This is a genomic window from Enteractinococcus helveticum, assembly GCF_001657475.1.
GTDB lineage: Bacteria > Actinomycetota > Actinomycetes > Actinomycetales > Micrococcaceae > Yaniella > Yaniella helvetica.
On sequence record NZ_LXEY01000011.1, the window covers coordinates 57,672 to 115,342 of the forward strand.

Genomic DNA, 57,671 nt, shown 5'->3' on the forward strand with positions numbered 1-57,671 from the left:
GGTGATCCCGTGGATGGCGATATTGCGCGGGTCAAACCGGTCGTATCCGGTGGGTGGTTGCAACAGGGTGTAGTGGGTTGCTACCAGTTTGCCGTTGCGGAATTTGGCCGCGCCAATGGCACAGGCCGATCCGCGAAACCCGTTGGCGGTTTCGAAATCGATCGCGGTGAAATTCACTTGCCCAGCACACCTGCCAGATGTGGTGCCAGTGCGCGGAAGGCTTTGCCGCGGTGTGAGATCGCGTTTTTGGTTTCGGGGTCCAGTTCGGCGCAGGTTTGGCCATATTCGGCCAGTTCCACGATCGGGTCGTAGCCAAAACCGTTGGTCCCGCGGGGTTCGAAGGTCAGGTCGCCTGCTAGTTGGCCGAATTCCACGTGGCGGGTTTGGCCGTCGGGGGTCACAAAGGCTGCGGCGCACACGAAGGCGGCCCCGCGGTGCGGGTGGTCAATGTCGGACAGTTGGGCCAGCAGCAGGTCCAGGTTGGCTTGGTCATCGCCGTGGGTTCCGGCCCAGCGCGCCGAGAAAATACCGGGTGCACCGTGCATGACGTCCACGGTGAGTCCGGAGTCATCGGCGACGGCGATCAGGCCGGTGGCCTGGGCGGTCAGCGTGGCTTTTTTCAACGCGTTGGCTTCGAAGGTGACGCCGTCTTCAACCACGTCCGGGGCGTTGACGGTTGCGGCGTCGATTATTTGTGCCGGGTCCAGCGTGGGGATGGCTTCGGTAAGGATGGCGCGCAGTTCGCGCAGTTTGCCGGCGTTATTGGAAGCCAGTACGATCAGCGGTTCCACGGTGCTACGCCTGGGCTGCTAGTTCGGCGGCGCGGGATTCGGCGGCAGCGTTGAGGGCAGCCTGCTGGATATCGGTCAGCTGGGTGGTTGCGGCAAGCGCCAGGTCCAGCATGGCATCCAGTTGGGCGCGATTGAACGGGCGCTGTTCGGCGGTGCCTTGGATTTCGATAAATTCGCCATCGCCGGTGGTCACCACGTTCATATCGGTTTCGGCACGCACGTCTTCTTCATACGGTAAGTCGACCACGGCGACGTCGTCCACCATGCCAACCGACACCGCGGCAACTGAACCGGTCAGCGGCACGGCAGTTGAGCGGATGATGCGTTGTTCGCGAGCCCATTCCACGGCCAGGGCCAGGGCGACATAGGCGCCGGTGATTGCGGCGGTGCGGGTGCCGCCGTCGGCCTGAATGACGTCGCAGTCGATGACGATGGTGTTCTCGCCCAGGGCCTTGGTGTCGACGACGGCGCGCAGAGCACGGCCGATGAGTCGGGAGATTTCTTGGGTGCGGCCCGAGACTTTACCGCGCACGGATTCCCGAGCGGTGCGTTCGCCGGTGGCACGCGGCAACATGGCGTATTCGGCGGTCACCCAGCCGCGGTTTTTGCCCTTGAGCCAGCGCGGCACGCCCTCGGTAAATGATGCGGTGCACAGCACTTTGGTGTTGCCAAAACTCACCACGGCGGAACCTTCGGCGTGGGCGGACCAGCCGGTTTCGATGGTGACGGGACGCATTTGGGCGGCGGTGCGGTCATCGGCGCGAGTGGACAATCAGTGTCTCCTTCTAAACGGTGTAGGTCACACCGGAAACGGCCACGGCCAGTTGTCCGGCGAACGTTTCGCGGGCTTCTTGGGATGCGACCAACGGGTCGTTCCACACGGGAATGTGGGTCAGCAGTAGTCGGCCGACGTTGGCTTCGGTGGCCATGTGTCCGGCGCGTTTGCCGGTCAGGTGTACGCCGTCGATCGCGTCATCGCGGCCTTCGTGGAACGCGGCTTCGCATAAGAACAGATCGGCGTTGCGGGCGGCTTCGACCAGGCCGGGGGCGGTGTCGGTGTCTCCCGAATACGTCAGTACGGAGGTGTGTTGCTCGCCGTCGGGCCCAATTTCCGTGGCTTCCACGCGCAGTGCATAGGCCTCATCAATGGGGTGGCGCACCGGATACGGGGTGATTTTGAACGGGCCGATCTCAATGGGTGTGCGCACCTGCCAGTCGATGAAGTCAAAGTCGGGGTGCATGCCGGGATCGGGGTCCAGGCCGTAGGCGATTGCAATGCGGTCGGCGGTATCGGCCGGCCCGTAGACCGGGATGCGTCCAACGTCCCACCCGTTGGGGTTCCAGCGGACCACGATGTGCAGCCCGCACAGATCCATGAAGTGATCCGGGTGCAGGTGCGAGAGCATAATCGCATCGATGTCTTCCAGTGCCACGTAGCGCTGCAGAGTGCCCAGTGCGCCGTTGCCCATATCGAGGATAATGCGCCAGGTTTTGGGTTCACCGGCGTCGTCGACGCCTTGTGCGGACACCAGGTAACAGGAAGCGGGTGACCCCGGCCCGGGAAATGAGCCTGATGCGCCAATGATGGTGAGCTGCATGTCCTCGATTCCTTTGCTAGTGCGCGGCAGAGCCGGACGTCGGTGCGGTGATTACCGACAGTGTACCGGTCGGGAACTGCTCGGCGACCGTGCGAATCTGCGTTACGCCGCCAACTTCAGGGCCCAAGAACCGTTGGGCGAGCTGGGCGAAACTGCCCGGATCCCCGGTGGACATGAACTTGTGTCGCGTGTTGGGGTGCGGGTTTTCCGGCCGGGCGCCGGCCGGGTTTTCTAACCCGTGGCGAACTAGTTCGCGATACACCGCACGCGCCGTGGACTCCGATGAGGTGACCAAGTTCACGTTCTCCCCCATCACATAACTAATGACCCCGGCCAGTAACGGGTAGTGGGTGCACCCCAGAATCAGGGTGTCGACCCCGGCGGATCTGAAGGGGTCCAAGTATTGTTCGGCCACCGAAATCAACTCTGGGCCGGTGGTAATCCCGCGTTCGACAAATTCAACAAATCGCGGCGCGGCCGAGGACGTAATGTCCAAGTGCGGGGCCGCAGCAAACGTGTCTTCATAGGCGCGCGAGGAAATGGTCGCCTCGGTGCCGATGACGCCGACCCGACCGTTTTGTGTGGAAATCACCGCGCGTTGGACGGCGGGTTGGATCACTTCTACCACTGGAATCCCATAGGCGGCCGTGTAGCGTTCCCGGGCGTCGCGCAGCACCGCGGCGGTGGCCGAATTACAGGCGATGACCAACAGCTTGACCCCGGCGTCAACCAGTTCGTCCATGATGGTCAGCGCCAGGCGGCGCACCTGGGCAATCGGTTTGGGACCGTACGGGCTGTTGGCGGTGTCGCCCACATAGACGATGTCCTCATCGGGCAGCTGATCAATAATCGCGCGCGCCACGGTCAGCCCGCCGACGCCCGAATCGAAAATGCCGATGGGCGCTTGAGGGTTGGGCTTGGTCACGATATATCTCCGATCAACGCCTGCATGAGCGTTTCTTGTAGCCAGGACACAAAGTTGTATAACAACGCCATGTAGCTTTCCACGTCAGTGGCCTGGTCAACCGAACCGATCGCATGGACCCGCTCGGCGTCCTGCTCATCGACGATCTTGAGCCGCGAGGACAGCACCAGGCGCACCTGATTCAATGCGCGCGAAAACGATTCGGCTTCCGCGCGGTTGAGCATTAACGATCCAGACTGCAACAGCGCATAGGCCCGTTGCAAATCGGCAATCTTCTCTTGGCGAATGTCATCCTGGGCCAACTGGCGGAATTGTTCAGAACCGTGGTGCGCGTCGTCCCCCGAACGGGCATCCGGCAGTAACCGTTTGACGGCCGGGTCCTCCAGATTGAGGTGGACAACGTCGTCGGTCAATGTCCCGACCAGATCCCAAAAGGCGTCATCGGTGGACGACGCCCCCGCAGCCTCCGGAGCCTGGGGCAAGTGCACAGATTCGCCGGTGCGAAACCGATCCCGGAACCGGGGTTTGTCGTCGTCGAGCTGATGATCAACCGGCGACACCCCGCCCAGCAGGGTCAACACATCGGAAAATAGCGATCGCAGGATTTGTCGTTCGGGCTTTTCTAAGAACGCGGAGTACCCGCGCAGGGTGGATTTAAACGCTAATGCCATAAGAAAAAGTGTGCCGTTCCTTACTGATTCTGCTCGTAGGTCGCCCACAGGCCAAATCCGTGCATTGCAGCGACGTGGCGTTCGGCCTCTTCTTTGGTGCCATTGGCTACCACGGCCTTGCCCTCGTTGTGTACCTGCAGCATGAGTTTGTGGGCAACCGATGCGGTGAACCCAAAATAGGTGCGGAAGACGTAGGTGACATAGCTCATCAGGTTGACGGGATCATTCCAGACGATCACCTTCCACGGTTCGGCGACCTTGGTGGTTTCCGCAACGGCAATATCCGGGTCGACATCAACAGCACACGTAATGGACATGCCCCATATTCTAGGCAACAACTTGGGCACCGGTGTGCCAATTCGTTACGGGCAAGGCCAAATTGTGTTCTGACGGCGCACAAAGGACTAGTGTGTAAGGCGTGCGTAACACCCAACGTGGCATCAGCCCTACTTCGTTTTTCACCGACCACTACGAATTGACCATGGTGGATGCGGCCCGCAAGGCCGGTACTGCCACGCGTCGCTCGGTCTTCGAACTGTTTGCGCGGCGCTTGCCTGCCGGCCGAAGATATGGCGTCAGCGCAGGTCAAGGACGGTTTCTTGAGGGGCTAGAAAATTTCCGATTCGACGACGAGCACCTCGGCTTTCTCTCCGATCATCATGTCGTATCCGAAGACACCCTGAACTGGCTGGCCGAGTATCGGTTCACCGGCAATATTTTTGCCTATGCCGAAGGTGAACCCTACTTCCCCAACTCTCCACTGATGCAGGTTGAGTCAACCTTCCAAGAGGCTGTGATCCTGGAAACCTACCTGCTATCGGTGCACAACTATGACACCGCCGTCGCCTCGGCTGCCTCGCGCATGACCATGGCCGCCGGTGGCCGCCCGTGCATTGAGATGGGGTCGCGCCGGGCCCATGAAGAAGCCGCCGCAGCCGCCGCTCGTGCCGCCGCAATTGCCGGATTCGATTCAACCTCGAATCTGGCCGCCGGCCTGCGCTACGGCATTACCACCGCCGGCACCGCAGCCCACTCCTTCACGCTGCTGCACGACGACGAACAAGCCGCCTTTGAGGCCCAGGTTGCGGCCATGGGCAACCAGACCACACTGCTGGTCGATACCTACAACATCGAACAAGGCATCCGCCACGCTGTGGATGTCGCCGGGCCTGAGCTGGCCTATGTGCGCATCGACTCGGGCGATCTGTTAGAAGAAGCCCACCACGCCCGGCGTCTGCTGGATGACCTAGGCAACACCAACACCGGGATCGTGGTCACCTCGGATCTGGATGAATATGCGATTGCTGGACTGCGCTCTGCCCCGGTTGATTCCTACGGGGTGGGCACCCAGCTGGTTACCGGCTCGGGTGCTCCAACGGCGTCATTGGTGTATAAACTCACCACCCGTCAAGACCAGCACGGCAACTGGATCGACGTGCAAAAACAGGCCGAGGGTAAATCCAGTCGGGGTGGACGCAAATTTGCCGCCCGCCGGATGCACAACGACGTCGCGACCGCTGAGGTCGTTATTGCCGATGAACAACCCGCCTGGGACGCCGATCACCGCCCACTGTTGGTGCAGATGGTCACCGACGGCGAGATTGACTCCCGCTACACCGGCGCTGCGGCCGTCACGCAAGCTGCGGCACACCACGCCGAGACGTTGGCCGCGCTGCCTCGTGACGCTCGTCGCTTACAAGACGGTGAACCCGCCATTCCAACCATTTTTGCACTACACTAGGCTTCCCGGTTACCTACACCGGATAAACACTCCCATACAAAGGATGAAATCCCATGCACGCTCTGATCATCGTGGACGTCCAAAAGGACTTTTGCGAAGGCGGATCCCTCGCGGTTGAAGGCGGGGCAGACACGGCTGCATTAATCACCGAATACATGCACCAGTGCGGCACCCACTACGACGTTATTGCCACGACCCGCGATTGGCACATCGATCCGGGCCCGCACTTCGCCACTGAGCCAGACTTTGAAACCAGCTGGCCTATCCACTGTGTTGCCGGTACCGACGGTGCAGAACTCCATGAAAATATTGACGATGAGGCTATTGACGCCGAATTTCTCAAGGGCCAGTACACGGATGGGTATTCGGGTTTCGACGGCGTACTTGGCGAGCCCGATACCATTCGCAGCCAGGACGGCGTCGCCGGACCATACGGGGCCACCGCCGCGGCCGCTGCTGCAACCGATGCTGATTCCATAACCATGGACGACTGGTTGCGCGAGCACGACGTTGAACGCATCACCGTGGTCGGTATCGCCACCGACCATTGCGTACGTGCCACCGCCTTGGATGCCTCCGACGCCGGATATGAAGTCCGCGTGCTCACCAACCTGACCGTTGGGGTCTCCGAAGACACCATCGACTCCGCACTGGAAGAGATGGAAGACGCCGGCGTCATGCTCTCCGAATGGCCCGGAGCCGACGCCTTCGCGCATTAAGTTTTGCTACCTCAAAGACCGGTGGTCCTCCAGGGCCATCGGTCTTTGGTGGTTAACGGCTCCGCCGCGGCGCAGGTTGGCATGATCGACCGGTTCAGGATCTACGAGCTCATGAAATGCGCGTGCGTAGCCGAGTTCGTGCCACTCATGACACGCTTCGTGCCCAAAGAGACACTTCCGTATGGCTGGCCGGGCATGAGCCAATTCCTGCAGCTGCGGCCGGTGAGTGATTGACCAACACCGAAGCCGCTCTCCTGTTCCGTGACAACATCTGCCGCACGCCCTCATTGTGAAACCCCAATCCAAGAGGTCGATCACAGCACTGCCCACCGTGATGGTGGAACCACCACCTGGGACAACGCCACTGCTCTGTGCGGCGTGTAATCAAACGACGGAACATCGCGGATGGCAACACGACAAGGAACCGGATGACGAGCCGCCCGATATACAGCTGGAAAGACCCTCATCATGGATGCTTTCGCCCTCGTCCTGGCCTGACGTTGTTCAACAGAACACTCATCCAAGTGTGTGCCGGATGGTGCAAGTTCGCCTGCCACCCGCCGGTATCCACCAGCTCCAGACGTGTGCCGTGAAGCTAAGGCTGCACCTGGCCGTGGCGTCCTGTGGCGGGCTATTTTCGCCCGACAAACCAGCCCTGCAGAACCTCCAAGCGCTGTTCAATTTGTTCTTTCGTCGCCTGAGCGACCGCAGGTCCGCCGGAGATCTCACGAAGTTTATTGTGGATCATGCCGTGCGGTGTGCCCGTGCGAGCTGACCATGCCGAAACCGAGGACGACAGTTTCTTTCGCAGTTCTTTCATCTGGCGGTGATCGACCATGGTGGGATCTTCGGCCTGTTGTTTGCGCGGCTGGCGACGCAGCTGCTCGGCCTGGCGTTGCTTGAGCAACGTGGAGACTTGATCAGCATCTAATAATCCAGGAATTCCTAGGAAATCGAGTTCTTCTTCCGAACCGATTGCCCCACCGGTGCCAAATTCGCCACCGTCAAATAAGACCTTATCGAACAGTGCCTGCGACTCCAGTGCTTGGAACTTGGCCCCGGTCAACGACGAAGATGCGGATTCTTCGCGATTGGCTTCTCGCATCAGATCTTCTTCGGGGGCCTCTTCGAGATCTTCGACAGAGACACCGGTATCAAGTTCTAATGCGTGGTCGCGTTCTTCTTCCATCTCATTTGCCAGCTCCATGAGCTTGGGCACCGAGGGCAGAAAGACCGAAGCCACTTCACCACGTTTTCGAGAACGCACGAAACGTCCAACAGCCTGTGCAAAGAACATCGGGGTCGACGTCGAGGTTGCATACACCCCCACACACAAACGTGGCACGTCAACACCTTCAGACACCATGCGCACCGCTACCATCCAGCGCTGAGTGCCCTCAGAGAATTCTTCAATTTTCGACGACGCCGTGGGGTCATCCGATAAGACCGTGATCACTTTTTCGCCGGACAGCCGCTCCAGGATATCCGCATAGGCGCGGGCATCTTCATGGTCGGTGGCAATAACCAGTCCCCCAGCGTCGGGGACATTGCGGCGTACCTCGGTCAATCGCAAGTCGGCAGCCTTCAGTACCGCTGGAATCCATTGGCCCTTGGGATCCAATGCCGTCCGCCAGGCACTTGCGGTCATGTCTTTGGTGGCGGCCTCACCGAGTTGGGCCTCCATAACCTCACCGGTTGAGGTTTGCCAGCGCATCTGGCCCGAATACGCCATGAAGATGACCGGCCGCACAACATAGTCCCGCAGGGCCGGGCCGTAACCGTACGTGTAATCAGCACGTGAACGCAGCACGCCGGTGCCGTCGTCTACGTAGTCAACGAACGGGATTTGGGCATCATCTGAGCGAAATGGTGTACCGGTCAGCGACAGCCGCCGGGTTGCCGGTTCAAAGGCCTCGCGGATGGACTCCCCCCAGGACAGCGCGTCACCGCCGTGGTGAATTTCATCAAGGATCACCAGGCTCCGGGCAGCTTCGGTCCGGTTGCGGTGCAGAATCGGTTTGGAAGCCACCTGGGCATAGGTCAGGGCGACCCCCATGTATTCCGATCCGTGGCGACCGTCGGAGTTTTTAAAATTCGGGTCAATCGCCAAACCGATGCGTGCCGCTGAGTCAGCCCACTGGCTTTTGAGGTGCTCTGTTGGCGCCACCACCGTGATCCGGGAGATTACCCCGGTTTCGTGCAGCATTTTTGCCACCCGCAGCGCGAATGTGGTTTTACCAGCGCCGGGGGTTGCCACGGTCATGAAGTCTTTACGCGGTTTCTCGAAATACAGTTCAAGGGCTTCTTGCTGCCATTGCCGTAGTTTCGGTGCGGTCCCCCAAGCGGCCCGTTCTGGTAGGGCGGGTGGGAGATCTTCTCCGATCTGAAACAGCGCTTCACTCATGAGTGACTACACAGCCTCCTTCATGGCCTAAGTTCGTGATGAAGACAAATAAATATTGACCACCAATCCATGGTGGTCAATATTTATAACGTTTTAGATTTACTTCTTACGACCGAAACCGAAGAAGCCGCGGCCTTTGCCGGAGCCCTCGGAATTATCATCCCCTGATTCTAACCCGTCCCAAATTTCTTGGCAGGCGGGACACATGGGAAAACGTTCTGGATCGCGAGATGGCACCCACACTTTGCCGCACAGTGCCACAACGGGCGTACCGTTGATGATAGCTTCGGTGAGCTTGTCTTTTTGCACAAAGTGCTTGAACCGTTCGTGGTCTCCAGGTTCGGTTGCATGGAGCTGCTCTTCACGCTCCAACACACCGGTTGCGCCGCCGTTGACGTCTTCGTGCGGATCGTAATCAGTGGACGCAGCGTACACAGAGTTCATCGGATTCATGCCTCCATTGTAGTCAGAACAGCGGACAATACGCGTCCGCGACAGGCCATGTGCTTAGTATAACGCCGCAACCTTGACAATTGACTGATAGGTTTCTGGCAGCGCGCGCTCATACCATTTGGCCCCGAGTTTCACGCCGGCCCACAACATGCCGGCCCCGTAGAGCACACCGATCATTAACGTGATGATGCCCCAGGCTTGACTGCCTAGCACCACTGCGACCACGGCGGGAATAACCACGGGCAAGGCAATCAACAACTGCAGGAGCATCCCCACGGTCTGGACTAACATCATCCGTCCCATACCGCCTTCGGGCTGCGCCATCAGGCTGGTTCCGGGTGGCGGCACTGGATAAATATAGCGTGCGGAAATCACCGCTGACAGGGCTGTACCAGATAACAAGATCCCAATGGACAGACCCAGCCAGGTGGCCCATTCATCCCAGACGCCGGTGGCAGATACCATCGCAATGGTCAGCAACAGGACCACGGGCAACGCCCACGTCAGGAGAGCAAAGACTCGGCCGAGTCGATCATCGACGCCGCGCACACCAGAGGTGACATGCAGCGAGAAACCGGTCGAGTCATACGACAGGTCAGCCGAGATGGAAAACGCCAGCATGTAGGCGATCAGGGCCGGAAGGATCTTGGTGAAGATCTGGAATTCGTCAGTATCCAGGACCGTAGTTTCCAGCACCCCAAACAGCACAAACACGCCGACCAGAATCAGGCTTGCGGCATAGCGGGGGTCTTTGAACCAATACAGCAATGAGCGAGCCCAGATGACTTGCATCGGCGAATTCGCGCGTCCTAGGAGTCCAACACCCGCGTTTTCGCGTTGGCGTTCGCGCGTGGTTCCGGCACCTTCGACCGCACGGTTGACTATGGCGTTATATGCCCAGACTGCCAAACCAACATAGGCAAGCATCACGACCACATGCAGTGCCGCCATCCCCCACAGTCCCTGGGCGACGAACCAAGGGAGCGCTAAGAATCCTGCCGGAGTAAATGCTACCCAGGTGGCGATCTGTGGCATAAGCTCCCAGAATTCCTGGATGGTTTCAATGGCACCCATCAGGATAAACCCGGTAAGCATTAACGGCACCAGGACGATGAGCTGGATAGCATCGCGCACGGCACGACGGGCAATGAGGTTATTCAGCACCCCCACGATGACCTGCATGAGGATGACGCACAATACGGTGCCCAGCAGTGCTGACAGGACCCCGGCAACGATTGCTGCTGGCTGCCAACCCCACAGTACGACACCGGTGAGCAACAACGCCAGGGTGCCGATGCCGGTCGGAGCCAGGACTCCCCCAAGGACCACCCCGGGGATGAAGGATCTATTGGGGATGCCGAAGGTCAGAAAGTTTTTGGGATTGGTAAAGGGGTTTGATGATGAAAAGATGATCGGTCCGACAATCCAGACGATCATGGTCACGGCCCCGCACAGCACAAAGACTCCGCCGCGGTCGGCATAAGACACCTCTTGGACCGGGGCAAACGCTGCGAAAAACGCCATAACGTAGGCCATGACGATGAAATATAGAAACCCGAGGGCAGAGAAGATCGCCCCGATCATCGTCCCTACGGAACGGCGAAACCCGTTCCACATCAATAAATACCGCAGACGAACTAGGTGCGAAACCATGACAGTCCTTCCCCGGATTGCTCGCTGGAAACCATGCCAACGAAGCGATCTTCAAGCGAGACGCCGTCAGTGACTTCCGCCATGGAGCCCGATGCCAGGACCTGGCCCTTATCGATGACCGCAACATGGTCACAGGTGCGTTCTACCAGATCCATTACGTGAGAGGAGATCATCACGGTGCCGCCAGAGTTCACATACTCATTGAGGATGGCTCGGATGCGAGCCGAGGACACCGGATCGACGGCTTCGAAGGGCTCATCGAGGATCAGCACTTGTGGCGAGTGGATCATTGAGGCGGCCAGCGAGACTTTCTTGGTCATACCGGCTGAATAGTCGGCCACCATTTTATTGGCGGCTTCTTCCAGATCCATGACGCGCAACAGGTCGGGCACGCGTTCGGCAACGACGTCGGCATCCATGCCACGTAGTAGCCCAGAATAGGTGATCAGCTGGGTGCCGGTGAGCCGGGGAAATACGGCGGCACCGTCCACCAGGACACCCAGTACGGACTTGGCTTGTTGCGGGGATTCCCACATATTGATGCCGTGGACCCACACCTGGCCATGGTCGGGTCGCAACAGTCCGGTCATCATCGACATGGTGGTGGTTTTTCCGGCACCGTTGGGACCAACGAACCCATAAAATGAGCCGGCGGGAATGGTCAGATTGATGCCGTTGACGGCAATCTTGTCGCCGAATTGTTTGCCCAGCGACCGGATGACCACTGCGTTATCAGGGTCAGGCAGGGAAGTTTTTTCTAACATAGGTCAAGTGTAAAAAGTCGTGTGCAAAAACGTATCCCCCGTCCGGTTGAACTTCATCTCGGACGGGGGATGGAACATGTCAGCTGACCGGTTTAGAACAGGGCGGCAGCAAGTTTCCGGCGCGAGATGGCAACTCGATCGTCCTGCTCACCGACGACGGTATAGAGCTCCAGTAGGTGCACACGGGCGGCATCTTTGTCCTCCCCGGCGCTGCGGGCAATCAATTGCACCAGGCGTTCGAAGGCGTCTTGGACGTGGCCGCCCAGCACATCGAGGTCGGCCACCGCGGTTTGGGCGGCGACGTCGTTGGGGTTATCGGCCGCGTTGGCGCGTACCTGTTGAACGTCCATGTCGCGGGTGCGCTGCATGAGCCCGACGCGGGCTTTGCCACGGACCGCTTCGTCGTCCTGCGGGTTTTCGGCCAGCGCTTTGTCATAAGCGGCGATGGCGTCGTCGTAATTTTCGGCCTGCAGAGCGGCTTCGGCCTCTTGGTGCAGTGGTGGCAGCACGGCCTCACCGGCGGCGTCGGTGGCCTCGACCAGCGGTGGCACGGTGCCGGCCATGCCCGATTGCACCGCGGAGGCGTTGATTTCATCCAGCAGCTGTTCGAGCTGTTCGGCGGCCACGGGGGCATTGAACAGCGGCAGGGCCTGCTGACCCATCAGGGCAACAACCATTGGGCCGGCTGGCACGCCGAACATTTGGAGCAGTTGCGGGTGTTTTTCGGTGTCGATGCGGCCCATGATCATGCGTCCGGCCCTAGCGTCAATGGCCGGCTGCAGCACGGCGTCGATTTGATCCGAGGCGGGGTTGGAGGGTGCTGCCAGGTGGATAATCAGCGGGACGGTAGCCGCGTGCTGTAGCAGGCCTTGCAGCGATTGTTGGTCGACGTCGGGTAGGACCCAGGATCGTTCGGTTCCGCCGTGGGCGCCGGCCGACTGGGCCGGCAGTTGGGTCAGATCGATGGCGTCGCGGGAGTGCGATGGGGTGGAGTCAGGCTGTTGAGTCATAATCCTCTTCTTGTCAGATTCGGCTCGTGGTCGTGCTCACCAGTCTAGTGTGCTGGTTAGTCAACGGTAGATAGGACGGTCTCATACCCGGCCAGCGAAACTTCGCCGTCGGCAGGAATCAGTAGCGCGAATTGTTCGCGGTAGCGGATGCGCACCTGACCTTCGTGGGACGACGAGGGGAATTCGCCAACTTCTTGGACAAGATCGGTGACATCAACCGTGGCGCCTTCTTCTTGCGGGGTCAGTGACTCCAGCGAGTTCATGGTGCCAAAGACCAGGGCGGATCCGTTGGGCAGGCGCACCGAGGTCACGGAGTCTTCGAAGAGGGTCCGAGTCACGCTGGCATCGATGTCATTTTCGCTGTGGGTTTCTTCCAGGTTGGCCTGGTGTTCGTGAATCATGTCGATCCACTCGTTGTCGGCAATCTGGTCTGCGGATTCGGCTTCGGGATCCGTGAGATAGTCGGCCAGTGCTTCAACGGCAGCATCCGGGGACATGACCAAGTCGGTGGACTCGTCGTTGGCCATATCCACCACGTTGTGATCGGCCAAGGACCCGGCAGGCAGCTCGGCACCCGGGGCGAAGGGGGCGTTTTGGATCAGCTGATACTGCGAGCGGGCATCTTCCTGGCGCAACACCAGCAGCTGGGTTGCCGAGCCTTCGGCGTCGCTGGTGACGGCATAAATGGTGCGCGGGAAGGACTCATCGCGATCCATCCAGGTCGCTAAAATCTCATCGGAGGCCACCGGGATACGAATCGGGTACTCTTCGTCGATCGCGTGGTTGCGGTAAGAATCCTGGCGCGAACGTAGCGCGTGGCCCGTCACGCGACCTGTCAGCGCATCGACGTCGAGGTCTTGATCGCCCTGTTCGGTGGCTGCCGCAACGGCGTCGAGGATCTGTCCAAATTGGGCATCAACAACTAAGGGGAAGGTATCGGGTTCTTCGGGATCAACCTCTTCCTCCAGTTGATCCTGGTCGACTTGATCCGAAATGTCTTCTTCCGTCGGGGATTCCGTGGCGGCATGTGCCGGACCGACACCCAGGCCGATGGCCAGTCCCATCGCCGACAGTGCGGTGACGGTTCGACGCAGGAACCCGCCGTTGTCTTTTTTGTCTTCGGAGTGGTCTTTGTCTGCTGGCTCGTCGAGCAGGGGCAAATGCTCGGTGTTCGGTTCGTCGTCCGGGGTGGAAGACCCCCCGGGTGCATCGTTATCGTCGTCGTCGTCGGGGTGCTCTTCATCGAGGTCGTCATCATCAGCTGGCTGCACGTCCGCTGCCGGCTGGTCGGCAGTTTTCTCAGCGTCAGCAGGTTCGTCCACGCCTGTGGGTTCCCCGGCAGCCGAGTCACGAACCGCCAATTCGTCCTCATCGGCAAGCTGGTCATCTTCGGTAATCGGTAGACCGGCCACAACTTCGGTGGCTTGATCGGTATCAGGATCTTGAACCGGTTCGCCGGCTTCAATCTGTTCCACCGAGAGCGTTTGGGTGGTCGGTTCGCTGCCCGCCATGACATCGGCTGCGGTCAGGCCGGTGTAGTCACCGCGTTGCACAGCACGGCGTCCCGAAGTGCGTTTGGCACGTCGTCGGAATTCAATAAAGCGCCAGATCAGCAGAGCAATCCCAATAATGACCAACGCAATGCCAGCAATCATCAGCGGCACGATCAGCGGCGAGTTGGGTTCGACGTTGACCCAGGAAACACTGAAATCGGCAGGGGCCGGAGCCGTTCCGTCGACGGCGATCAGCAGGGCCCACTCCCCTGCATCGGTGCGGGTCCAGCGCTGGGTGACCTCATCGGTGACTTCTTGGGTGGCCAACCACAGATCCGAGGTCACCGGGTTGGGTACTTCGGCTTGCCCATCCACATAGGTGATGTTGACGCTTGGGTCTTCCCCGCGGCCGACGTCGGTATTGACTCCGTCGATGCGGTTGTGTGCGGCGTCGCCAACCCATGCTTCAATGTCACGCAGCTGGCCGTACATCAAGGTGAAGTCGCCCTCACCGCGCACGGTATATTCGATGGCTTCATCCGGGTCGATGTCCACCCCATCGGTGATGATGGTCAGCGGAGCTTCTTGGGTTGTTTCGGTGGTCGCGTTGAACACGGCCGGGGGCGCCCAAATGGTTTGCAGCCCCACGGAGACTAAGATCGCGACGACGCCCAGAATCATGGCGCCGATACCGCCCAGAGTTTTCAAAACCTGCCACCTTTTCCGTTCGATTGCTCGGCTTGGCGCACCTGGTCGATGCCACCTGGCTAATTTTCCATCATAGTAGCAATCCCATCCCCACCGCGCCGTTCGGGTCTGCCACGGCGGCGTCATCGTACCGTAATGTGGAGGACGTGGCGGAGAACTCGAAGTCGGACAGGCCAAGATCGAACCTGTTCCAGAATATTAAGCAGCGCATCACCGGGGCACGTGACCAGTTGGCTACGACCCGTGCCAGACAACAATTTCGCGTGCCCGAACCAGATGAGTACCCTGCCAGCCCAATTACCCAGGCCGAAGATTTCACCCCCGAACGTCCACCGGCCGGCCCGGTCGAGCTGATATCGCGCCCGATCAGAACCGGTTTTTTACTGACCCTTGGCGTTGGGCTGGCGCTGGCGGTTTACCTGCTGGTGTCGTCAAATGTTCAACTACTCGTGTGGATTCTCGCAGCGATTTTCATCACACTGGGTCTGGATCCGATCGTCACCAAGATCCAATCCTGGGGTGCACCCCGCGGGGTCGGGGTCGCAGCGGCGGTGGTCATTTTGATCGGGATCGTCACAATCTTTATTTCCACGCTGATCCCAGTAATCGTGGAACAGACCACCGAATTTGCCCAAATCTTACCGACCGTCGTCTCAGATTTTATTGCTTCAGATTTCTTCCGCGCCATCGACGACGAATTCGACGTCGCCACGGTCATCACCACCGAGGTCAATAAATTCGTCTCGGACACAACCAATATCACCACCCTGCTCGGCGGAATTCTGGGGTTTGGCACAGCAGTGGTCAATGTTGGCTTCTCGGTACTCATCGTCGTCGTGCTGACCCTGTACTTCTTGGCGTCGCTGCCCACCATCAAACAGTGGCTCTACCGCCTGGCCCCGCGCTCGCGCCGTGAACGGCTCGAATACCTCTCGGAGAAAATTACCGGTTCCGTGGGGCACTATATTGTCGGGCAGACTATTGTGGCCACGCTCAATGGCATCGTCGCGTTTATTGCAGTGTCCATTGCCGGGCTGCAATACGCCGCACTATTGGCATTGATTGCCGGATTCATGGCTTTTATCCCGTTGGTGGGCGCGGTCACCGGTGGCGTGATCATCACGTTGCTGGCACTATTTGCCGGCTGGCAGTCCGCCCTGATATTTGCGATCATCTACTTCTTATACTTACAGATCGAGGCCTATGTGATCTCCCCGCGCATTATGCAACGCGCGGTGGCGATCCCCGGTGCACTGGCCGTCATCGGCGTCATCGCCGGCGGCTCCCTGCTGGGTGTGTTGGGCGCACTGATGGCCATTCCCGTCGTCGCCGGCTTCCTAGTCCTCGTGCGCGAAGTCTATGTGCCCTATCAGGACATGCGCTAATACCGCAGGTCTTGGCGTCGATTATTCCAGCAAGCGGTATGCCAATGACGGCGCAATTGGCCGGCGTCTTCATCTCCCATGAGCCAATCTGACCGCCACGTCACCACGTGCGTCTGGCCCTGCGGGATGGGCCGCAAACACCCCGGGCACGTGTAGATTTTTACCGCACGCCAGGCCGGGACCTGTCGGACGTGCCAGCCCCCATCAAAGGATTCTTCGTGCGAGTAATTGGTGTCGAAACCGGCTCGGTTGAATTCACCGACGGGAAGGGTTCTTCTGCCGCGTTTGGGGTGCTGATCACGACGGCGCTTATTCTTGCGAGCCATGAACCCTATTGTCACATACTCGCCGACCCACCCGGCTGCACTATGAAACTAAAATTACCCAGTAGACTAAGGCCCGTTATGCGACTTGTCATTGCTGAATGTTCTGTCACTTATGCTGGCCGGCTCAACGCCTATCTGCCCCCGGCCAAACGCCTGATCATGGTCAAGGCCGACGGTGCCGTGTTGGTGCACTCCGATGGTGGTTCCTATAAACCACTCAACTGGATGACTCCCCCGGCCAAGGTGCTCGTCTCTGATCCCTCCGAGGCTCAGCAGCAGGAGGGCATTGAAGCGATCTGGACGGTGCAGTCGCAGAAATCTGATGATCGCCTGATCATCAGTATTTACTGTATCGAGCACGATTCCAGCCACGAACTCGGTGTGGATCCAGGATTAGTCAAAGACGGTGTGGAGGCCGATCTGCAACGGCTACTGGCCGAACAGATTCACCTGCTGGGTTCGGGATATAAGCTCATCCGCCGTGAATATATGACGGCGATCGGGCCGGTCGATATTCTGGCCAAGAACGGCACCGGTGAAACGGTGGCCGTGGAGCTGAAGCGTCGCGGAGATATCGACGGCGTCGAGCAACTGTCCCGTTACGTTGAATTACTCAACCGTGATCCCCTACTGGCCCCAGTGCATGGTATTTTCGCCGCCCAACAGATCAAACCCCAGGCGCGCGTCTTGGCAGAGGATCGGGGCTTTAGCACCGTTACTCTGGATTACGATGCCATGCGAGGCGTCGACGATGCTGACTCGCGCCTCTTCTGAGTGCACCAACACTTTTTCCGATCGTCACATTCACGGTCTGGCCGGCGTGGATTTTGCGACCTCTGATGTCTCGGCCATCCGCGCGGCGCTGAGCCTGCTGGCTTCCCGCCGAACCACTGGGGTCACCGCTTCAATCCCGACGATCGACCTGGCAGCTCTGCCAGATACGCTGGACCGGTTGCGTTCCCTGCAGACCGGTGGACTCTTAGACGGCGTGCATTTGGAAGGTCCATTTCTTGTACCCGAGTTTGCTGGTGCGCATCCTGTTGCGGCCATCCTCAGCCCACAGGAAGAACGCGGCAAGCGATTCTTGGAAACCGTGATCGAGCAGCAAACCGGTAGCAGGCTAGTCACCATGATGACGCTGGCTCCCGAAGTTCCTGGTTTTGAGCACACGGTTGGGCAACTGGTCAGCTACGGTATTGAACCCGCGCTGGGTCATACCGCGGCCGATTACCACCAGATGCGCCACGGTATAGCCATGATTCATGCGCACACGGGCCGACCGGTGACCATCACCCATCTATATAACGCGATGCGTGGTTTTCATCATCGGGATCCAGGACCCATCCTGGCGGTGGCAGAGGCGGTAGAACGCGGTGAGGTCATTGTGGAGTTGATTGCAGATGGCTACCACGTTGATTTGCACCTCGTGCGCTGGTGGCTGGACCGGTGGCCAGAGGCCGTCCGATTGGTCTCAGATGCCTCCGCGGCAACACTTCCCGAAGGCGTGGAGCCGCTATATGCGGGACGTCCGCGACTGGGACATCTCGAACTGCACTACCCCGAAGCTACCGGGCCGCAGCTTGCCGGCAGCACCACTCTGGCTTCGGGCGGCAAGGACCTGTTGAGCATCCACGACGACTTGGTAGCCACCGGCTTTGATCATGCTCGGGTCTGTGCTGCGATGCAGCGCTGAACACCATTGTGGCGGTCCACCACTGTGCTTAAAGCAATCGGTCGACAGGGCCATCCACGTACCCTGTCGACCGATTGTCATATGAAGTTAGAAATAGCGTCGACGTTGTCGACGTCGTGGCGCTTCACGCCAGTGTCCAATACCGACGGCGGGACCAGATTCGTACCAAGTGGTCAGTTCGGAAACGTGGGCATGTGCGGCGCTGAGCTTGATGTGCTCACCGGTTCCCAAATTGTCTAACCGCACCCAAGAACGGATGCGAGTCCGACGCGGAAACCGTGTCACATCTAGTGCGTGTCGCGGCAGACTGGCAACCGGGCGCGGCCACATCGAATACACGCTGAAGATTTCCACCGAGTACTCGTTATAGGACACGACCACAGGTTTGCCAGGCTTTTCGTCGTCGTGTTTGCTGACCAGGCGCGCTTTAAAGGAACCGGGTGTTCGTAGCAGCATAAATAATCGCCAGGCGATGATAATAACCGTTACGAACGCTACAACCGCGATTCCGCTCAGCGTCCAGGCCAGCCACGACGGCATCTTAGGCTGACAGCTCCGCTTGGGTTGCCGCGATGGTCACCCGATTTGAATCAACCGAGAAGAACCCACCGTTGGCCTGTGCAACCACGGCTTCGCCGTCTGCTGCTTCGACCACGACTTCGCCGTCACCCAGCACCGCGAGCAGCGGGGTGTGACCGGGAAGAATCCCGATCTCGCCGTCGATGGTGCGGGCAGACACGGAGCGGGCTTGCCCAGACCACACGAAGTGGTCTTCGGCAACGATTTCGACGTCCAGAAAATTATCGGCCATGAGGTTTAGCCTTCTTTCTGGATTTTTGCCCATTCGCGTTCAACGTCATCCAGGCCACCAACGTTGTAGAAGGCCTGTTCTGCAATGTGGTCCAGGTCGCCGTCGGCGATGGCCTTGAAGCCTTCGATGGTGTCCTTGATCGGAACGGTCGAGCCTTCAACACCGGTGAACTGCTTAGCAGTGTAGGTGTTCTGGGACAGGAACTGTTCGATCTTGCGTGCACGGCCGACGACGACGCGGTCTTCTTCAGACAGTTCGTCGACACCGAGGATGGCGATGATGTCCTGCAGTTCTTTGTTCTTCTGCAGGATCTGCTTGACGCGAGTCGCTACGTCGTAGTGATCCTGACCAACATACTGTGGGTCCAGCAGACGGGAGGTCGATGCCAGTGGGTCAACCGCTGGGTACAGACCACGCGAGGCCAGGTCACGAGTCAAGTTGGTGGTCGCATCCAGGTGGGCGAACACGTTTGCTGGAGCAGGGTCAGTATAGTCGTCCGCTGGGACGTAGACGGCCTGCATCGAGGTAATGGAGTGACCGCGGGTCGAGGTAATGCGTTCCTGCAGGATACCCATTTCGTCAGCCAGGTTTGGCTGGTAACCCACAGCCGATGGCATACGACCCAGCAGGGTCGAAACTTCCATACCGGCCTGGGAGAAGCGGAAAATGTTGTCAATGAACAACAACACGTCCTGCTTCTGGACGTCACGGAAGTACTCTGCCATGGTCAGACCGGTCAGAGCCACGCGCAGACGGGTGCCTGGCGGCTCATCCATCTGGCCGAATACTAGCGCGGTGTCTTTGAGAACATCGGCTTCATCCATTTCGACCCAGAGGTCATTACCTTCACGAGTACGCTCACCGACACCGGCGAATACCGAGGTACCACCGAAGTTGCGAGCAACACGGGTAATCATTTCCTGAATCAGAACGGTTTTACCAACACCAGCACCACCGAACAGACCAATCTTTCCACCCTGAATGTAGGGGGTCAGTAGGTCAATAACCTTGATTCCGGTTTCCATCATCTGGGTGGAGGACTCAAGGTCAGCGAAGTTTGGTGGCTGGCGGTGAATTGGCCAGCGTTCCTGCACGTCGAGTTCTGAGATGTCGATGTCGAGAGAATCGCCCAGAGCGTTAAAGATGTGGCCTTTGACGACGTCGCCGACTGGAACCGAAATAGGACGGCCGGTGTCGACGACTTCCTGGCCGCGGACCAGACCGTCGGTGGCCTGCATCGCGATAGCGCGAACGAGGTTTTCACCAAGGTGCTGGGCAACTTCGAACGTGATAGTCGAAGTCTGGCCGCCAAGGGTCAGCTGAACAGTTAGAGCGTTGTAAATTTCCGGCATGGCATCGGCTGGAAATTCAGCGTCGATGACCGGACCGGTAATACGGGCAATGCGGCCCACGGCGCCGGTTGTAGCGCCGCTACCGGATTCATTCATAGTGGCAGTCATGTAACTCACTTCTATGTGGATGTTGAATATGGGTCAGTGAGGCTGTGGTGTCAGCCCGTTTAGGACTCGGCTAGTGCATCTGCACCAGCGATGAGTTCGGTGAGCTCCTGAGTAATGGAAGCCTGACGGGCGTTGTTCATCAGCAAAGTGTATTCACGGATGAGATCATCGGCGTTATCACCGGCTGCACTCATAGCTCGTTGACGGTTGGCCAGTTCAGATGCGGCAGCCTGCAACATCGACGAGAAGATTCTCGACTCAATGTATTTTGGCAGCAGTGCATCCAAGACATCTTCTGGGGCTGGTTCGTAGTCGTAAAGTGGCAACAATTCCGACTCGTCGGTGACTTCTTCTTCCACTACTTCCAGTGGCAGAAGACGCACGACCGTTGGATCTTGTTTGACCATGCTCTTGAACTCGGTGTAGACGATATGGATTTCGTCCACGCCGCCGTCTTCGTAGTCGGTTAGGAACGCATCGACAAGAGTTTCGCCGACGTCCTTTGCGACATCAAATTCTGGGTTATCTGTCGAACCGGTCCAGAATTTCTTATACGAACGGTTACGGAAGTCGAAGTACGCCTGAGCCTTGCGACCGATCAAATACAGATCGGCGGTTTTGCCTTCATCACTGAGGCGTTCGATCAAGGTCTCTGCGTGGCGCAGGATGTTTGCGGAGTATGCTCCGGCCAGACCGCGGTCGCTAGACATGATGAGCACGGCTGCGCGACGTGGGTTTTCTGGTTCCGACGTCAAAACGTGCTCAATGTCTTGTTGCGAGGCTACGGCAGAAACTGCCCGGGTGATTGCATTCGCATAGGGCATCGAAGCTGCCACACGCTGGCGTGCCTTACCGATTCGCGAAGTAGCGATCAGTTCCATCGCATTGAAGATCTTCTTCATCGACGTCGTCGAATCGATCTTATTGCGAAAGACCCGAATATCGGATGCTGACATGCTTTTCCTTTCTGTGACCTATAGCAGGTGCCGGGTATCCCCGGCACCTTGAGCTAGGGTCGATCAGCGTTTCTGGCGGACGATGCGTTCTTGTTCGACAGCGCCTTCGTCAATGGCGTCGAATTCTTCGTTGCCAGGCTGGACGGTGTTGCCACCCTGAGCGAGGAAGGACTTCTTGAAGCTGGTAACTTCCTGCTCCAAGACCGCAATGACGTCGTCGTTCAAACGACCGGATTCAGCAATGTCTGGCAACGCAATGTTGTTCAGACGCAGGTGCTGCAAGAATTCCGATTCGAAGCGCAGCACGTCGGATACTGGAACATCGTCCATGTGTCCTTTCGAGCCGGCCCAGATCGAAACAACCTGGTCTTCAACTGGGTATGGGGTGTACTGCGGCTGCTTGAGCAGTTCCATCAGACGTGCACCACGGTCCAGCTGTCGACGAGTCGAAGCATCAAGGTCAGAGGCGAACATCGCGAATGCTTCCATATCGCGGTACTGTGCGAGGTCAATACGCAGGGTACCGGAGACAGATTTCAGCGCCTTGGTCTGGGCGGCACCACCAACGCGTGATACCGAGATACCAACGTCAACAGCTGGACGCTGGTTGGCGTTGAACAGGTCAGACTGCAAGAAGATCTGGCCGTCGGTAATCGAGATAACGTTGGTTGGAATGTAGGCCGAGACGTCGTTGGCTTTGGTCTCAACGATTGGCAGACCGGTCATGGAGCCGGCACCCATTTCGTCGGAGAGTTTTGCACAACGTTCCAGCAACCGGGAGTGTAGGTAGAACACGTCACCTGGGTAGGCTTCACGGCCTGGTGGACGACGCAGCAACAGCGACACGGCGCGGTACGCTTCAGCCTGTTTGGACAGGTCGTCAAAAATGATCAGAACGTGTTTGCCACTGTACATCCAGTGCTGACCAATGGCTGAACCGGCGTATGGTGCCAGGTATTTGAAGCCTGCTGGGTCAGATGCTGGTGAGGCAACGATGGTGGTGTATTCCAGTGCGCCTTCTTTTTCCAAAGTAGCGCGAACCGATGCGATCGTGGAAGCCTTCTGGCCAACAGCGACGTAGATACAACGTACCTGTTTGTTCGGATCCCCCGAATCCCAGTTGGCTTTCTGGTTCAGGATCGCATCGACACCGATCGCGGTTTTACCGGTCTGGCGGTCACCAATGATCAGCTGACGCTGGCCACGGCCGATTGGAATCATCGCGTCGATGGCTTTCATACCAGTCTGAAGTGGTTCGTGTACCGACTTACGCTGGGTAACACCTGGTGCCTGGAGTTCCAGTGCACGGCGGCCTTCGTCTTCGATTGCACCAAGGTTGTCGATTGGTTCACCCAGTGGGTTCACTACACGACCCATGAAAGCGTCACCAACCGGTACGGACAGTACGTCGCCGGTGCGGTAAACTTTCATACCTTCTTGAATACCCTGGAAATCCCCCAGGACGACGACGCCAATTTCACGTGGGTCGAGGTTCTGAGCCAGTCCAGTGATGCCGTTATCGAAACGAAGAAGTTCGTTCGACATAACGGAAGGAAGACCTTCCACACGGGCAATACCGTCAGCTGCGCTCGTGACATAGCCAACTTCGACACGTTCGGTGTCGGCCGGTTCGTACGACTCCGCAAACTCGTTTAGGGCATCACGGACGTCGTCAGCGTTGATGGTCAAATCGGCCATCTGCAGTCCCTGCTCTCTTTTAATGCCACATCATTGTGGTGATGGGCCTAGTTGTATAGGTTTCGAGTGCCGGTTTCAGCCGGCCAGTTTAGTGTTCAGATCGTTCAGTCGTGAAGCGACCGAGGAGTCAATGACTTCGTCACCAACTTGGATCCGGATTCCGCCGATCAGCTGCGGGTCAGTGTGAACGTTCAGCTGTAGCTGGCGACCAAAAGTGGACGACAGCGAGCCAGCCAAACGATCGAGCTGAGCTTGCTGGAGTGGACGGGCCACCGTCACATCGGCGATCCACTGACGTTGTTGCTGTGCGCTCAGATCAGCGAAACGACGAACAAGATCAACAGGTTTGACTCCGCGAGGGTTTTCAACGGCCTGACGTACCAGCAATTTGGCTGAGTTCAGGGCGTTGGCCGACATGAGGTTGTCAGCAAGATCGCCTCGGGAAGATACCGGTGCTTGGTGGTCAGTGAGTGCTCGTTGCAGCTCGTGGCTGGCCTCAACAACACGGTTGAATTCCAGCAGTTGCTGTGTGAGCGTTTTTAGACCAGCAAGACCGCCCTGTTCGGCGCTGTAGATAGCGGTGGTAGCTGCCATCTCTTCGAGTGCATCACCGAATTCGCGTTCGGTGGTCCAGCGTACGCCGGCAAGATTCTGCAATACAGTCACAGCGTTTGCTGAGACTTTGTTAGCAAAGATCTTGCGAATAAGTTCTTGACGTCGGTTGGCTTCAACCGTTGGGTCGGTGATCGACCGGCGCAGTGCACCGTTTTCGTCGATCACTTTCAAAGCCGCAAACAGTTCGGCGCCGAGTTCGACTCCTCCGGCTGAAAGGGTTGCTTTCAGCTCGGTGTGCAGTTGTGCCAATGAATCACGCGATGCTTGTGACATTACTCAGTTGCACCTGCACTCGTGGTTGAGGCCTGTTCTTTCTCCAGGTCTGCCAGGAAGCGGTCGACTACACGCTGCGAACGTGCATCGTCATCAAGGGCTTCACCAACAATCTTGGAAGCCAGCGACGTTGCCAGAGTACCGACTTCGGTACGCAATGCTGCAACTGCCTGCTGGCGTTCAGCAGCGATCTGAACAGAAGCTTGTTCAGAGATGCGTGACGCTTCTGCGGAAGCATTCTGACGGGCCTCTGTAACAATCTGTGCCGCTTCAGTACGAGCCTGCTCGCGAATCTGGCTGGCTTCGGTGCGGGCTTCTTGCAGGAGCTGTTCGTAATTGTTCTTTAGTTGTGCAGCTTCTGCTTGTGCAGCCTGAGCGCGCTCAAGTCCACCTTCGATCGCATCCCGACGTTCGACGTAAGATTTCTCCATTGCCGGAACGACGAATTTGATGACGATGAACAAGAGGACAAGGAAACCAACCGAGGTAACCACGATTTCCCAGATATTTGGGATCAGTGGGTTCGCTTGTTCCTGTTCCGCGGCGGCCGCCATGATCGTCATGCTATTGATCATTTCAAACCATCCTTAAGTGTTCATTACTGACATATGTGGTCGGATGCTTACCGACCGTGGATGGCGCCTAGGCTCCAATAACGAAGGCGAAGACCAGACCAAAAATGGCAAGAGCTTCTGCCAGAGCGAAGCCAAGCAGCGCGATTGGCTGCAGCTGCGACTGGGATTCTGGCTGACGTGCAACACCGTTGATGTATGCAGCGAAGATCAGACCCACACCAATAGCGGAGCCAATTGCGGCCAGACCGTAACCGATCATGTTCAATGAACCGTGCAGTTCCATTGTGTTCCTTTCAAGATGCCTAACAGGCAGGTTGTGGAGGGTTCCCGGCGGGGATCCGATGGGTACCGGTACCAGGAAGTTATTTCACGGTGTGTATCTCACCGTTGCGATCCGTAGGTCCGAATCGCTAAATTTCTGTATCAAATATTGAATTGTAGGCGGAGCGTTGACCGCTACGCTGCGACAGTCGTTGACGTGTCCACCGCAGGTTCTGGGTGAGCATCGATTGCCCCTTGGATGTACAGCGCCGTCAGCAAGGTAAAGACGAATGCTTGCAGCACCATGATCAGTAGTTCCAAGAAGTACAGCGCAACCGAACCGATAATGACACCGATACCGAGACCAGCGTTGAAAATGCTGTCAGTTTGAGTGATGAGGTATTCCGCACCGGATCCAGCCAGCATAACGATCATGTGACCGGCCAGCATGGTGGCCATCAAACGCAATGAGTGCGTCAGCGGACGAACGATGAAGTTGGAAATGATCTCCAGTGGAACCAGCAGTGGCAAAATCCAACCAGGTACACCTTGTGGGACGACAGCCAGTTTGAAGTATTTGACGCCGTGGTGGCGTAGACCGACACCGATCCACACGATGTACATGATGATGGCGATCGCGTATGCGGCGCCAGCATGTGAGAACGATGGCAGCTGCAAGATCGGGATTGCACCGAACAGGTTATTGAAGAGTACGAAGAAGAAGGTCGCAAACAGCAGTGGGACCCATTGACGGAAATGTTTCTCACCGAGAATGTCGCGGCCCATGCCGTTGCGAACGAACGCATAGCCGGATTCAGCGATCCACTGAAGACGCCCTGGAACCAGGGACGGTTTGCGCATTGCGATGCCAAACAGCGCCCAGATGAGGATGACCGACAGAATGATCATAACCATCTGCTTGCCGAAACCGGTGCCGTACTCAGCCATCCACGGAATGATATCTGGCGGGTGCGCATCGTCGATCGTGGGCGGCACGTATCCCTGCGTGGGGAGATAACTTAGCACGAGTGGAAGCACGCAAATCCTCTCTTAAGAATCCCACGGGAAGGTTTAGGTATTTGAACCTGCTTCGGGGATGTTGCCGGAGTGTTGTTGTAGGCAGTTGCGATTTTCAACGCGTTTTTTGCCCTTGGATAGTCTAGCAAAAACACTAACCCGTGTCGCATTGAGTCGCTTACTTCGCACGACGTCGCTGGTACAATCTAGCAAATCAAGTGAGATGTTACTCACACTATTTCTACACAGCGTCGAAAAAATCTAATAAAACAGCTTGTCAGAGTGGCAATTGGCGTATCTCACAGGCAATATTTGACCAATATTTGTTGTCTTTATCACATTGAAGCGCACGTCTATGAATAGATCAGGCGTCGGGTATTGATAAATACAATAACCTCTGCAGCTTGCCAGATCACGATCGCTACCAGGGCTCCAATCGCGGCTCCGACGGTATGTAACCAGTCTGGCGCCGGCACCAGCGTGAGCAAAAATCCCAGGATGACGATTTTGGCGACAAAAGCTCCCATCGCCAAGGGAATCGCCAGTTCACGACGTCGTTGCCACACGATGGCGATGAGCAGAACACTGACGGCTGATAAGACCCAGACGATCAAGCCGGCAACCAGTGCCGACAGCCCGGCGTCTCCGTTTTCTGCCAAGGTGAAGGCCACTGCGGTGACGAGGATGCCGATCCAGGTGGGCCAGGAAGCGTGGATCAGGATCCCCCACCAGCCGCGTTTATTGACGGGTTTCTTTGCCATGCGTTTCACCTTGTTCTGCCGATTGATTCAGCGCTCGTTCGGCAGCTCGTGCTGCACGCAGTTTATTGAGTCGTCGATAATAGGCCCGCCGCGCCATCCAGGGTCGAAGGGTCAGCAAAATGAGCAGTGCCAGGGCGACGATTGTTACGGCTATGACGATCTCGGCTGGGAAATACGTCAGCGAGACAGCACCGAATCCGACCACAAAGGTCCACAAGTACAGCAGTAATACCGCTTGTCGGTGAGTGTATCCGCCGTCGACCAGTTTGTGGTGGATGTGGCCGCGGTCAGCACTAAATGGGGAGCTTCGTCGTGCAGTTCTGCGCAGTACGGCCATGAAGAGATCCAACAGCGGCAGGATCATGACGGCTAGGGGCAGCAGGATGGGCATATAGGCCGGAATGTTCCGGAAGCGGAAGCCTTCCAGCGCACCCAGATCAGCTGTGACAGCGACAGCTGCGGTGGCCATGAGCAAGCCAATGAGCTGGGCACCGACTTCGCCCATGAAGATGCGTGCCGGATGGAAGTTGAACGGCAGAAAGCCCAAACATGCTCCGATGAGAAGTGCGGTCAGCAGGGTCGCCAAGTTGGAGTAGTCGTAGGCGTTGATGGTTCTGGTGAGGATGTAGCTGTAAATAAAGAATGCCGACCCACCGATGATGGCCACACCGGCTGCTAGGCCGTCGAGTCCGTCGATGAAGTTGAACGCATTGATCGTGAGCACAATGACGAAGATGGTGATGACGATCTGGGCCAGTTCGTTGTCGACGTGGATCCACCCGACCGGCATGGCCTCCACGCGGATGCCGGCCGAGGCCACAATGCCTGCGGCCAGTATTTGGCCAGCAAATTTGATGATCCAATGTAAATCCCACAGATCATCTGCCACGCCCATGATCAGCGTGACCAGGATTGCCAACAGGATGCCGACAATGGGCGCCTGGTAGATCCCGGATAAAAACGGGATCAGGGATGCAGCTCCCAGGACGATCATCACAGCCAAGGCCATGGCCGCTCCCCCAAGCTTGGGGATGGGTTCGCGGTGCATGTCGCGTTTTCGGGTCGGTGTATAGACGCGTCCGCGAACACCTAACATGCGTGCCATCGGGGTCAGTGCGAAACTGATCAGCGCGGTGATGGCCACGATGGCAAGGTAGACCTTCATAAGGACGAAGAATCCTCCGACGCCGGGGGTTCTGATGGCCCAGCATCAGGTGTTGGTTCGGGGTCATTGATATCTAACACATCGGCAACGACCTGACGGAGCTGTTCGATGGTGATGGCACCCGCACGGAGGACCCGATGCGGGGTGACCGTGCAGTCTACGATGGTGGAGGCTTGTTGTACGCCACGATCGCCGTCATGAATATAGACCGCCACGGATTCTCCCAGGGCCTCTTGGGCCTGCTGGGCGGTGGTTGCTGCTGGCTGTCCGTGCCGGTTGGCAGATGACACTGCCAGTGGGCCGGTGTTTTGCAGGATCTGTTGGGCTAGTTCATCGGCCGGTTGGCGCAGTGCAACAGTGCCATGCGTTTCGCCAAGGTCCCACGACAGTGAGGGTTGCGCGTTGAAGATCAGCGTCAGGGCACCCGGCCAGAAGGCTTCGGCAAGTTGTCGCCCGGTGGATGGGATGTCTGCGGCGAGTGCATCCAGGACCTGCATGTTGGCAATCAGCACTGGTGGCGGTGATTGCCGGGAGCGTCCCTTTGCGGCCAGGAGCACGGCTACTGCCTGTGGGCTAAACGCATCGGCACCCACACCGTAGACGGTGTCGGTGGGTAGGACGATGAGTTCACGTTGGCCGATGGCTTGGCTCGCCGCGGCGATGGCGGCGGTCCGTTGGTCGGATTGTTGGGCGTCGAACAGCTGAGTCACGATAGTTATTGTGCCAGGGTTGGGGATGATTTCGGTGTTGGTTTCGCCGATGGTGTGCGAATCGCAGTGACGAATCGCTGAGCACCGGTGAGGTCGTTGACGGTTTGTACCTGTTCCCACGCGGGGTCGGCTGCCAGTGCAGCGACGAGTTGTTGGGCGTGGGTGTGGTCGTGTTCCATCATGAAAAACCCGCCCGGTGCTAGCCATCCGGCGGCCTGTTCGGCAATGCGCAACGGGATGGCCGTGCCATCCGCTGACCCACCGTACAGGGCACGTTCGGGGTCTTGTTCGGCTTCGTATTGCGTCACGGGCGTCGTCGTAGGAATATACGGCGGATTGGAGACCACGGCGTCAAATTGTGCTCGCAGCGGTGATAATTCTGGTGCTGCTGCGATGACACTGTGGTGGTCGGTGGCATCGGCGCACAATACGGTGACGTTGTGCTGTGCGGTATTTTCGCCCGCCAATTCGGCTGCTTGCGCAGAGATATCCACCGCCCACAGGTCTGTAAGGATGTTTCGTTGCTGTAACTGATCGGCAAGGGCTGCAGCGATGGTGCCCGTGCCAGTACACAGGTCCAGGATCTTCAATGGGCCAGGGTGCGAAGCGAAATGCTGGAGCGTGGTTTCCACCAGGACTTCAGTTTCAACTCGCGGGATAAAGACACCGGGTGCGACTTTTACCTCGAGGCCGTAGAAGGCTGAGGTGCCGATCAAGTATTGCAGTGGGGTGCGCGTGGCGCGAGCTTTGGCAAGCTCGGTAATTTGTTCTACAGCCTCGGCATCGAGCTGCTCCCCTAGTGCCCGGAGTACTCCGAGCCTGCCGCGGGAAACGCCCAGAATGTGGGAGACGATGGTAGCCGCCTCGGCCTGTGGCGAGTCGATGCCCGCCTGGCTCAAGTGATCTTGAACCAGGCGGATCATCTCGTTGACGTCGGTCATGAGGCCTTGGAGTTTTCGCCCAGGGCGGCAAGACGTTCGGCTTCGTCCATTTCGATCAGCGAATCGATGACCGGATCCAGATCGCCTTCCAGCACGCGGTCCAAGTTATTGGCTTTATACCCGGTGCGGTGATCCGCGATGCGGTTTTCTGGGAAGTTATAGGTACGAATACGTTCGGACCGGTCCATGGTGCGAACCTGGGAGGCACGGGTCTCGGCGGCTTCAGCATCGAGTTGTTCTTGCTGCCAGGCCAACAGACGGGACCGCAGCACACGCATGGCGGCTTCACGGTTCTGGATCTGGGACTTTTCGTTCTGCATTGCCACCACAATGCCGGTGGGCAGGTGGGTAATGCGCACCGCGGAGTCGGTGGTATTGACGTGCTGACCACCAGGACCGGAGGAACGATACACATCGATCTTCAGGTCGGTTTGGTTGATGGCGATTTCTTCAGGTTCATCGACTTCCGGGAACACCAGGACACCGGCAGCTGAGGTGTGAATACGCCCCTGGGATTCGGTGACGGGCACGCGCTGGACGCGGTGGACACCGCCTTCGAACTTCAGGTGTGCAAATACGCCTTCTGCTGGATCGTTGGTATTCGATGAGACACCGATGTGGACGTCTTTGTAGCCGCCCAGGTCGGATTCGGTGGCCGAAATGATCTCGGTTTTCCAACCCTTATTCTCGGCATACCGCAGGTACATCCGTGCCAGGTCGGAGGCAAATAGGGCTGCTTCCTCGCCACCTTCGCCACCTTTGATTTCCAAAATGACGTTGCGTGCGTCGTCGGGATCTCGTGGGATCAGCAGCCGGTGTAGCAGTTCGCTGGCTTCTTCGTAGCTGGCTTCCAGCCCGGGAATCTCTGCGGCAAAGTCCGGGTCTTCTTCGGCGAGTTCTTTGGTGTCTTCTAGGTCTTGGCCCAGTTGTTGCCAGCGTTTGTGGGCTTTGACGATTTTTTCAAGTTCGGCAAAGCGACGACCGACTTTGCGTGCCATGGCTTGGTCGGCGTGGACCGCCGGGTCGCCCATTTTTTCGGTGAGCTCGGTGTGTTCTTCTAGCAGGTTATTGATGGAATCGAAGATCATATTTGGTACCTCGTAGTTGAAATCTTAGTGCAGATGAAAAAACCATCGCGCAACCGTCTCTGGTCGCGCGATGGTTTCAGACTGCTTGCTAAGATTCTGCCTGACCACGCAGGGTGGTCTTGGAGACCAGCATCAGAAATTCCGCGTTGGTTTCGGTTTCTTTCAGCTTGGATGTCAACAGTTCCAGAGCCTGCTGGGTTTCCAGACCGGACAGTACGCGGCGCAGGCGCCACATGATGCGAATTTCTTCTGCGGTGAGCAGGTTTTCTTCGCGTCGGGTACCCGATGCGTTGATGTCGATGGCTGGGAAGATGCGACGTTCCGACAGATCGCGGGACAGGCGCAGTTCCATGTTGCCGGTGCCCTTGAATTCTTCGAAGATCACTTCGTCCATGCGGGAGCCGGTTTCAACCAGTGCGGTGGCCAGAATGGTCAGCGAGCCGCCACCTTCAATGTTGCGGGCTGCACCAAAGAATTTCTTGGGCGGGTACAGTGCTGCCGAGTCGACACCACCGGACAGAATACGGCCCGATGCTGGTGCGGTCAGGTTGTAGGCACGGCCCAGACGGGTCATCGAGTCCAGCAGGACGACGACGTCGTGACCGAGTTCTACCATGCGCTTGGCGCGTTCGATCGACAGTTCAGCAACTGTGGTGTGGTCTTCAGCCGGGCGGTCGAAGGTCGAAGCGATGACTTCACCGCGCACCGAGCGCTGCATGTCGGTGACTTCTTCGGGACGCTCATCCACCAGTACCATCATGAGTTTGACCTCAGGGTTGTTGGTGGTGATCGCGTTGGCGATCGACTGCAGCATCATCGTCTTACCGGCTTTTGGTGGCGAGACGATCAGACCGCGCTGGCCTTTACCAATCGGGGCGACGAGGTCCACCAGACGTGGGCCCATGTCTTTTGGATTATTGTCTTCCAGGCGCAGGCGTTCTTTGGGGTACAGCGGGGTGAGTTTATTGAATTCCACACGTTTCGGGTGTTCTACGGCTTCTTGGCCGTTGACCCAGTCGAGTTTGACCAGTGCGTTGAATTTCTGACGGTTCCCGCCGCCACCACCGCCGCCGCTGCGACGGTTGCGTCCACCACGGCCACCGCGACCGCGGCCACCGCCCTGGTTGCTACCATCGTCGTCTTCGCCCGGGGCGCGTACCTGGCCGCGCACTGCGTCACCTTTGCGCAGGCCGTAGCGCTTGACCATGGCCATCGAAACGTAGACGTCGTTGGGGCCGGGCAGGTAGCCCGAGGTGCGCACGAATGCATAGTTGTCGAGCACATCGAGAATGCCCGAGATCGGCACGAGCGATTCATCTTCGGAAACCTCGTGGTGCTGCTGATCATCATCGGAGTCGTGATCTTGATCCTGATCACGACGACGATCGCGTGAACGGTTGCGATCGCGTTGACGTTGACGGCGCTGATTGCGCTGATCATCGTCACGACGACGGCGCGAACCGTCCTGCTTATCGTCACCGGATTCATCGGAATCCTGGTCATCGGAAGAGTCTTGATCGTCGCGGGAATCACGGCGCTGGCGATCCTGATCGCGACGCTGTTGGTTGCGAGTGCGCTGTCCACGACCACGGCCGGAGGACTCTTGCTCCTCGGATTTTTCGTCTTCTTGCTGCGCGGCGTCGTCGGTCTTGGTGGTCGGCTCATTCTTGGTGGTCGACTCATCGCGTGCGGCTTTATCGTCGCGTGATTGCTGGCTTCGGCCACCGCGGCGTCCACGGCCAGACTGCTGCTCGCGCTGCTTGGGTTCTTCAGAGGCAGCGTCTGGTTTTTCAGCGTCACCGTCGTGTTGAATGTCCAGCTGCTCTTGGGCTTGCTTCTCAGACTGCTGATCCTTGGTGGACTCAGAGGCGGTTTGCGTCTGTTCGGCAGCTGCAGCGGTATCGGCCGGTTTGGTAGCGGCCTTCTTGGCGCGCTCAGTGGTGCGAGACTTTTGCGGCTTATCCTCGGCAGCCTTGGCTTTCTGCGGCTTGTCGTCAGCAACCTTGGCTTCTTTGGCAGCTGGACGTTCGGTGCTGCTCCCGCCACGCTGGTGGTCGGTGATGACTTCTACCAGCTGAGCTTTGCGCATCCGGGAGGTGCCGGTAATGCCAAGCTGCGTTGCTAAGTCTCTAAGTTGGGTCAGTTTGAGGCTACCCAGGCCAGCAGACCCATTTTCGGTTGGGGCCTGCATTGTGTCTTGTTCAGTCACGAAGGTTCCTTCCCCCTCGTCGGTACGGGCTTAAGATACCCGCAGATTTGATAACAAGCTTGACGCGACTGTGGTTACGTCAGATTGTTTTGGTGTGATTGCAATATAGCGAGCACCTCATGTTGCACAGCAGTGTCAACGAAGGTGTCTATCGTGTTGGATAACCTGACATCTAGGATGATGGGCTATCAAAAACTTTCCGCAGAATTGCGGTAAAGACCAGGCCGAATACGATCGGTTTAGAAAAGCTCCAAACCGTAAAAACGTTCTCGTTAGGGCCGGAATACTTCCATGGTAGCACCTTGAGCGGCCACAGGCAGAATCCTGACATCCCAGTGTTGCTCAGATTTCGCTGCGCGCTGGGTTAGCTTGTCCGCAACGACGTCGGCCTCGGCCGAATTCGCGGCGAAAACGCACAGGGTTGGACCGGCTCCCGAGACGACGGCGGCATGGCCTTGGTCGCGCAATGCTCCGATGTAGGCCAGGGTTTCGGGCATCGATGGTTGCCGGTATTTTTGGTGCAACCAGTCTTCGGTGGCGGCCAACAGCAATTCCGGGTTCGTCGTCATGGCAGGGGCCAATAACGCTGCTCGCGAAGCGTTGGCTACGGCTTCAGTGTGCGGCACGCTGGCCGGCAGCAGGGTTCGTGCGGCCGCCGTGGACAGCGGCTTGGATGGAATGGCCACCACAGGGGTTACCGCAGTGTGCGGGGTCAGCTGCAGGCTGTGATAGCGCTTGGCGCCGTCGTCGGGCTCACTCCAGGAAAAGGTCAGCCCACCGTAGACCGCCGGGGCCACATTATCCGGGTGGCCCTCGGCTTCAGAGGCCCACTGCAACAGATCTTCGTTGGTGATCTCACAGTCCGGGGGCAACAGGGCTTTGACGGCCAGGGCGGCGGCGATGTGTGCGGCTGCCGAAGACCCCAGGCCACGGGAGTGTGGGATCCGGTTGATGGCGTGCAGTTCGAGGCCGGGCAGATGCCAGCCGAGTTGCTCCAGTCGGGCACGAATCTGGGTGATGATCAGATGCCGCGCATCGGTGGGCAGGTAGTTGTGTCCTTCGCCCTCAACGGTGGCGCTAAACCCTGCCTCCGTGGTGCGGATTTCCAATTCGTCGAACAGGGCTACCGCAATGCCTGCGCTGTCGAAGCCGGGGCCCAGGTTCGCCGAAGTGGCCGGAACTTGAATTTTGGCGACGATGCCAACGGGGACCCGGTTCGCTGGTGGTGTGGTGGCCGGTGATGCCACGATCATTTACCTTCGACCCGCATGACGGACAACACGTCGTCTACGACGTCCAGAGTTTTGGTTGCTTCAAGTGTCTTGGCCAACTGGGATTCCTTGGCACGGTGGGTAATGAACGACAGCAGCGCGGTCTTGTGCTCCTCGGTCGAGGCCTCATCTGGGGTCTGGTTCATTGATTTGATCGACACGTTGTGCTCGGCAAAGGTGCCGGCAACCTTGGCCAGGACACCCGGTGCGTCAGCGGCACGTACGACCATCATGTATCGGGTCGTGGTTTCGCCAATCTCCAGGGAATCCAGTTCACGGCGTGCGGTGTGGGTACGGCCTGGACCACCGCGCAGTTTGCGCTTGGCGATCGACATGACATCGCCCATCACGGCAGATGCGGTCGGGGCGCCACCGGCACCCGGACCGTAGAACATCAATTCGCCGGCGTTTTCGGCTTCAACAAATACCGCGTTATAGGCACCCCGCACCGCGGCCAGCGGGTGTTGGCGTGGCAGCAGGGTTGGGTGCACGCGCAGCACCACACCGGCTGGGTCGTCGAGTTGTTCAGCAATGGCCAGCAACTTGATAATGTAGCCGGCGCTAGCAGCAGCCTTGTGGTCCAGGTCAGTGATCTGGGTGATGCCCTCGGTGTAGACCTGATCCAAGGTAAATGGTGCGTGGAAGGCTAGGTGTGCCAGGATCGCGGCCTTGGCTGCGGCGTCGTCTCCCCCAACATCGGCGGTCGGATCGGCTTCGGCATAGCCTAAGCGTTGGGCTTCGGCCAGCGCATCATTGAACGAGGCACCGGTGGTGTCCATCTGGTCCAAAATGTAGTTCGTGGTCCCGTTGACGATACCCATAATGCGGGTGACCCGGTCGCCCGACAGCGAGTCGCGCAGCGGTCGCAGAATCGGAATGGCACCGGCCACGGCTGCCTCGAAGGACAATTGGACGCCGGCCTGGGCTGCGGCTTCATACAGTTCGTTACCGTGGGTAGCTAGCAGCGCTTTATTTCCGGTGACGACGTTGGAGCCCTGGCCAATGGCTTTCAGGATCAGCTCACGCGCCGGGTCGACGCCGCCCATCAGTTCGATGACGATATCGGCATCGGCCATGACCTCATCGATGTCATCGGAGTAGTACTCGGCAGGCAGCTGGTAGTCGCGGGTGGCCTGCGGGTTGCGAACAAAAATCCCGGTCAGCTGCAGTTTGGCGCCGATGCGTTGTGTGAGGGCATCAGCATCCTCGGTGAGAATTCGAGCAACCTGTGATCCGACGGTTCCACCGCCCAACAATGCAATGTTCAGGGCTGGGGTATCAGATGCAGTGGTCATGGTCCTCCGAGTCGATAATGAATGTGGCTATGGCACCGTGTGGTTATTGTAGTCCAGTTGCATCCGCTGGCTTACAAATCGACCTCACGTGCAAAAAGATCATCGTAGGTTTCGCGCCGAATAATTTCGCGGGCTTGGCCGTCTTTGATCGCGACAATCGCCGGGCGCAGCAGCATGTTGTAATTCGAGCTCATCACATGCCCGTACGCTCCAGTGGCTGGCACCACGAGCAGATCCCCGTGGTCGGTGTCTTCTGGTAGATACACCGTATTGACCACTATGTCACCGGATTCGCAGTGTTTGCCGACGACGCGGGAGAACACCGCATCAGCATCCGAAACCCGGTTGGCCAATACCGCGGTGTAGTCGGCGTCGTAGAGCACCGGACGCGGGTTATCCGACATTCCGCCGTCCACGGCCACGTAGCGCCGCGGGTAGTGTTCACCATCGTGTTCTACCCACACGGTCTTGGTGGTACCCACCGTGTAGATCGTCAGCCCGGCGGGGCCTGCGATCGAACGGCCCGGCTCAATGGAAATCCGTGGACACGTAATGCCCAACCGGTCGATTTCTGTGCTCATGTGCGCAGCTAAATTTTGGGCAATGACGGCGGGCTCTACTGGATCATCGGCTTCGGTATAGGCGATGCCGTATCCCCCACCGATGTCGAGTTCGGCAATGACAATGTCTTCGGCGGCCAACACGGCGATGAATTCCAGCATGCGGGTCGCAGCGGTTTCAAAACCAGCCGAGTCAAAAATTTGGCTACCGATATGTGAGTGCAGCCCCACCAGGTTGATGTGTGCCGCGTTAGCGGCAAAATGCACGGCTTGGTAGGCATCCGAGGTTTCGGCGCCTGGCGCCGGCGTCATGGTCAGTCCGAATTTCTGATCCTCGTGTGCGGTGGCAATGTGCTGGTGCGTCGAGGCATCGACGCCCGGCGTGAGGCGCAGCATGACGTTGGCCGTTTGCCCCAGTTGGGCGGCCATGGCCTCAACGCGGTACAGCTCGGGTAGTGAATCAACTACGATCCGGCCGATCTGATGGGAAATTGCGGTGTGTAGTTCCTCGTCGGATTTGTTATTACCGTGCAGCCCAATATGGGACGGGTCGGTACCGGCACGTAGCGCGAGGGCCATTTCACCACCGGAGGCGGTGTCCATTCGTAGGCCTTCTTCTTTGACCCACTTGGCGATCTGGACGGTTAGTAAGGCTTTCGAGGCATAAAACACATCGACCCCGCCGCACAGCGGCTCGAAGGCCTCGTTGAAGGCGTCAACGTAGGCGCGGGCGCGGGCGCGGAAGTCGTTTTCGTCGATGACCCACAACGGGCTGCCAAACTGTTCGACTAATTCGGTCACACCGATCCCCTGGATGGTGACTTGACCGGCATCTCGGGCCACACCGGAAGAAAAGATCTTGGCGTTGAGTGCCGCGGTATCGGCTGGCAGGCTCAGCCAGGCTGGCGCTAGCGGTGAGTGCATTACATTTTCTCCGGTGCTGAAACGCCCAGCAGGCCCAAACCATTGGCCAACACCTGGGTGGTGGCATCGTTGAGCCAGCGGCGGGAATAGTTCACAGTTTCTGGGGCGGGTTTGGTGCCGTCTTGAGCTGGTACCGGAACGATTCGGCAGGCTGCGTACCAGGCGTGATAGGCCGCAGCAATGGCTTCTAGGTGGCGGGCTACACGGTGTGGTGCCCGACCTTTTGCTGCCGCACCAACCACCGATGGGAACTGTGCCAGTTTGGACAACAGTTCTTCTTCGGTCGGGTGATCCAGCGATGCGGCATCGAATTTTTCGACCTCGCGCACCACGCCTTGAGCATCGGCAGTCCGAGCTGCCGAACGCGACCGAGCGTGAGCGTACTGGACATAGAACACCGGGTTGTCGTTGGTCTGAGAGCGCAGCAGGTCCGGGTCGATTTCCATGGGCGAATCGTTCGGATAGCGGGCTAGCGAGTAGCGCAGCGCATCTACACCCAACCAATCAATCAGATCGCGTAGTTCAATGATGTTGCCGGCGCGTTTGGACAACCGTGCACCATTAACCGAAATCAGCTGGCCAATGAGCACCTCAATGTTTTGGTCCATGTCGTCACCAGCGCACGCGGCCAAAGCGCGCAGCCTGTTGACGTAACCGTGGTGGTCGGCACCCAGCAAATAGATCTTCTGTTCGAAGCCGCGGTCTTTTTTGGATAAGTAGTAGGCGGCGTCGCCGGCGAAATAGGTGGGCTTGCCGTCGGCTTTGATCAGCACGCGGTCTTTATCGTCACCGAAATCGGTGGTGCGTAACCAGAAGGCCCCCTCTTGTTCAAAGGTGTGTCCCTGGGCCTTGAGACGCTCCAGCGCACTTTCAACGGCGCCATCTTCGTGCAGCTTGGATTCCGAGAACCACACGTCGAAGTGGACGGCAAACTCATCCAGCGTGGCGCGGATGTCCGTTAACTGGATTTCGTAGGCACGCTTGCGCAACTGCGGCAGCGCTTCGTCATAAGTCTGATCTTTGATGGTGGGGTCTTCGGCCAGAATCGCCTCAGCGATTTCGTGAACGTATCCTCCGGGGTATCCACCTTCTGGCACATCCTGGCCGTGCATCCGAGCCCACACGGAAGCAGCAAAGGTTTCCAGCTGGGCACCGTAGTCGTTGATGTAGTACTCATTGGTCACCGTGGCACCGGAAGCGCGCAGCAGTCGGCTAATGGCATCCCCAAGCGCAGCCCACCGGGTGTGCCCAATGTGCAGTGGGCCGGTGGGGTTGGCCGAGACAAACTCCAGGTTGACGACGTCGCCAACGGCCTGATCGTTGCGCCCAAATTCCTCGCCGGCCTCCACAATGGTCCGCGCTAGCTCACCGGCGGCAGCGGCATCGAGAGTGATGTTGAGAAATCCTGGTCCGGCAATATCGACCGCAGCAACCCCGTCGAGGGCCTGAATCTTTGGGGCGACAATCTCTGCGAATTGGCGCGGATTCATGCCGGCGCGTTTGCCCAGCTGCATCGCAATATTGGTCGCCCAATCACCGTGGTCACGCGACTTAGGGCGTTCGACTCGTGGTGCTTCTGGCACCGCATCGACCGGGAGGTTAATTTCCCCGGCATCAACGGCAGAACGCACAATGTGGGCAAGAGCAGCAGAGAGAGTTTCAGGATTCACGTGTCCAAGTTTAGCTTTCGTCGTCTAGGTCAGCACCTTTAAGGCAAAGTTACACTCGTCACCGGACGTTCTGGAGTCAAGTATTTCGTTGCGCGTGATTTTTACGGTAGGGTATTCAAGGTCCACCGGAACTTTTTGAGTATCCTTGTGGATATCCGCCTCCGTAGCTCAGTGGATAGAGCGTCTGCCTCCGGAGCAGAAGGCCGTAGGTTCGATTCCTATCGGGGGCACAAACCCTACAGGCATGATTCATGTCCTGTGGGGTTTTGTGGTTAATCGAGTCCTACGACGACGCACCGAGCGTCCGTCCCATAAATCACTTTTCAAGTAATTTGATCTGAGTCTTGGTGTCATCCGGGCGCTCAACACAGATTCGCCTCATGGTCTTTGCCCTACTCAGCGGCATGAAACACCCCACTATCACCGGTGATGAATAGAACATCCTTCAGATATTGATTCTCGAGTTGACAAGCAGGTTTGGGGTCAATGAGATATTGTGACATGATAAACCGTTGCTGCATACTTGAAAAATCAACCGATGCAGAAAGCAGACTTTTTGGACGGCAGATACATGCGTAGGAAAATCCACCCTCGGGAGGGGCAGGAACAGCTCAACCCCAACGACGAACTTTCAGTCGGGTTAGACATCATGCGTCGGCGGGAAGCTGCACATCTTCCACGTACCGAACTGGCCCAGAAGATTGGCATTTCCGAACGGACACTTTTCCGTTGGGAAATGGAAGGCACCACCATGAAAAACCGGGAACGCGCCATCGAAGCGCTAGCTTCTATGGTGTACACCCCGGGTGGTCGTCCAACTGCTTTGACGATGACCCGTAAGGAACTGCGCCGGGCGACATCAATGGATCTGGCCTCTGAGCTGCAAGATCGGGCACGCATCATGGACAACTACACCCAGTTGGTCGAAGACCTCAAACACCGACTCCGTCAGGATGGTCTCGACCACTACATTCCTCCGGGTCTGTAAATCTCATAAAAGCCAGCGTGATCTCGCTGGCTTTTGTTTTTCCTCTCATGACTGTTCCTCGTCCCCATACCCTTACCGCATAGATCCGCCAACAGATGTGCATCGTCTGGTCGCGCAATGGCCCGTGATTTCTTCGATCAGTTGGTTTAGATTGGTGGTCGACCCATACTGTGCTGCGATCAAGAGGAATGCGCTATGACCACAACTTATCGGACACAAAACCCAGCCACCGGGGAACTGGTTGAAGAATTCCCGTATGTCTCAGACAACGAAATCCAACAGACCTTGGCCTCTGCTGCGAGCGCGTATCGCATCTGGTCCGCGATGCCCATGGCGGAACGCGGCAAAATCCTGGTAAAACTTGCCGACCTATTCGAGGAGCGTGCCGAAGAACTCGCCGCGCAAGCCACCCTGGAAATGGGCAAGAACACTCGTGAGGCCATCGGTGAAGTCCAGTATTGCGCGCGCATTATCCGGTACTACGCTACCGAAGGCGAACGGTTGGCCGCTGACCAGGAGCTCAAGAACATTGACGGTCAGACAGCGATCCTACGTCGTCGTCCTATTGGCACCATTTTGGGGATTATGCCGTGGAACTTCCCTTACTATCAGGTGATCCGCTTTGCTGCACCCAATTTGATGTTGGGCAATACCGTGATCCTCAAGCACGCCGAAATCTGTGCTGGCACGGCCTTGAAGATCCAAGAGCTCATGCGTGAAGCGGGCGTGATTGAGGGTGCCTATATCAATGTGTTTGCCACCCATGATCAGGTTTCCACAATCATCGCGGATCCTCGGATCCAGGGTGTCTCGCTGACCGGTTCCGAGCGCGCAGGGTCAGCCGTTGCTGAACAAGCTGGCCGCCATTTGAAAAAGGCCGTCCTTGAACTGGGTGGTTCGGATCCCTACATTGTCTTGGATTCTGCCGATGTGGCGACTTCGGCCCGCCGCGCATTATTCTCTCGGTTGAGCAACAGCGGCCAGACCTGTACTTCGAATAAGCGCATTATTGTGATGGATGACATCTATGACGAGTTCGTAGCTGAGCTGACCAAACTGGCCTCCGAGCTCACCCCGGGCAATCCATCCGATGCGAATCGCAGTGAATACGCTCCCCTGTCATCAGAGGCAGCGGCCATCGGTTTGATGGAACAAATTGAAGATGCCCGCAAGGCCGGAGCGACCGTGCACGTCGGTGGTCAACGCCCTGATCTGCCTGGTTATTATGTGGCACCCACCGTCCTGACCGATGTGCCTGAAACGGCCCGCGCCTACTCGGAAGAACTCTTTGGACCGGTGGTGATGATCTACCGAGTCCACACCGAAGGTGAAGCCATCGAACTGGCCAACTCGTCATCCTACGGTCTGGGTGGCGCAGTATTCTCCGCAGATGAGGCACGTGCCCAAGCGGTGGCAGATCGTCTGGAAGTCGGGATGGTGCACATCAACGCATTCAATGTCGGCGGTGAAGACCTGCCCTTCGGTGGGGTAAAACGCTCCGGGTTCGGACGCGAGCTTGGCCCGTTGGGCATGGATGAGTTCGTCAATAAACAACTCATCACCGTCAACACCCCGCGCTAAATACTCCGGTGCTCTCGGATGACTCGTTGAGGTCACCCGAGAGCACCGTCTTTTGGCCCTGCGCGTCCGTACTGCGCGAGCTGACGCGGACTACCGTAGAATTCTGAACATCATGTCCCATACTTCAGCGTCTCAGTTGCCTGCCATTACGTTCCCCGAAGACCTACCGGTCTCCCAGCACCGCGAACACATCATGGCCCAACTGGCCGAACATCAGGTCGTCATCGTTGCGGGCGAGACCGGTTCCGGTAAGACCACCCAGTTACCCAAAATGTGTTTGGCACTGGGACTTGGCCAGACCGGAATGATCGGACATACCCAACCCCGCCGGATTGCCGCCCGATCGGTTGCTGAACGTGTCGCTGAAGAGCTCGGCCAAGACATTGGCGCAACCGTGGGCTACCAGGTGCGTTTCACCTCCGAAGTTTCAGACGACACCCGGCTGAAGGTCATGACCGATGGCATCCTGCTGGCTGAAATTCAACACGATCCCACCTTGTCGAAGTATTCGGTTATCATCATCGACGAGGCCCACGAACGCAGCCTAAATATCGACTTTCTGCTGGGCTATCTCAAACGACTGCTGGCCAAACGCGCTGATCTAAAGGTCATCATTACCTCGGCCACAATCGATCCTGAGTCCTTTGCCGAACATTTTGCAGATGCCAACGGCAACCCCGCCCCCATCGTGGAAGTCTCGGGTCGCACCTATCCGGTGGAAATCCGCTACCGGCCCCTGACCCAGCAAGCCCTGCCGGATGATCCCGATGATGACGCCGATGATTTAGAAGACGCCCGCGATCCGCTGGATGCGATTGCCGACGCCGTCGATGAACTCAGCCACGAAGCACCCGGCGACATCCTGATCTTCTTTCCAGGAGAGCGCGAAATCCGCGACGCCGCCGAAATCTTAGGCCCGCGGGTCGCTCGCAACCCGCGGCTCACCAACGCCGAGATTCTGCCGCTATTTGGTCGGCTGTCACTGCAAGATCAACAACGCGTATTTCGCCCGGGCAACAACCCGCGTATCGTATTGGCCACCAACGTTGCCGAAACCTCGTTGACGGTGCCCGGCATCAAATATGTTATCGACACCGGCACCGCCCGCATTTCTCGGTATTCGCAGCGCACCAAGGTTCAGCGTCTGCCCATCGAACGAATTTCGCAGGCCTCGGCACAGCAGCGCTCCGGTCGAGCCGGGCGCACCAGCCCGGGTATTGCCATCCGGTTATATTCCGAAGAGGACTTCACCGCCCGCCCCGAGTTCACCGACCCGGAAATCCTGCGCACCTCGTTGGCCTCCGTCATTTTGCACATGGCCTCGATCAACATCATCGACACCGCCGAAGAACTCGACGCTTTCCCGTTTTTACAGGCTCCTGAACATAAACAAATTACCGACGGCGTCACGCTTTTGACCGAACTGGGCGCATTGAATACCGGTAACCCGGTCACAGTGCGCGGCCGCGGCGGCCGCTGGGTGACCCGCACGTTTACAGCCGGCACGATCACTCCCCTGGGTCGACGCCTGGCCCGGCTGCCAGTGGCCCCTCGGCTGGGCCGCATGATTCTGGCTGCGGAAACCTACGACGTCGTCCCCGAGGTATTGGTTCTTGCGGCCGGGTTGACGATTCAGGACCCACGCGAGCGGCCCGAAGAGCACCGGGCCGCCGCAGATGCACTGCATAAGCGATTCACCGATGAGAAATCGGATTTTTCTGCCCTGCTGAACCTGTGGAATTATCTGCATGAACAACAGCGCGAGTTGTCGGGCAACCAGTTTCGAAAACTGTGTCGCCGAGAATTTATCAACTACCTGCGGGTGCGCGAATGGCAGGACCTGGTGCGCCAATTACGCCAGATCGCCCGGGAGGTAGGCATCAAGACCGGTTCCAAAACCGTTGATGCAGTGGCCCATCACGACGGCGTACATCAGGCGCTGTTGACCGGGTTATTGTCGCATATTGGGTCGTGGGATGAGCGTCGCAAACAGTACCAGGGCGCTCGTGGTTCACGCTTTGCCATTTTCCCGGGATCCGGGCTCTTCAAACAACGCCATGATTTCGTGATGGCAGCCGAGCTGGTGGAGACCTCTCGGTTGTGGGCTCGCCAGGTGGCCGCGGTCGAACCCGAGTGGATTGAAGAAGCCGCCGGATCGATTGCCAAGGTCAATACGTCGGACCCGTATTGGTCTCGCCGCAATGGTACGGCGATGGCTCGGCAACGGGTCACGGTGTACGGCGTCACCATTGTGACCGATCGGCCGGTGCGCTACTACAACGTGGATCGTGCAGCCGCCCGAGACCTGTTGATCCGGCACGCGCTGATTGACGGCGAGTGGAATACCCGGCATCACTTTTTCAAGCGCAACCTGCAACGTTTGGCCGAGGTTGAGGAGCTGGAAACCCGACTGCGGCGTCGTGACCTGATGGTTTCCGAGGACGCGCTGTATGAGTTTTATGATGCCCGCATACCCGAACATGCGGTCTCTCAGCGGCATTTCGATGCGTGGTGGCGCAAGCAGCGCCACGAGGATCCCGAGCTGTTGGACTTTGATCCAGCCAAGTTGATGGCTGCTGAGGCAACGGATCTTGACATTGACCAGTTCCCCGACGTGTTTGTGCATCCCACACCTACTGGTGATGTGGAATTGCCGCTGCACTATGAGTTCAAACCAGTCATCGCCATTGGTGCGGATGCCTCGGGCAACGGTCAGCCGCCAGGGCCACAAACAGATGGTGTGACGGTTACTATTCCGCTGGCGCTGTTGCACTACATGGATCAGCAGCGCTTCGACTGGCTGATTCCAGGGTTGCGCACCGAGCTGATCACCGCGCTGATTCGAGGGCTGCCCAAGCCGATCCGCAAACAGCTGGTACCGGCTCCTGATACTGCCCAGGCTGCCGCTGAGCACCTGGAGGCCACAGCCGACCCGGCAGCCGATCAGTTCTATACCGAGTTGGGGACCTTTTTACGTCAGACCAAGCATCAGCCAGTGGGCTCCGATGATTGGGCGCCGGAAAAGCTTCCACCGCATTTGCGGTTCAACTATCAGGTCGTGGATGATCGCGGGGCCATTGTGGGCACCGGAGATGATCTGCAGGCCCTGCAACGTGATTTGGCCGGACAGAACCAGACTGCGCTGGCGGCATCGCTGACCGAGGCGGCTAAAGAACGCGGAGTGAGGCTGCCCAAATCCGGGCAACCCGGCGCCAAGCCGCAGCCCAAGCGGCCGCAGCAACGCCACAGTGCGCCAACGCCTCCAACGCCGTCGTTGGAACCACAGACCGGGCTGACGACATGGAGTTTCGGGGATCTTCCTGAGACGGTCGAAACCTCAATTTGGACGGGAACGGCACACCAGCAGGTCACCGGCTATCCGGGGCTGCAGTCCGAGGATCAGGCCTCGCCGTCGGCAGCGCTGGTGATCCTGCGCACCGAGGGCGAGCAACGTGCCGTGCACCGCGGCGGCGTCATCGCGCTCTTACAGGCCGAGTTGCCCAATCCACAACGCTATATTCTGGATCACCTCTCGGCGACCGAAAAGCTTGCGTTTGCACATTCGCCCTATAAGGACAGTGCCGCGCTGGTGACTGACTGTACGCGAACCGCCATTGATGCCCTGGTACCTGATGCGTTGCCGATGACTGCAGCGGCCTACCAGGTACTGAAGCAACAGGTGCACGAAGAACTCATCGACACGACCTTCAACGTCACGACCGTGGTCGCTGAAATCTTGAACCTCTCACGAGAGGTTGATCGCCGGATTCGCAAGATCCGTTCCCTTGCCCTGGCGGCTGCGGCAGCCGATTTGCGTGCCCAACATGACCAGTTGATCGGACCCAAATTTGTGTCAACCACCGGGTGGACGCACTTGCGACACCTGCCCCGCTATCTGCAGGCGATGAACCTGCGCATGGACAAGCTGGATGCTGGCGGCGCGCTGCAACGCGATGGATTGAATACACAGGCAGTTCACGAGTTAGAACACGCCTACGAGGACCTAAAAACCCAGGCCCCCGCAGGCGTGCCCACACCGGCCGCAATACAAGAGATCTTTTGGTTGCTCCAAGAATTACGGGTGTCGCTCTTTGCCCAGGAACTGGGCACCGCGGCCAGTGTGAGTGAAAAGCGTTTGCGGCAGGCCATCAAAGCCGCCGCAGCAGCATTGCATTAGTCTGCTGGGACGAATTCGCCGTGGCCTGCGTCGCGCAGTGCGGCACGCAAGTCGGTTGCGGCCTCGTCCATTTTCTGCTGGTCCGGTTCGCGCATGACCCTGCGCAGATCAAAATCTGCCAGGGATTGGGTCGGGAAGACGTGCAAGTGCAGGTGTGGGACCTCATAACCGGCGATCATCATCCCAGCTCGAGCGGCTCCCAGTCCGGCTACCTGCGCAGCCCCAATCCGCGAGGCGACCGTGTAGAGGTGGGCGTTGAGGTCTTCATCCACGCCGGTCCACATATCGACTTCTTGGCGTGGGACCACCAGGGTGTGCCCGTAGGACAACGGGTTGATGTCTAAGAACGCCACGCATTTTTCGTCTTGCCAAATGAAGCGACCGGGGATGTCGCCGTCAATAATTTTGGTGAAAATTGTAGCCATGAGCTCTCCTGTATACAAAGACAACGGTATATTCCGCCACCAGTCTAGTAACCCCGGTGGCAAAAGCTCAGGGTTGAGGCGCTAGAGGTCGGTTGGCATGTCTCCGGGGGCTTCCCCGGTGGCGACCGGATGATCGCGGGATGAGGACCATGCCGACCAGGAGCCCGGATACAGGGCCCCTTCAAACCCAGCAAGGGCTAGTCCCAGCACGGTTTTGGAGGCGGTGACCCCGGAACCGCAATAGGCGGTGACGGCGGATTCGGGTTGGACCCCGTGGCGGGCAAAATATTCGCGTAACTGTGCTGCCGGCAGGAAACGACCCGAGGCATCGGTCAGGTCTGCTCCGGGGGCGGAGACCGCCGAGGGAATATGACCGGCCACCGGGTCGAGCGGCTCTTCTTGCCCCGTGTAGCGCTCAAAGGCGCGGGCATCCAGCAGGATCCCATGATTCTGGACGAATTCGGGGACCTGCTCAGTATCAACCACCGGCATCTTGCCCCAGGACAGATAGGCCGAACCAATGCGCGGCAGGACTTCTCCGGCGTGCAACGGCAGATCAGCATTGCGCCAGGCGTCCAGGCCGCCATCAAGCACATAGACTTCTTTTTTGCCCGCATATCGTAGGAGCCACCAGGCGCGAGCGGCAGCCGAGGAAGCCACCGCGTCGTAGATGACCACGGTATCGCCATCGTTGAGTCCCAGCATGCGCACCGCATCGGTAAATTTCGCAGGATCCGGTAGTGGGTGCCGACCGGCGGCAGGGGCACCGTGTCCGGCAAGGTGGCTGGTCATCGACACATAGACGGCCCCGGCAATATGGCCCTGACGGTAGGCCTCATGGTTTTGCGTTGGATCCGTAGCTGACCAGCGAACATCCCAGATCACCAGTCTGCCCAGTTCCGGCACGGGCGTGGGGGCAACAAAACCTTCGGGTTGGGTGGGCAGCTGATCGGCCAGGAGCCGGGTGCGCACTTCTAAGGTGTGTTCATCAGGCAGACTGTAGCCGGTGCGATCCAGGCCCATCCAGGCGGCCAGCACATCAACGCTGACCAATACGGGGTGGTTTGTCACTGGGCGCCTCCAACACAGTTGGCACGGAACGGTCCATCGTTTTGTGTGACACGGAGTGTGCCAGTTCGCTGCGGAATTTTCACATCCTCCACAATAGCCCGGGCAGAGCTGGATTGCACGGTTAGCGCATTTAATCACCGAACTCTAGGGCAACCCGAGCTTCCTTGCTACACTGTAGGCCGAGTTCATCACGTCAGAAGGGGAACCCACCAGCATGTCGTCAGCTTCATCGCCTCGGCCCCGCACCCGCAATACGTGGCAGAAACAGGCCATCGATACGATCTTAGATCACAGCCCAGACTTCTTGTCGGCCCAACAGGTCCACCAGTCAGTGGCCGAATCGGGCAGGACAGTTTCGTTAGCGACCGTGTATCGAGTGTTGCAATCCCAGGTGGAAGACGGCGTCGTCGACATTCTCGCATTGGACGACGGCCAAACCCTGTTTCGCAAATGTGCCTCGACCGGACATCACCATCACCTCGTGTGTCGCAACTGTCGGGCAACCCAAGAGATTGAGGCTCCGAAAATTGAGCAATGGGCCGATCACGTGGGTGAAGATTTCGGCTACACCGACATTAATCACACGCTCGAAATTTACGGGCTGTGCCCGCAATGTGCACAAGCTGCCACTTAATCACCAGCGGTGGCTAGATGCTAGATGCTAGATGCTGCGGTGACCGTAACCGGCGGTGTGTTCTTCGACCTCGTGCGCATCGCCCTCGGCAGTGCATTCGGGTAGTTCCACCACGGTGGTGCCATTGACGTCGGCCGGCTCGTGCAGGCTGCCCAGTCCGTAAGCTGTTTCTAAGTTTTCGCGAGTCAGGACATCTGCCGGTGCTCCGGCGGCGATGACTTTGCCGTCCATCAGAATCACGTGATCTGCGGCGGCGGCTTCATCCAGATCGTGAGTGGTCAAAATAACCGAGTGGCCGTGTTCTTCTACCTCGGCGTGAATGACGTCGTCGATGATGCGCATTGAGGTCAAATCCAGGCCCGTCATCGGCTCATCCAACACCAGAATCTCATGACCTTGAGCAATGCCCTGGGCCACATAGACGCGTTGGCGTTGTCCACCGGAGAGTTCTTCCAGGTGGCGATGTTTGAGATCCGTAATGTTCATAACATTCATCGCGTAATTGATGGCCGAGCGGTCATGCGAGCGGAACATGCCAAACCAGCCGCGCTGGGCGTAGCGGCCCATTGACACGACGTCTTTAACGGTAATGGGCGTGCCCGTGGGGAACACAACCGACTGCATGACAAACGAAATGTCTTGCTTGACCTCTTTCACCGGCTTACCCATGACGCGGATTTCCCCGGCACTAGGCGACAAGATCCCGGCAATGGCCTGCAGCAGGGTGGTCTTGCCCGAGCCGTTCGGCCCGATGACGGCGGTAATTTTGCCCTGCGGGATGGTGAAACTGGATGCCGAAACGGCTCGATGGGAGCCACGATATAACACAATGTCGTGGCCTGCTACGAGAGTCATGAGGCTCCTTGCTTAGCGAAAGTCGCGCTTCGGCGACGTCGGTGAATTGCACCGGTGAGTTCTCGGATCAGCAACACTAGGAAGAATCCCACGATCGCGACCAGGGCCATGGAGGCGCCCGCGGCAGTTCCCAGATGGTAACTGAATATCAATCCAACAGTAACAGACACCACGCCAATGATCAGCGACGCCAAAATCATTCTGGGCACGGTGCGGGTAATTAATGCGGCCGTGGCGGCCGGGCCAATCAGTAGCCCGAGCACCAATAATGTCCCAACGGCCTGGAAGGATCCAATGACTGCCGCAGCGATCATCATCAATAACAACCAGTGCGTCAGCTGTGGGCGCATTCCCAGCGCCTCGGCTTTATCCGGAGAAAACGACAGCGCCATCAGCGGCCGGTATAACAGTAGCGAGACCACCCCAACGCCGATCACAAATAGCAGTTGCATTTGGATATCAGCCCAGCTGACGCCCAGCGCGTCACCGAATAAGATGGCGGTCAACGAACCTTGGAAGCTATCGGCACGGGAAATGACGACGACGCCCAGGGCCATCATGCCCACAAACAACAAGCCAATGGCAGTGTCTTCTTTTAGGCTGGTGGTCCGGTAGACCAGCTCCATCAGACTCACCATAACGATCGCTGCCAGCGCGGCCCCAAGATAGGGCGAGAACCCGAACAGCACCGCGGCGGCAATGCCGGGGACCACACCGTGGACAAAGGCATCGCCAAAAAAGCTCATCCCGCGCAGCACCAGCCACACGCCCACGAAACTCGACATCAAGGCAGCCAAGAGTCCCCCGAGCAGTGCTCGGATTTGAAAACCAGCCTGGAATGGTTCGACCACCCAGTTCAGTAACTCCACTACTTGGCGTCCTTCCTGTAGGTTTGCATGGTTAGTTTAGAGCCTCGGCCAGGGCTTTGGCGTTATACAGCATTGCTTGTTGATAGGTTTCGGCCTCGGAACCTGGTTCTCCGACCGCGGATTCATAGAGTTCAACCACCGGGATGGTGCCACCGGTTTCCTCTGACAGCGCCTGAATCATCCGATTGGTATTGGACTTCGAGGTCACCAGCGCATCGGCACCTTGGTCATTGAGCAACTGGGTCAGCTGAGCCAGATCTTGAGACGAGGGCTCCCCATCGGTAGAACCGCCTGGAATGACTACACCTTCAATTTGGACGCCGTAGCGGTCAGCAAAGTAGCCATAGGCTGCGTGATCGGTAACCAGTCGTGCGGATTCGACATCGGCAAGGGTTGCTTCCATTTGTGCATCGACGTCGCGCAGCTCTTCGGCAACTTCGGTACCGCATGAGGTATAGGTGTCATCGCCGGTCACCTCGGCAAGCTTGGCCCCGATCAATTCAGCGCCATCAGCCATTCGGGACACATCCATCCAAATGTGTGGATCGTGCGCGCCGTGGTCATGATCATCTGCACTGTCTTCTGCACCGTGCTCTGCTTCGTGATCGTGGTGGTGTTCTTCCAGTGACAGAGGCTCCAGCTGCGGGGCGAGTTCAAAAACCTCGGCGCCGTCGGTCACAGCGTTATCAATCGAGCGTTGCATTGACGATTCCAAGCCCAGACCGTTGGTCACCACCAGGTCAGCAGAGATCATGTCGGCTATTTGGGCACTGGAGGCTTCAAACTGGTGCGGATCATCGCCAGGGCCCATCAACACTTGAGTCTCGCCGCCGGCGCACTCGGTCACCTGGCCAGCAACCGATCCCACCTGGGTAGTGGTGGCGACAACTGTGCCAGTGGCTTTGGCAGCGGCGTCGTCATCGCCGGTCCCGGAGCTACAGGCCGACAGCGCCAATCCGAACACCGACAGCATTGTCGCGACCGTCAGCGTGCGCTTGGGGTGTGTATGCATCAAGAATCCTTTGAGAAAAGAGGGAATGAGGCAACGTCGAGTCTCCGACGTCCACCACCAAACACTAATGCAAACAATTCGCATTAGCAATAATCGTGCCAGGCTTGGCACTTATAGGGCCGGCTCTCCCCCGGCCCTGCCCATTTGCTGACGAATATTGACTCGTTGCGACTGGGTGATATCGCGGATCTCGCCGACCAACACTTCGATGACGTCTTCTAAGAACAGGATTCCTACAGTTATACCGTTGGCGTCCTGCACCCGAGCCATGTGCACGCCAATGCGCTGCATGACCGTCAAGGTGTCGTCGATATGTTTATCCACCGTAACGTTGACCATCGAACGTATACGGTTGACCGGGATCGGGGCGGTATAGCGTTCACTCGGAATCGACATCAGGTCTTTGATGTGCAGGTACCCAATCAGGGTGTTATCGGATGAGTCTTCGACGACGAGTCGCGACAACCCGGTTTTGCGAACGGCTTGGTCAAAGTCCTCTGGAGTGGCCGTTGAGTCGATCGAGACGATCTGATCAATCGGGACCATCACTTCGCCTGCTGGCACATCTGAGAAACCCAGTGCCCCAGACAGCAGCCCGGTTTGGTCATCAACCAGACCGGTACGTTGTGATTCCTCAACAATGGATTGGACCTCTTCTAAGGTATAGGTGGAGGTCACCTCTTGCTTGGGTTCAACCCGGAACAGGCGCAGAATAATGTTGGCTGACCAATTGAGAATGCGGATGACCGGGCGAAAGACCTTTTCCAGGAATACCAACGGAGGCGCCAGAACAAGCACTGCCCGATCGGCGATACTGACCGCAGCGTTTTTTGGCACCATTTCGCCAAAGGTGACGTGCAAGAACGTCACGATGACCAGCGCCAGGATGAAGGCAATCGTGCCGGCAAATGCTGGGTCGATGCCCAGCGCTTCCAGTGGGACGGCGAAAATATAGGCGATCGCGGGCTCAGATACGTTCAAGATTAACAGCGAACACACCGTGATGCCCAGCTGACAGATGGCCAGAATATCGGTGACGTGTTCCATAGCAAACAGGGCGTATTTGGCAAGCTTGGAGCCGTCTTCAACCCGGGGTTCAATCTGTGCTCGGCGTGCGCCCATAACCGCGAACTCACCGGCGACGAAGAACGCGTTGCCAGCTAGCAAAACGATCAGCCATAGTAGGCCAGGAATGTGCTCGCTCATGCGTCCTCCTTCGCAGTAGACATTGGCTGGTCAAGATCGGAGTCTTCAGGCATGTATTTCACACGTTCGATCCGGTGGCCATCAATGCGACGAACTTCCAAGACGCCGTTATCCAGATCGACGGTGTCGCCGACGTCAGCGACTCGGCCAAGTTCGGCCATGATGAATCCGCCAACGGTCTCATAGGCTTCATCTTCTTCGATGATCAGCCCTGGAATATAGGTCATGACTTCATCGGGGCGTAGCCTGGCTGGGAAAAACCAGCCACCGTCGGCACTTTGTAATACCCCGGGGCTCAGCCGGTCATGTTCGTCGGCAACTTCACCTACGATTTCTTCTACGAGGTCTTCCAGGGTGACAACGCCTGCGGTACCACCATATTCATCGACGACGACCGCCATCTGGAATGGGGCCTCACGTAGATCGGTGATGAGGGTATCCAAATTGACCGATTCGGGGACTCGAGTGATCTCGCTGGTAATTGTTGCAGCAGACAGTTGGCTACGTTTTGTACGCGGTACAGCAATGGCCTTTTTGATGTGCAGCACACCGCGAATTTCATCGGCGTGGCCCTCGGTCACCGGAAAGCGCGAGTACCCGGTGGAGCGGGCAACCGCCAATACGTCGTCAAGACTTTGATCAGCCTCGACGGTCTCCATGTCCATGCGCGGGGTCATCACATCGGCTGCGGTGCGCTCACTAAATTTCAAGGTTCGATCCACGAAGGCGGCCGTTTTGACATCCAAGGTCCCCATCTCAGCCGAACGGCGCACCAACGACGAGAGCTCTTCAGGGGTTCGCGCACCAGACAGCTCTTCTTGCGTCGCCATTCCAAACAGGCTCAAGACCCAGTTGGAGAAGTTATTCAATCCTGCAATAATCGGGCGGAAGATCGCGGTAAAGATTAGTTGGGGGCGGGCCAGCAGTCGCGCAACAGGCATGGCTTGAGCCAATGAAAGATTCTTTGGCACCAGCTCACCGATCAGCATCGACAAACCCGTACCAATGATCATGGCCAGGGTCAGCGACACCGAGTAATTCAGTGCTTGGTTGTCGCCCAAGATGGCTTCTAGCGGGACCTGAAAGAGTACGCCCAGTGAAGGCTCTAAGAAAAAGCCCGTCAACAGCGCGGTCAAGGTGATGCCTAATTGGCACGATGACAGCTGTGTCGACAACGACTTCAATGCTTTGAGCACCGGTTCGGCGCCCTTGTCGCCGTCGTCGACCATCCGTTGGACCGTTGGTACATCCAGGGATATCAGCGAGAATTCCACCGCGACGAAAAAGCCATTGCCCAGAATCAGCAGCATGCTGACGCCGAACAGTAACCATTCCACTAGCACCGGAGATCACCGCCCCGGCCTGTGCTATTTTGTTGACTCAGCGGCCAACTCGGAGGCTCCATTTCGTTCGCCGGAGCGTGGCGAATTGTTCTGTGATTCGTGCATTGAGCACGTCTGTCATCGTCCATGATGCACCTATTATAGGGCCTTTTGATTACCAGGAACTGGCAACCGGGCGTCCTTCTTCATATCCTGCGGCAGATTGGATCCCGACGACGGCGCGCTCGTGGAATTCCGCCAGATTTTTGGCCCCAGCGTAAGTCATCGATGACCGTACCCCTGCGGTGATGTCATCTAACAGATCTTCCACGGATGGATGGGCTGGGTCGACATACATTTTCGATCCGGAGACGCCTTCTTCAAAGAAGGCTTTGCGGGCACGTGCGAATGCATCATCTTGGGCGGTGCGAGCCGATACAGCTCGAGCCGAGGCCATACCGAAGTTCTCTTTGTACTTGCGGCCATCACGATCCATGAACATATCCCCGGGTGATTCCATGGTGCCAGCAAACCACGAGCCAATCATCACCTGTGACGCCCCTGCAGCCAGCGCTAGGGCAACGTCGCGTGGATACTTGATTCCGCCATCGGCCCAGACGTGTTTTCCATGGGAGGCTGCCGCTTGGGCGCAATCGTAAACCGCCGAGAATTGTGGGCGACCGACTGCCGTCATCATGCGCGTGGTACACATCGCACCAGGGCCGACTCCAACTTTGACGATATCGGCGCCAGCTTCGATCAGATCATGGGCACCATCGGCCGAGACGACGTTACCTGCGACCACAGGAACCGGCAGATCGCGCAAGCTGCGCAACGCGGTTAACATTTTCTCCTGGTGACCGTGAGCGGTGTCGACCACAATGACATCGATACCGCTGGCCACCAACGCTTCGGCATGCTCGGCAACATCCGCGTTGACTCCCACTGCGGCACCTACACGCAAGCGGCCTTGGGCATCAGTGGCAGGCGTGAAAATGGTCGAACGCAGCACGCCGTTCAGGGTCAGCACACCCACCAGACGCGTGCCGTCAACAACGGGAGCGTAGTTGACCTGTGCATCATGCATTTTCATATACAAATCACGCAGCGCCTTGGCTCGCGCTTCTGCAGGCAGGTCCTTGAGATCAGAGGCGGCAACCGTATACAGCGGTTCGCGCAGTAGCGACTGCACCGAGGCAAATTGGTCGATGTTTTCAGTCTCGGCATTATGCACGATCCCCAGCAGCGATTGATTCGCATCGACAACACATACCGCTGGATGGTTGCGTTTTTCTGCCAGGTGGCGAACGTCTAAGACCCGATCATCCAGTCCCACATGCAGCGGGGTTTCAAATAGGGTGTCGCGAGATTTGATCCAGTCGATGGACTCTTGAATGAGATGCAGTGGGGTGTCCTGCGGAAAAATCCCTAATCCACCACGGCGGGCGACGGTTTCTACCATGCGTCGACCCGTAACCCCGCTCATATTCGACGACACCACGGGAATCGTGGTTCCAGTGCCATCGGTGGAGGATATATCAACACTCATTCTTGAACCGACCTCAGAACAGGACGGCACAAGAAAAACATCTGAATACGTGAGGTCTGTAGAAACAGGATTAAGAAAACGCATAAAACCATCATGACAGCTTTTTGCTCGTGTGGCAGGAGTTACAAATCTGCACTACACTGCAAATGTGTTGCACCTCACCTTTTTTACAGCACATTTTGCGTGCAGCCGATCTGTGAGCAATCCAACGTATTCTGTGGCAATTTGGATGCGAATGTCACTATGATAGATCCAGCTGCCGTTGATGGCTGGCTTGAGTGAGTCCAGCCTCACTCAAACCAAGTACCGGGACACCATGAACGGCCCCCGACGGCGAGTTTCGTCGGCCCGGCGGTTAGAGATCTCGCCACGTGTACGCACAAAACACAAGAAATTACGGAAGAGGCCTTCACCGTGCCAGAACTTACGTCCGCCCAGCTCTCCGAGGAATTTCCCGGCAATGAGTGGCTTGTTGCGGATATCTACGAAAAGTACAAGGCGGATAAGTCTTCTGTGGATGAAAAATGGGCTGAGATTTTCGCCCGTTTAGAAGCTGCCAACACCTCTGATTTCCCACAGAGCTCAGCAGATTCACAGACCGCCGCACCTGCTCAAACAGCACAGAAACAAGCTGCAACTTCTGCAGCCGCCGCTCCGAAGACGGCAACGAAAACTGCGACTGAAGCAACCGCGGCCAACGGGACGAAACCACCGAAACCAAGAGTTCGCCGTGCTGAAGCCGCCCCACATGCCATTACCTCTGAGCCATCGATTGCTCCTCGCCAGGAGCAAAAAGAAGACGGCGAAAAAGCCAAAGAAGACGAATGGATTCGTCTTCGCGGTATGCCCCAGGCTATTGCCAGCAATATGGACGCGTCCCTGTCCATGCCAACCGCCACGACCGTGCGCGATTTGCCAGTCAAGGCCCTGGTGGATAACCGTACGATCATCAACAACCACCTACAACGTACTCGCGGTGGGCGCGTGTCCTTCACCCACCTCATCGGATACGCAGTTATTCGCGCACTCGTCAAGCACCCAGAGATGAACGCGATCTATCGCGAACAAGATGGCAAAAAATTCAAAGTCAATCCGGCGCATATTAACTTCGGTCTCGCCATTGACCTACCAAGCGACAAAGGCGAACGCGCGCTCGTCCAGCCATCCATTAAAGCCGTTGAGGACATGAACTTCCGTGAGTTCTGGGAAGCGTACGACGATCTCGTCAAACGCGCCCTGAACAACAAGCTGACCATGGAAGACCACTCCGGCACGACCGTTTCGCTCACCAACCCGGGTGGTATTGGAACCGTTCACTCGGTACCTCGTCTGTCCGAAGGTCAGGCCGCCATCATTGGTGTTGGCGCGTTGACCTACCCGGCAGAATTTGAAGGCACCTCCCAGAAGGTCCTGTCTGATCTTGCCGTCTCCAAGACTATGACCGTCACCTCCACCTATGACCACCGCGTCATCCAGGGTGCCGGCTCCGGTGAGTTCCTGCGCACCGTCCACAACCTGTTGCTGGGCGATGAGGATTTCTACGATGAAATCTTCGTCAACCTGCGTATTCCTCATGTGCCAGTTCGTTGGGCACCGGATGTCCAGGTTGATCCGCAGGATGAGGTCGGCAAAGCCGCCCGCATTCAGCAGCTCATCCACTCCTACCGTGTGCGCGGCCACCTGATCGCTGATACCGATCCACTGGAATACCGCATGCGCACCCACCCAGACCTTGACCTTGACTCACATGGGCTGACCCTGTGGGACCTGGATCGTGTCTGGCCAACCGGTGGCATTGGCGGCAAGTCCCACATGCTACTGCGTGATCTGCTCGGTGTGCTGCGTGACGCCTATACCCGCAACTCCGGGTATGAGTACATGCACATTGATGATCCAGAGCAACGCGCATGGTTCCAAGACAAACTGGAACACCCATTCGTGAAGCCCACACGTGAAGAACAGCTGCGCATTCTCGGTCGACTCAATGCTGCTGAAGCATTCGAAACCTTCCTGCAGACCAAATTCGTTGGTCAGAAGCGCTTCTCGCTCGAAGGCTCCGAGTCACTGATTCCACTGTTGGATGCACTCCTGTCGGGTGCCGCAGACGACGGCCTGGATGAAGTCGCCATCGGTATGGCCCACCGCGGTCGTCTCAACGTGTTGACCAACATCGCTGGCAAGACCTTTACCCAGGTCTTCCGGGAATTCGTTGGTGATATCGATTCCACCGTCGCTCAGGGCTCGGGTGATGTGAAATACCACCTGGGCACCGAAGGAACGTTCACCTCATATAACGGCAACACCACCACCGTGTCAGTTGCCGCCAACCCATCACACCTAGAAGCCGTCAACCCGGTTCTGGAAGGCATTGTGCGTGCCAAGCAGGACCGCTACGACCACGGTGCGAAGTCACCCAAGTCGTTTTCGGTACTGCCAATCCAGGTTCACGGTGACGCCGCATTCGCCGGCCAGGGTGTCGTCTTTGAGACCATGCAGATGTCTCAGCTCCGCGGCTACCGCACCGGTGGAACCCTGCATGTTGTGATTAACAACCAGGTCGGGTTCACTACCCCACCATCGCAGTCGCGTTCGTCGACGTATGCCACCGACGTTGCCCGTTCCATTCAGGCACCGGTCTTCCACGTCAATGGTGATGACCCAGAAGCAGTAGTGCACGCAGCACAGCTGGCCTTCGAATACCGTCAGCGTTTCCACCGCGATGTTGTCCTGGATCTAATTACCTATCGTCGTCGTGGTCACAACGAAGGTGACGACCCATCGATGACCCAGCCAGGCATGTACAACCTGATCGCCAATAAGACTTCGACTCGTCGTCTCTATGTGGATGCGCTGGTTGGTCGTGGTGATATCACCCAGGAAGAAGCCGATCAGGCAGCTGCTGACTACAAGAACCGTCTGGAGTCTGCGTTCGCAGAAATTGGTGAGGCCGAGACCTCGCCAATCCCAGTGCTAGGTTCAGCACACGGTATTGAGGACACTTCCAAGATCTACACGCCAGAATCCACAGCGATCTCTGAGGATATGCTGCGTCGCATCGGCGAAGTCCACATGGAGATCCCAGAGGGCTTCAACGTCCATCCGAAACTGCTCACGCTGCTGGAACGCCGTAACAAGATGGCCATCGATGGCAACATCGACTGGGGCTTTGCCGAGCTGGCAGCCTTTGGCTCGTTGATGATGGAAGGCGTACCCGTACGTTTGGCCGGTCAGGATACCCGCCGTGGTACCTTCGTCCAGCGTCACGCGGTCTTCTACGATCGCGAAACGAATGACGAATGGACCCCGCTGTCCTCGCTGTCACACAACCAGGGCAAGTTCTGGGTATATAACTCCCTGCTGAGCGAATACGCCGCACTGGGCTTCGAAT

The 57,671-nt window shown here is 57.9% G+C and carries 52 protein-coding genes and 1 tRNA gene (2 of these 53 cut by a window edge); 12 read left to right on the top strand and 41 right to left on the bottom strand.

Annotated features, from left to right (window positions below):
* The 7 genes in view from A6F49_RS03345 to clpS are tightly spaced (at most 20 nt apart) and all read right to left on the bottom strand, a layout consistent with a single transcriptional unit that may run on beyond the window.
* Positions 1 to 177, bottom strand: the beginning of a protein-coding gene (locus A6F49_RS03345) for an exonuclease domain-containing protein (protein ID WP_043056991.1). Its footprint begins 861 nt before the window's first position; only the first 177 of its 1,038 coding nucleotides appear in the window; the start codon lies at positions 175 to 177; its stop codon lies off the left edge, out of view.
* Positions 174 to 791, bottom strand: a complete 618-nt coding sequence (gene rdgB / locus A6F49_RS03350) for an RdgB/HAM1 family non-canonical purine NTP pyrophosphatase (RefSeq protein ID WP_043056992.1) — start codon at positions 789 to 791, stop codon at positions 174 to 176. Before rdgB ends, A6F49_RS03345 begins: the two co-directional genes overlap by 4 nt.
* A gap of 4 nt (positions 792 to 795) precedes the next feature.
* Complete coding sequence (gene rph / locus A6F49_RS03355) at positions 796 to 1,563, bottom strand: ribonuclease PH (protein ID WP_043056993.1); 768 nt, start codon at positions 1,561 to 1,563, stop codon at positions 796 to 798.
* A 13-nt stretch (positions 1,564 to 1,576) separates the two neighbouring features.
* On the bottom strand, positions 1,577 to 2,389 hold the full coding sequence (locus A6F49_RS03360; RefSeq protein ID WP_043056994.1) for an MBL fold metallo-hydrolase: 813 nt from the start codon (positions 2,387 to 2,389) through the stop codon (positions 1,577 to 1,579).
* A gap of 16 nt (positions 2,390 to 2,405) precedes the next feature.
* Positions 2,406 to 3,314, bottom strand: coding sequence for a glutamate racemase (gene murI, locus A6F49_RS03365; RefSeq protein WP_235604846.1), 909 nt, complete (start codon positions 3,312 to 3,314; stop codon positions 2,406 to 2,408).
* Positions 3,311 to 3,985, bottom strand: coding sequence for a DUF2017 family protein (locus A6F49_RS03370; protein ID WP_043056996.1), 675 nt, complete (start codon positions 3,983 to 3,985; stop codon positions 3,311 to 3,313). The genes murI and A6F49_RS03370 overlap by 4 nt, the downstream gene beginning before the upstream one ends.
* 20 nt (positions 3,986 to 4,005) lie before the next feature.
* The gene (clpS, locus tag A6F49_RS03375) at positions 4,006 to 4,302 is read right to left on the bottom strand and encodes an ATP-dependent Clp protease adapter ClpS (protein WP_052504695.1); all 297 of its coding nucleotides are present in this window, start codon (positions 4,300 to 4,302) and stop codon (positions 4,006 to 4,008) included.
* Positions 4,303 to 4,466: 164 nt separating this feature from the next.
* Here clpS and A6F49_RS03380 point away from each other — a divergent pair, with 164 nt between their 5' ends.
* The 3 genes from A6F49_RS03380 to A6F49_RS18800 all read left to right on the top strand — a co-directional run bounded on the left by A6F49_RS03380 (position 4,467) and on the right by A6F49_RS18800 (position 6,829).
* On the top strand, positions 4,467 to 5,726 hold the full coding sequence (locus tag A6F49_RS03380; protein ID WP_082911570.1) for a nicotinate phosphoribosyltransferase: 1,260 nt from the start codon (positions 4,467 to 4,469) through the stop codon (positions 5,724 to 5,726).
* Between the two features lie 53 nt (positions 5,727 to 5,779).
* Positions 5,780 to 6,445 carry an isochorismatase family protein gene (locus A6F49_RS03385; protein ID WP_043056998.1) on the top strand — a complete coding sequence of 222 codons (666 nt, stop codon included), beginning with the start codon at positions 5,780 to 5,782 and terminating at the stop codon, positions 6,443 to 6,445.
* A gap of 261 nt (positions 6,446 to 6,706) precedes the next feature.
* Complete coding sequence (locus A6F49_RS18800; protein ID WP_150119372.1) at positions 6,707 to 6,829, top strand: HNH endonuclease; 123 nt, start codon at positions 6,707 to 6,709, stop codon at positions 6,827 to 6,829.
* Positions 6,830 to 7,076: 247 nt separating this feature from the next.
* On the opposite strand, the gene A6F49_RS03395 is transcribed toward A6F49_RS18800, so the two are convergent.
* From A6F49_RS03395 to A6F49_RS03420, 6 genes are all read right to left on the bottom strand, one after another.
* Positions 7,077 to 8,849 (bottom strand): DEAD/DEAH box helicase, encoded by a 1,773-nt coding sequence (locus A6F49_RS03395; protein ID WP_043056999.1) that lies wholly within the window; start codon positions 8,847 to 8,849, stop codon positions 7,077 to 7,079.
* A 99-nt stretch (positions 8,850 to 8,948) separates the two neighbouring features.
* Positions 8,949 to 9,302: a DUF3039 domain-containing protein gene (locus tag A6F49_RS03400; protein ID WP_407643825.1), complete on the bottom strand. Its 354-nt coding sequence runs from the start codon at positions 9,300 to 9,302 to the stop codon at positions 8,949 to 8,951.
* Between the two features lie 54 nt (positions 9,303 to 9,356).
* Positions 9,357 to 10,955 carry a hypothetical protein gene (locus A6F49_RS03405; protein ID WP_043057000.1) on the bottom strand — a complete coding sequence of 533 codons (1,599 nt, stop codon included), beginning with the start codon at positions 10,953 to 10,955 and terminating at the stop codon, positions 9,357 to 9,359.
* On the bottom strand, positions 10,940 to 11,719 hold the full coding sequence (locus A6F49_RS03410) for an ABC transporter ATP-binding protein (protein ID WP_043057001.1): 780 nt from the start codon (positions 11,717 to 11,719) through the stop codon (positions 10,940 to 10,942). Before A6F49_RS03410 ends, A6F49_RS03405 begins: the two co-directional genes overlap by 16 nt.
* Positions 11,720 to 11,811: 92 nt before the next feature.
* On the bottom strand, positions 11,812 to 12,729 hold the full coding sequence (locus A6F49_RS03415; protein ID WP_043057002.1) for a co-chaperone YbbN: 918 nt from the start codon (positions 12,727 to 12,729) through the stop codon (positions 11,812 to 11,814).
* A gap of 56 nt (positions 12,730 to 12,785) precedes the next feature.
* Positions 12,786 to 14,930, bottom strand: coding sequence for a hypothetical protein (locus A6F49_RS03420; RefSeq protein ID WP_052504696.1), 2,145 nt, complete (start codon positions 14,928 to 14,930; stop codon positions 12,786 to 12,788).
* Between the two features lie 32 nt (positions 14,931 to 14,962).
* Between A6F49_RS03420 and A6F49_RS03425 the strand changes: the two genes are divergently transcribed.
* The gene (locus tag A6F49_RS03425; protein WP_161485765.1) at positions 14,963 to 16,315 is read left to right on the top strand and encodes an AI-2E family transporter; all 1,353 of its coding nucleotides are present in this window, start codon (positions 14,963 to 14,965) and stop codon (positions 16,313 to 16,315) included.
* Here A6F49_RS03425 and A6F49_RS17235 read toward each other — a convergent pair.
* Entirely contained in the window at positions 16,312 to 16,641 is a 330-nt protein-coding gene (locus A6F49_RS17235) for a hypothetical protein (protein WP_082911567.1), read from the bottom strand. The two genes, A6F49_RS03425 and A6F49_RS17235, sit on opposite strands and share 4 nt — an antisense overlap.
* A gap of 78 nt (positions 16,642 to 16,719) precedes the next feature.
* Here A6F49_RS17235 and nucS point away from each other — a divergent pair, with 78 nt between their 5' ends.
* On the top strand, positions 16,720 to 17,415 hold the full coding sequence (gene nucS / locus A6F49_RS03430; RefSeq protein ID WP_043057003.1) for an endonuclease NucS: 696 nt from the start codon (positions 16,720 to 16,722) through the stop codon (positions 17,413 to 17,415).
* Positions 17,393 to 18,334: a hypothetical protein gene (locus A6F49_RS03435; RefSeq protein WP_052504698.1), complete on the top strand. Its 942-nt coding sequence runs from the start codon at positions 17,393 to 17,395 to the stop codon at positions 18,332 to 18,334. The genes nucS and A6F49_RS03435 overlap by 23 nt, the downstream gene beginning before the upstream one ends.
* 87 nt (positions 18,335 to 18,421) lie before the next feature.
* Here A6F49_RS03435 and A6F49_RS03440 read toward each other — a convergent pair whose 3' ends face one another.
* From A6F49_RS03440 to argS, 19 genes are all read right to left on the bottom strand, one after another.
* Positions 18,422 to 18,874: a DUF2550 family protein gene (locus A6F49_RS03440; protein WP_043057004.1), complete on the bottom strand. Its 453-nt coding sequence runs from the start codon at positions 18,872 to 18,874 to the stop codon at positions 18,422 to 18,424.
* 1 nt (position 18,875) lies between these two features.
* A complete protein-coding gene (locus A6F49_RS03445; protein ID WP_043057005.1) occupies positions 18,876 to 19,145 on the bottom strand; it encodes a F0F1 ATP synthase subunit epsilon in 270 nt (89 codons plus the stop codon).
* 5 nt (positions 19,146 to 19,150) lie between these two features.
* Complete coding sequence (gene atpD, locus A6F49_RS03450) at positions 19,151 to 20,605, bottom strand: F0F1 ATP synthase subunit beta (RefSeq protein ID WP_043057006.1); 1,455 nt, start codon at positions 20,603 to 20,605, stop codon at positions 19,151 to 19,153.
* Positions 20,606 to 20,664: 59 nt separating this feature from the next.
* Positions 20,665 to 21,561 carry a F0F1 ATP synthase subunit gamma gene (locus tag A6F49_RS03455; protein ID WP_043057007.1) on the bottom strand — a complete coding sequence of 299 codons (897 nt, stop codon included), beginning with the start codon at positions 21,559 to 21,561 and terminating at the stop codon, positions 20,665 to 20,667.
* Between the two features lie 63 nt (positions 21,562 to 21,624).
* Entirely contained in the window at positions 21,625 to 23,259 is a 1,635-nt protein-coding gene (gene atpA, locus A6F49_RS03460; RefSeq protein WP_043057008.1) for a F0F1 ATP synthase subunit alpha, read from the bottom strand.
* Positions 23,260 to 23,334: 75 nt separating this feature from the next.
* Positions 23,335 to 24,147 carry a F0F1 ATP synthase subunit delta gene (locus tag A6F49_RS03465; RefSeq protein ID WP_043057009.1) on the bottom strand — a complete coding sequence of 271 codons (813 nt, stop codon included), beginning with the start codon at positions 24,145 to 24,147 and terminating at the stop codon, positions 23,335 to 23,337.
* The gene (locus A6F49_RS03470) at positions 24,147 to 24,722 is read right to left on the bottom strand and encodes a F0F1 ATP synthase subunit B (RefSeq protein WP_043057010.1); all 576 of its coding nucleotides are present in this window, start codon (positions 24,720 to 24,722) and stop codon (positions 24,147 to 24,149) included. Before A6F49_RS03470 ends, A6F49_RS03465 begins: the two co-directional genes overlap by 1 nt.
* 67 nt (positions 24,723 to 24,789) lie before the next feature.
* Complete coding sequence (gene atpE, locus A6F49_RS03475; RefSeq protein WP_043057011.1) at positions 24,790 to 25,005, bottom strand: ATP synthase F0 subunit C; 216 nt, start codon at positions 25,003 to 25,005, stop codon at positions 24,790 to 24,792.
* 173 nt (positions 25,006 to 25,178) lie between these two features.
* Positions 25,179 to 25,931: a F0F1 ATP synthase subunit A gene (gene atpB, locus A6F49_RS03480; RefSeq protein ID WP_150119374.1), complete on the bottom strand. Its 753-nt coding sequence runs from the start codon at positions 25,929 to 25,931 to the stop codon at positions 25,179 to 25,181.
* A 422-nt stretch (positions 25,932 to 26,353) separates the two neighbouring features.
* The gene (locus tag A6F49_RS03485; RefSeq protein ID WP_043057013.1) at positions 26,354 to 26,761 is read right to left on the bottom strand and encodes a hypothetical protein; all 408 of its coding nucleotides are present in this window, start codon (positions 26,759 to 26,761) and stop codon (positions 26,354 to 26,356) included.
* Complete coding sequence (locus tag A6F49_RS03490) at positions 26,739 to 27,926, bottom strand: MraY family glycosyltransferase (protein ID WP_067605539.1); 1,188 nt, start codon at positions 27,924 to 27,926, stop codon at positions 26,739 to 26,741. Before A6F49_RS03490 ends, A6F49_RS03485 begins: the two co-directional genes overlap by 23 nt.
* Positions 27,923 to 28,636, bottom strand: coding sequence for an L-threonylcarbamoyladenylate synthase (locus tag A6F49_RS03495; RefSeq protein WP_043057014.1), 714 nt, complete (start codon positions 28,634 to 28,636; stop codon positions 27,923 to 27,925). The genes A6F49_RS03490 and A6F49_RS03495 overlap by 4 nt, the downstream gene beginning before the upstream one ends.
* A gap of 5 nt (positions 28,637 to 28,641) precedes the next feature.
* The gene (gene prmC / locus A6F49_RS03500) at positions 28,642 to 29,577 is read right to left on the bottom strand and encodes a peptide chain release factor N(5)-glutamine methyltransferase (protein WP_043057015.1); all 936 of its coding nucleotides are present in this window, start codon (positions 29,575 to 29,577) and stop codon (positions 28,642 to 28,644) included.
* Positions 29,574 to 30,665 carry a peptide chain release factor 1 gene (gene prfA, locus A6F49_RS03505; RefSeq protein ID WP_407643826.1) on the bottom strand — a complete coding sequence of 364 codons (1,092 nt, stop codon included), beginning with the start codon at positions 30,663 to 30,665 and terminating at the stop codon, positions 29,574 to 29,576. Before prfA ends, prmC begins: the two co-directional genes overlap by 4 nt.
* Before the next feature lie 88 nt (positions 30,666 to 30,753).
* A complete protein-coding gene (rho, locus tag A6F49_RS03510) occupies positions 30,754 to 32,874 on the bottom strand; it encodes a transcription termination factor Rho (RefSeq protein WP_407643827.1) in 2,121 nt (706 codons plus the stop codon).
* Positions 32,875 to 33,146: 272 nt separating this feature from the next.
* Positions 33,147 to 34,127, bottom strand: coding sequence for a homoserine kinase (gene thrB, locus A6F49_RS03515; RefSeq protein WP_043057016.1), 981 nt, complete (start codon positions 34,125 to 34,127; stop codon positions 33,147 to 33,149).
* Complete coding sequence (locus A6F49_RS03520) at positions 34,124 to 35,440, bottom strand: homoserine dehydrogenase (protein WP_043057017.1); 1,317 nt, start codon at positions 35,438 to 35,440, stop codon at positions 34,124 to 34,126. The genes thrB and A6F49_RS03520 overlap by 4 nt, the downstream gene beginning before the upstream one ends.
* Before the next feature lie 71 nt (positions 35,441 to 35,511).
* A complete protein-coding gene (lysA, locus tag A6F49_RS03525) occupies positions 35,512 to 36,924 on the bottom strand; it encodes a diaminopimelate decarboxylase (RefSeq protein ID WP_043057018.1) in 1,413 nt (470 codons plus the stop codon).
* The gene (gene argS / locus A6F49_RS03530; RefSeq protein WP_043057019.1) at positions 36,924 to 38,594 is read right to left on the bottom strand and encodes an arginine--tRNA ligase; all 1,671 of its coding nucleotides are present in this window, start codon (positions 38,592 to 38,594) and stop codon (positions 36,924 to 36,926) included. Before argS ends, lysA begins: the two co-directional genes overlap by 1 nt.
* A 157-nt stretch (positions 38,595 to 38,751) precedes the next feature.
* Between argS and A6F49_RS03535 the strand changes: the two genes are divergently transcribed.
* The 4 genes from A6F49_RS03535 to hrpA all read left to right on the top strand — a co-directional run bounded on the left by A6F49_RS03535 (position 38,752) and on the right by hrpA (position 45,340).
* A tRNA-Arg gene (locus A6F49_RS03535) sits at positions 38,752 to 38,824 on the top strand.
* Between the two features lie 308 nt (positions 38,825 to 39,132).
* Positions 39,133 to 39,582 (top strand): helix-turn-helix domain-containing protein, encoded by a 450-nt coding sequence (locus A6F49_RS03540; protein WP_043057020.1) that lies wholly within the window; start codon positions 39,133 to 39,135, stop codon positions 39,580 to 39,582.
* Positions 39,583 to 39,777: 195 nt separating this feature from the next.
* Positions 39,778 to 41,163, top strand: a complete 1,386-nt coding sequence (locus A6F49_RS03545; RefSeq protein ID WP_043057021.1) for an NAD-dependent succinate-semialdehyde dehydrogenase — start codon at positions 39,778 to 39,780, stop codon at positions 41,161 to 41,163.
* 112 nt (positions 41,164 to 41,275) lie between these two features.
* The gene (gene hrpA, locus A6F49_RS03550; protein ID WP_043057022.1) at positions 41,276 to 45,340 is read left to right on the top strand and encodes an ATP-dependent RNA helicase HrpA; all 4,065 of its coding nucleotides are present in this window, start codon (positions 41,276 to 41,278) and stop codon (positions 45,338 to 45,340) included.
* Here the strand turns inward: hrpA and A6F49_RS03555 are convergent.
* Complete coding sequence (locus A6F49_RS03555) at positions 45,337 to 45,765, bottom strand: HIT family protein (RefSeq protein WP_043057023.1); 429 nt, start codon at positions 45,763 to 45,765, stop codon at positions 45,337 to 45,339. The two genes, hrpA and A6F49_RS03555, sit on opposite strands and share 4 nt — an antisense overlap.
* An 81-nt stretch (positions 45,766 to 45,846) precedes the next feature.
* The gene (locus tag A6F49_RS03560; protein WP_235604847.1) at positions 45,847 to 46,836 is read right to left on the bottom strand and encodes a sulfurtransferase; all 990 of its coding nucleotides are present in this window, start codon (positions 46,834 to 46,836) and stop codon (positions 45,847 to 45,849) included.
* Between the two features lie 214 nt (positions 46,837 to 47,050).
* Here A6F49_RS03560 and A6F49_RS03565 point away from each other — a divergent pair, with 214 nt between their 5' ends.
* Positions 47,051 to 47,470: a Fur family transcriptional regulator gene (locus A6F49_RS03565; protein WP_043057024.1), complete on the top strand. Its 420-nt coding sequence runs from the start codon at positions 47,051 to 47,053 to the stop codon at positions 47,468 to 47,470.
* A gap of 27 nt (positions 47,471 to 47,497) precedes the next feature.
* Here the strand turns inward: A6F49_RS03565 and A6F49_RS03570 are convergent, their stop codons facing one another.
* From A6F49_RS03570 to guaB1, 6 genes are all read right to left on the bottom strand, one after another.
* Entirely contained in the window at positions 47,498 to 48,325 is an 828-nt protein-coding gene (locus A6F49_RS03570; RefSeq protein WP_052504699.1) for a metal ABC transporter ATP-binding protein, read from the bottom strand.
* On the bottom strand, positions 48,322 to 49,194 hold the full coding sequence (locus A6F49_RS03575) for a metal ABC transporter permease (RefSeq protein ID WP_235604848.1): 873 nt from the start codon (positions 49,192 to 49,194) through the stop codon (positions 48,322 to 48,324). The genes A6F49_RS03570 and A6F49_RS03575 overlap by 4 nt, the downstream gene beginning before the upstream one ends.
* Before the next feature lie 31 nt (positions 49,195 to 49,225).
* Positions 49,226 to 50,206, bottom strand: a complete 981-nt coding sequence (locus A6F49_RS03580) for a metal ABC transporter substrate-binding protein (protein ID WP_043057025.1) — start codon at positions 50,204 to 50,206, stop codon at positions 49,226 to 49,228.
* Between the two features lie 111 nt (positions 50,207 to 50,317).
* On the bottom strand, positions 50,318 to 51,412 hold the full coding sequence (locus A6F49_RS03585) for a hemolysin family protein (RefSeq protein ID WP_043057026.1): 1,095 nt from the start codon (positions 51,410 to 51,412) through the stop codon (positions 50,318 to 50,320).
* Positions 51,409 to 52,749 carry a hemolysin family protein gene (locus A6F49_RS03590; protein ID WP_043057027.1) on the bottom strand — a complete coding sequence of 447 codons (1,341 nt, stop codon included), beginning with the start codon at positions 52,747 to 52,749 and terminating at the stop codon, positions 51,409 to 51,411. The genes A6F49_RS03585 and A6F49_RS03590 overlap by 4 nt, the downstream gene beginning before the upstream one ends.
* A 160-nt stretch (positions 52,750 to 52,909) precedes the next feature.
* Positions 52,910 to 54,367 carry a GMP reductase gene (gene guaB1, locus A6F49_RS03595; protein WP_043057028.1) on the bottom strand — a complete coding sequence of 486 codons (1,458 nt, stop codon included), beginning with the start codon at positions 54,365 to 54,367 and terminating at the stop codon, positions 52,910 to 52,912.
* A gap of 330 nt (positions 54,368 to 54,697) precedes the next feature.
* Here guaB1 and A6F49_RS03600 point away from each other — a divergent pair, with 330 nt between their 5' ends.
* Positions 54,698 to 57,671: the 5' portion of a multifunctional oxoglutarate decarboxylase/oxoglutarate dehydrogenase thiamine pyrophosphate-binding subunit/dihydrolipoyllysine-residue succinyltransferase subunit gene (locus tag A6F49_RS03600; protein WP_043057029.1), read on the top strand. The gene runs 782 nt beyond the window's last position; the window shows 2,974 of its 3,756 coding nt (coding positions 1–2,974); its start codon is at positions 54,698 to 54,700; its stop codon lies beyond the right edge, outside the window.

Excerpts from the sequence above, each read along its gene's own strand:
- A6F49_RS03360 (WP_043056994.1), bottom strand. The coding sequence starts at position 2,389 with ATGCAGCTCACCATCATTGGCGCATCAGGCTCATTTCCCGGGCCGGGG.
- A6F49_RS03370 (WP_043056996.1), bottom strand. The coding sequence starts at position 3,985 with ATGGCATTAGCGTTTAAATCCACCCTGCGCGGGTACTCCGCGTTCTTA.
- clpS (WP_052504695.1), bottom strand. The coding sequence starts at position 4,302 with ATGTCCATTACGTGTGCTGTTGATGTCGACCCGGATATTGCCGTTGCG.
- A6F49_RS03380 (WP_082911570.1), top strand. The coding sequence starts at position 4,467 with ATGGTGGATGCGGCCCGCAAGGCCGGTACTGCCACGCGTCGCTCGGTC.
- A6F49_RS03385 (WP_043056998.1), top strand. The coding sequence starts at position 5,780 with ATGCACGCTCTGATCATCGTGGACGTCCAAAAGGACTTTTGCGAAGGC.
- A6F49_RS03395 (WP_043056999.1), bottom strand. The coding sequence starts at position 8,849 with ATGAGTGAAGCGCTGTTTCAGATCGGAGAAGATCTCCCACCCGCCCTA.
- A6F49_RS03400 (WP_407643825.1), bottom strand. The coding sequence starts at position 9,302 with ATGAATCCGATGAACTCTGTGTACGCTGCGTCCACTGATTACGATCCG.
- A6F49_RS03405 (WP_043057000.1), bottom strand. The coding sequence starts at position 10,955 with ATGGTTTCGCACCTAGTTCGTCTGCGGTATTTATTGATGTGGAACGGG.
- A6F49_RS03410 (WP_043057001.1), bottom strand. The coding sequence starts at position 11,719 with ATGTTAGAAAAAACTTCCCTGCCTGACCCTGATAACGCAGTGGTCATC.
- A6F49_RS03415 (WP_043057002.1), bottom strand. The coding sequence starts at position 12,729 with ATGACTCAACAGCCTGACTCCACCCCATCGCACTCCCGCGACGCCATC.
- A6F49_RS17235 (WP_082911567.1), bottom strand. The coding sequence starts at position 16,641 with ATGGCTCGCAAGAATAAGCGCCGTCGTGATCAGCACCCCAAACGCGGC.
- nucS (WP_043057003.1), top strand. The coding sequence starts at position 16,720 with ATGCGACTTGTCATTGCTGAATGTTCTGTCACTTATGCTGGCCGGCTC.
- A6F49_RS03435 (WP_052504698.1), top strand. The coding sequence starts at position 17,393 with ATGCTGACTCGCGCCTCTTCTGAGTGCACCAACACTTTTTCCGATCGT.
- A6F49_RS03440 (WP_043057004.1), bottom strand. The coding sequence starts at position 18,874 with ATGCCGTCGTGGCTGGCCTGGACGCTGAGCGGAATCGCGGTTGTAGCG.
- A6F49_RS03445 (WP_043057005.1), bottom strand. The coding sequence starts at position 19,145 with ATGGCCGATAATTTTCTGGACGTCGAAATCGTTGCCGAAGACCACTTC.
- atpD (WP_043057006.1), bottom strand. The coding sequence starts at position 20,605 with ATGACTGCCACTATGAATGAATCCGGTAGCGGCGCTACAACCGGCGCC.
- A6F49_RS03455 (WP_043057007.1), bottom strand. The coding sequence starts at position 21,561 with ATGTCAGCATCCGATATTCGGGTCTTTCGCAATAAGATCGATTCGACG.
- atpA (WP_043057008.1), bottom strand. The coding sequence starts at position 23,259 with ATGGCCGATTTGACCATCAACGCTGACGACGTCCGTGATGCCCTAAAC.
- A6F49_RS03465 (WP_043057009.1), bottom strand. The coding sequence starts at position 24,147 with ATGTCACAAGCATCGCGTGATTCATTGGCACAACTGCACACCGAGCTG.
- A6F49_RS03470 (WP_043057010.1), bottom strand. The coding sequence starts at position 24,722 with ATGATCAATAGCATGACGATCATGGCGGCCGCCGCGGAACAGGAACAA.
- atpE (WP_043057011.1), bottom strand. The coding sequence starts at position 25,005 with ATGGAACTGCACGGTTCATTGAACATGATCGGTTACGGTCTGGCCGCA.
- atpB (WP_150119374.1), bottom strand. The coding sequence starts at position 25,931 with ATGGCTGAGTACGGCACCGGTTTCGGCAAGCAGATGGTTATGATCATT.
- A6F49_RS03485 (WP_043057013.1), bottom strand. The coding sequence starts at position 26,761 with ATGGCAAAGAAACCCGTCAATAAACGCGGCTGGTGGGGGATCCTGATC.
- A6F49_RS03490 (WP_067605539.1), bottom strand. The coding sequence starts at position 27,926 with ATGAAGGTCTACCTTGCCATCGTGGCCATCACCGCGCTGATCAGTTTC.
- prmC (WP_043057015.1), bottom strand. The coding sequence starts at position 29,577 with ATGACCGACGTCAACGAGATGATCCGCCTGGTTCAAGATCACTTGAGC.
- prfA (WP_407643826.1), bottom strand. The coding sequence starts at position 30,665 with ATGATCTTCGATTCCATCAATAACCTGCTAGAAGAACACACCGAGCTC.
- thrB (WP_043057016.1), bottom strand. The coding sequence starts at position 34,127 with ATGATCGTGGCATCACCGGCCACCACACCACCAGCGAACCGGGTCCCC.
- A6F49_RS03520 (WP_043057017.1), bottom strand. The coding sequence starts at position 35,440 with ATGACCACTGCATCTGATACCCCAGCCCTGAACATTGCATTGTTGGGC.
- lysA (WP_043057018.1), bottom strand. The coding sequence starts at position 36,924 with ATGCACTCACCGCTAGCGCCAGCCTGGCTGAGCCTGCCAGCCGATACC.
- A6F49_RS03540 (WP_043057020.1), top strand. The coding sequence starts at position 39,133 with ATGCAGAAAGCAGACTTTTTGGACGGCAGATACATGCGTAGGAAAATC.
- A6F49_RS03545 (WP_043057021.1), top strand. The coding sequence starts at position 39,778 with ATGACCACAACTTATCGGACACAAAACCCAGCCACCGGGGAACTGGTT.
- hrpA (WP_043057022.1), top strand. The coding sequence starts at position 41,276 with ATGTCCCATACTTCAGCGTCTCAGTTGCCTGCCATTACGTTCCCCGAA.
- A6F49_RS03555 (WP_043057023.1), bottom strand. The coding sequence starts at position 45,765 with ATGGCTACAATTTTCACCAAAATTATTGACGGCGACATCCCCGGTCGC.
- A6F49_RS03565 (WP_043057024.1), top strand. The coding sequence starts at position 47,051 with ATGTCGTCAGCTTCATCGCCTCGGCCCCGCACCCGCAATACGTGGCAG.
- A6F49_RS03570 (WP_052504699.1), bottom strand. The coding sequence starts at position 48,325 with ATGACTCTCGTAGCAGGCCACGACATTGTGTTATATCGTGGCTCCCAT.
- A6F49_RS03580 (WP_043057025.1), bottom strand. The coding sequence starts at position 50,206 with ATGCATACACACCCCAAGCGCACGCTGACGGTCGCGACAATGCTGTCG.
- A6F49_RS03585 (WP_043057026.1), bottom strand. The coding sequence starts at position 51,412 with ATGAGCGAGCACATTCCTGGCCTACTATGGCTGATCGTTTTGCTAGCT.
- guaB1 (WP_043057028.1), bottom strand. The coding sequence starts at position 54,367 with ATGCGTTTTCTTAATCCTGTTTCTACAGACCTCACGTATTCAGATGTT.